Origin of the sequence: Lonsdalea britannica, from assembly GCF_002111595.1 — a bacterium.
Lineage (GTDB): Bacteria > Pseudomonadota > Gammaproteobacteria > Enterobacterales > Enterobacteriaceae > Lonsdalea > Lonsdalea britannica.
Genome location: NZ_LUTN01000005.1, coordinates 57,672 through 114,469, shown reverse-complemented (window position 1 = coordinate 114,469; position 56,798 = coordinate 57,672). Strand labels below are relative to the sequence as shown.

The 56,798-nt window shown below is 56.8% G+C and carries 51 protein-coding genes and 7 pseudogenes (2 of these 58 cut by a window edge); 20 read left to right on the top strand and 38 right to left on the bottom strand.

Features of this window, described 5'->3' with window-relative positions:
- A pseudogene (locus AU509_RS06050) lies at window positions 1-312 on the bottom strand (DNA-3-methyladenine glycosylase I) (it extends 248 nt beyond the left edge of the window).
- A gap of 500 nt (window positions 313-812) precedes the next feature.
- On the opposite strand from AU509_RS06050, the gene AU509_RS06045 reads away from it, so the two are divergent.
- From AU509_RS06045 to AU509_RS06030, 4 genes are all read left to right on the top strand, one after another.
- The gene (locus AU509_RS06045) at window positions 813-1,619 is read left to right on the top strand and encodes a sulfite exporter TauE/SafE family protein (RefSeq protein WP_085650702.1); all 807 of its coding nucleotides are present in this window, start codon (window positions 813-815) and stop codon (window positions 1,617-1,619) included.
- Window positions 1,620-1,884: 265 nt separating this feature from the next.
- Complete coding sequence (gene glyQ / locus AU509_RS06040) at window positions 1,885-2,799, top strand: glycine--tRNA ligase subunit alpha (RefSeq protein ID WP_094117908.1); 915 nt, start codon at window positions 1,885-1,887, stop codon at window positions 2,797-2,799.
- A gap of 6 nt (window positions 2,800-2,805) precedes the next feature.
- Window positions 2,806-4,875: a glycine--tRNA ligase subunit beta gene (gene glyS / locus AU509_RS06035; protein ID WP_094117907.1), complete on the top strand. Its 2,070-nt coding sequence runs from the start codon at window positions 2,806-2,808 to the stop codon at window positions 4,873-4,875.
- A gap of 229 nt (window positions 4,876-5,104) precedes the next feature.
- Window positions 5,105-5,815 (top strand): DUF3053 domain-containing protein, encoded by a 711-nt coding sequence (locus tag AU509_RS06030; protein WP_094117906.1) that lies wholly within the window; start codon window positions 5,105-5,107, stop codon window positions 5,813-5,815.
- A 78-nt stretch (window positions 5,816-5,893) separates the two neighbouring features.
- Here AU509_RS06030 and AU509_RS18870 read toward each other — a convergent pair.
- The 3 genes and pseudogenes from AU509_RS18870 to fdhD all read right to left on the bottom strand — a co-directional run bounded on the left by AU509_RS18870 (window position 5,894) and on the right by fdhD (window position 9,730).
- Window positions 5,894-7,785 (bottom strand): annotated as a pseudogene (locus AU509_RS18870) (methyl-accepting chemotaxis protein).
- Window positions 7,786-8,065: 280 nt separating this feature from the next.
- Window positions 8,066-8,692 (bottom strand): superoxide dismutase [Mn], encoded by a 627-nt coding sequence (gene sodA, locus AU509_RS06020; RefSeq protein WP_085650707.1) that lies wholly within the window; start codon window positions 8,690-8,692, stop codon window positions 8,066-8,068.
- 211 nt (window positions 8,693-8,903) lie between these two features.
- Window positions 8,904-9,730, bottom strand: a pseudogene (fdhD, locus tag AU509_RS06015) (formate dehydrogenase accessory sulfurtransferase FdhD).
- Window positions 9,731-10,068: 338 nt separating this feature from the next.
- On the opposite strand from fdhD, the pseudogene exaC reads away from it, so the two are divergent.
- Both exaC and AU509_RS06005 read left to right on the top strand, forming a co-directional pair.
- Window positions 10,069-11,612, top strand: a pseudogene (gene exaC / locus AU509_RS06010) (acetaldehyde dehydrogenase ExaC).
- 147 nt (window positions 11,613-11,759) lie between these two features.
- A complete protein-coding gene (locus AU509_RS06005) occupies window positions 11,760-12,752 on the top strand; it encodes an acyltransferase (protein ID WP_094117905.1) in 993 nt (330 codons plus the stop codon).
- Here AU509_RS06005 and AU509_RS06000 read toward each other — a convergent pair.
- On the bottom strand, window positions 12,749-13,663 hold the full coding sequence (locus AU509_RS06000; RefSeq protein ID WP_094117904.1) for a GlxA family transcriptional regulator: 915 nt from the start codon (window positions 13,661-13,663) through the stop codon (window positions 12,749-12,751). The genes AU509_RS06005 and AU509_RS06000 overlap by 4 nt on opposite strands.
- 7 nt (window positions 13,664-13,670) lie before the next feature.
- Window positions 13,671-14,222, bottom strand: a complete 552-nt coding sequence (locus AU509_RS05995; RefSeq protein WP_094117903.1) for an isochorismatase family protein — start codon at window positions 14,220-14,222, stop codon at window positions 13,671-13,673.
- 373 nt (window positions 14,223-14,595) lie between these two features.
- Between AU509_RS05995 and argG the strand changes: the two genes are divergently transcribed.
- Window positions 14,596-15,948, top strand: a complete 1,353-nt coding sequence (gene argG / locus AU509_RS05990) for an argininosuccinate synthase (RefSeq protein ID WP_085650713.1) — start codon at window positions 14,596-14,598, stop codon at window positions 15,946-15,948.
- Between the two features lie 383 nt (window positions 15,949-16,331).
- On the opposite strand, the gene AU509_RS05985 is transcribed toward argG, so the two are convergent.
- On the bottom strand, window positions 16,332-16,889 hold the full coding sequence (locus AU509_RS05985; RefSeq protein WP_085650714.1) for a helix-turn-helix transcriptional regulator: 558 nt from the start codon (window positions 16,887-16,889) through the stop codon (window positions 16,332-16,334).
- A gap of 486 nt (window positions 16,890-17,375) precedes the next feature.
- Here AU509_RS05985 and AU509_RS05980 point away from each other — a divergent pair, with 486 nt between their 5' ends.
- Entirely contained in the window at window positions 17,376-18,131 is a 756-nt protein-coding gene (locus tag AU509_RS05980; protein WP_244200999.1) for a 4'-phosphopantetheinyl transferase family protein, read from the top strand.
- A 560-nt stretch (window positions 18,132-18,691) separates the two neighbouring features.
- Here the strand turns inward: AU509_RS05980 and AU509_RS05975 are convergent.
- The 7 genes from AU509_RS05975 to AU509_RS05945 form a co-directional block, all read right to left on the bottom strand.
- The gene (locus tag AU509_RS05975; protein WP_244201000.1) at window positions 18,692-19,627 is read right to left on the bottom strand and encodes a beta-ketoacyl-[acyl-carrier-protein] synthase family protein; all 936 of its coding nucleotides are present in this window, start codon (window positions 19,625-19,627) and stop codon (window positions 18,692-18,694) included.
- A gap of 35 nt (window positions 19,628-19,662) precedes the next feature.
- On the bottom strand, window positions 19,663-19,974 hold the full coding sequence (locus AU509_RS05970; protein WP_085650716.1) for a hypothetical protein: 312 nt from the start codon (window positions 19,972-19,974) through the stop codon (window positions 19,663-19,665).
- A 305-nt stretch (window positions 19,975-20,279) separates the two neighbouring features.
- A complete protein-coding gene (locus AU509_RS05965; protein ID WP_085650717.1) occupies window positions 20,280-21,047 on the bottom strand; it encodes an EAL domain-containing protein in 768 nt (255 codons plus the stop codon).
- 337 nt (window positions 21,048-21,384) lie between these two features.
- Window positions 21,385-22,029: a 3-keto-L-gulonate-6-phosphate decarboxylase UlaD gene (locus AU509_RS05960; protein WP_085650718.1), complete on the bottom strand. Its 645-nt coding sequence runs from the start codon at window positions 22,027-22,029 to the stop codon at window positions 21,385-21,387.
- A 78-nt stretch (window positions 22,030-22,107) separates the two neighbouring features.
- A complete protein-coding gene (locus tag AU509_RS05955; RefSeq protein WP_094117901.1) occupies window positions 22,108-22,815 on the bottom strand; it encodes an L-ribulose-5-phosphate 4-epimerase in 708 nt (235 codons plus the stop codon).
- A gap of 3 nt (window positions 22,816-22,818) precedes the next feature.
- Window positions 22,819-23,307, bottom strand: a complete 489-nt coding sequence (locus tag AU509_RS05950) for a PTS sugar transporter subunit IIA (RefSeq protein ID WP_085650720.1) — start codon at window positions 23,305-23,307, stop codon at window positions 22,819-22,821.
- A gap of 37 nt (window positions 23,308-23,344) precedes the next feature.
- Window positions 23,345-25,093, bottom strand: coding sequence for a PTS ascorbate-specific subunit IIBC (locus tag AU509_RS05945; protein WP_094117900.1), 1,749 nt, complete (start codon window positions 25,091-25,093; stop codon window positions 23,345-23,347).
- A 526-nt stretch (window positions 25,094-25,619) separates the two neighbouring features.
- On the opposite strand from AU509_RS05945, the gene ulaG reads away from it, so the two are divergent.
- The 3 genes from ulaG to ulaR all read left to right on the top strand — a co-directional run bounded on the left by ulaG (window position 25,620) and on the right by ulaR (window position 28,445).
- Window positions 25,620-26,687: an L-ascorbate 6-phosphate lactonase gene (gene ulaG / locus AU509_RS05940; protein WP_094117899.1), complete on the top strand. Its 1,068-nt coding sequence runs from the start codon at window positions 25,620-25,622 to the stop codon at window positions 26,685-26,687.
- 24 nt (window positions 26,688-26,711) lie between these two features.
- Window positions 26,712-27,584: an L-ribulose-5-phosphate 3-epimerase gene (locus tag AU509_RS05935; protein WP_094117898.1), complete on the top strand. Its 873-nt coding sequence runs from the start codon at window positions 26,712-26,714 to the stop codon at window positions 27,582-27,584.
- Between the two features lie 105 nt (window positions 27,585-27,689).
- Window positions 27,690-28,445: an HTH-type transcriptional regulator UlaR gene (gene ulaR / locus AU509_RS05930; protein WP_094117897.1), complete on the top strand. Its 756-nt coding sequence runs from the start codon at window positions 27,690-27,692 to the stop codon at window positions 28,443-28,445.
- Between the two features lie 116 nt (window positions 28,446-28,561).
- Here the strand turns inward: ulaR and AU509_RS05925 are convergent, their stop codons facing one another.
- On the bottom strand, window positions 28,562-28,900 hold the full coding sequence (locus AU509_RS05925; RefSeq protein WP_085650725.1) for a Dabb family protein: 339 nt from the start codon (window positions 28,898-28,900) through the stop codon (window positions 28,562-28,564).
- A 153-nt stretch (window positions 28,901-29,053) separates the two neighbouring features.
- Complete coding sequence (locus AU509_RS05920; RefSeq protein WP_094117896.1) at window positions 29,054-29,812, bottom strand: GntR family transcriptional regulator; 759 nt, start codon at window positions 29,810-29,812, stop codon at window positions 29,054-29,056.
- 236 nt (window positions 29,813-30,048) lie between these two features.
- Between AU509_RS05920 and AU509_RS05915 the strand changes: the two genes are divergently transcribed.
- The 3 genes from AU509_RS05915 to AU509_RS05905 are packed head-to-tail and all read left to right on the top strand — an operon-like array spanning window position 30,049 to window position 32,632.
- Complete coding sequence (locus AU509_RS05915; protein WP_094117895.1) at window positions 30,049-30,828, top strand: ABC transporter substrate-binding protein; 780 nt, start codon at window positions 30,049-30,051, stop codon at window positions 30,826-30,828.
- A gap of 3 nt (window positions 30,829-30,831) precedes the next feature.
- Window positions 30,832-31,809, top strand: a complete 978-nt coding sequence (locus AU509_RS05910; RefSeq protein WP_094117894.1) for an SIS domain-containing protein — start codon at window positions 30,832-30,834, stop codon at window positions 31,807-31,809.
- A gap of 10 nt (window positions 31,810-31,819) precedes the next feature.
- Window positions 31,820-32,632 carry a PfkB family carbohydrate kinase gene (locus AU509_RS05905; protein ID WP_094117893.1) on the top strand — a complete coding sequence of 271 codons (813 nt, stop codon included), beginning with the start codon at window positions 31,820-31,822 and terminating at the stop codon, window positions 32,630-32,632.
- Between the two features lie 271 nt (window positions 32,633-32,903).
- On the opposite strand, the gene AU509_RS05900 is transcribed toward AU509_RS05905, so the two are convergent.
- The 19 genes and pseudogenes from AU509_RS05900 to AU509_RS05810 all read right to left on the bottom strand — a co-directional run bounded on the left by AU509_RS05900 (window position 32,904) and on the right by AU509_RS05810 (window position 50,478).
- On the bottom strand, window positions 32,904-33,806 hold the full coding sequence (locus AU509_RS05900; RefSeq protein ID WP_085650730.1) for a hypothetical protein: 903 nt from the start codon (window positions 33,804-33,806) through the stop codon (window positions 32,904-32,906).
- Between the two features lie 63 nt (window positions 33,807-33,869).
- On the bottom strand, window positions 33,870-34,343 hold the full coding sequence (locus tag AU509_RS05895; protein ID WP_094117892.1) for a CesT family type III secretion system chaperone: 474 nt from the start codon (window positions 34,341-34,343) through the stop codon (window positions 33,870-33,872).
- Between the two features lie 72 nt (window positions 34,344-34,415).
- Window positions 34,416-34,967, bottom strand: coding sequence for a TetR/AcrR family transcriptional regulator (locus AU509_RS05890; protein WP_094117891.1), 552 nt, complete (start codon window positions 34,965-34,967; stop codon window positions 34,416-34,418).
- Between the two features lie 41 nt (window positions 34,968-35,008).
- Window positions 35,009-35,329 carry a DMT family transporter gene (locus tag AU509_RS05885; RefSeq protein WP_094117890.1) on the bottom strand — a complete coding sequence of 107 codons (321 nt, stop codon included), beginning with the start codon at window positions 35,327-35,329 and terminating at the stop codon, window positions 35,009-35,011.
- Window positions 35,330-35,778: 449 nt separating this feature from the next.
- Entirely contained in the window at window positions 35,779-36,186 is a 408-nt protein-coding gene (locus AU509_RS05880) for a type II toxin-antitoxin system death-on-curing family toxin (protein ID WP_094117889.1), read from the bottom strand.
- A complete protein-coding gene (locus AU509_RS05875; protein ID WP_094117888.1) occupies window positions 36,183-36,404 on the bottom strand; it encodes a type II toxin-antitoxin system Phd/YefM family antitoxin in 222 nt (73 codons plus the stop codon). The genes AU509_RS05880 and AU509_RS05875 overlap by 4 nt, the downstream gene beginning before the upstream one ends.
- A gap of 336 nt (window positions 36,405-36,740) precedes the next feature.
- Window positions 36,741-37,603, bottom strand: a pseudogene (locus AU509_RS05870) (YicC/YloC family endoribonuclease).
- Between the two features lie 219 nt (window positions 37,604-37,822).
- Window positions 37,823-38,731 carry a LysR family transcriptional regulator gene (locus AU509_RS05865; protein ID WP_094117887.1) on the bottom strand — a complete coding sequence of 303 codons (909 nt, stop codon included), beginning with the start codon at window positions 38,729-38,731 and terminating at the stop codon, window positions 37,823-37,825.
- 415 nt (window positions 38,732-39,146) lie between these two features.
- On the bottom strand, window positions 39,147-40,109 hold the full coding sequence (locus tag AU509_RS05860; RefSeq protein ID WP_094117886.1) for an isoaspartyl peptidase/L-asparaginase family protein: 963 nt from the start codon (window positions 40,107-40,109) through the stop codon (window positions 39,147-39,149).
- A 90-nt stretch (window positions 40,110-40,199) separates the two neighbouring features.
- Window positions 40,200-41,021 carry a M55 family metallopeptidase gene (locus AU509_RS05855; RefSeq protein WP_094117885.1) on the bottom strand — a complete coding sequence of 274 codons (822 nt, stop codon included), beginning with the start codon at window positions 41,019-41,021 and terminating at the stop codon, window positions 40,200-40,202.
- A gap of 10 nt (window positions 41,022-41,031) precedes the next feature.
- Window positions 41,032-42,090, bottom strand: coding sequence for a DmpA family aminopeptidase (locus AU509_RS05850; RefSeq protein WP_094117884.1), 1,059 nt, complete (start codon window positions 42,088-42,090; stop codon window positions 41,032-41,034).
- Window positions 42,091-42,100: 10 nt separating this feature from the next.
- The gene (locus tag AU509_RS05845; RefSeq protein ID WP_094117883.1) at window positions 42,101-43,000 is read right to left on the bottom strand and encodes an ABC transporter permease subunit; all 900 of its coding nucleotides are present in this window, start codon (window positions 42,998-43,000) and stop codon (window positions 42,101-42,103) included.
- Window positions 43,001-43,011: 11 nt separating this feature from the next.
- Window positions 43,012-43,932 (bottom strand): ABC transporter permease, encoded by a 921-nt coding sequence (locus tag AU509_RS05840; RefSeq protein ID WP_085650741.1) that lies wholly within the window; start codon window positions 43,930-43,932, stop codon window positions 43,012-43,014.
- A 17-nt stretch (window positions 43,933-43,949) separates the two neighbouring features.
- A complete protein-coding gene (locus tag AU509_RS05835; RefSeq protein WP_094117882.1) occupies window positions 43,950-45,494 on the bottom strand; it encodes a glutathione ABC transporter substrate-binding protein in 1,545 nt (514 codons plus the stop codon).
- Between the two features lie 41 nt (window positions 45,495-45,535).
- Window positions 45,536-47,412 (bottom strand): annotated as a pseudogene (locus tag AU509_RS05830) (ABC transporter ATP-binding protein).
- A 20-nt stretch (window positions 47,413-47,432) separates the two neighbouring features.
- Complete coding sequence (gene dgcA / locus AU509_RS05825) at window positions 47,433-48,398, bottom strand: N-acetyl-D-Glu racemase DgcA (RefSeq protein WP_085650744.1); 966 nt, start codon at window positions 48,396-48,398, stop codon at window positions 47,433-47,435.
- Window positions 48,399-48,402: 4 nt separating this feature from the next.
- Window positions 48,403-49,410, bottom strand: a complete 1,008-nt coding sequence (gene dgcN, locus AU509_RS05820) for an N-acetyltransferase DgcN (protein WP_094117881.1) — start codon at window positions 49,408-49,410, stop codon at window positions 48,403-48,405.
- Between the two features lie 330 nt (window positions 49,411-49,740).
- Window positions 49,741-50,082: a DUF202 domain-containing protein gene (locus AU509_RS05815; RefSeq protein ID WP_085650746.1), complete on the bottom strand. Its 342-nt coding sequence runs from the start codon at window positions 50,080-50,082 to the stop codon at window positions 49,741-49,743.
- 9 nt (window positions 50,083-50,091) lie between these two features.
- Window positions 50,092-50,478, bottom strand: coding sequence for a YidH family protein (locus tag AU509_RS05810; protein ID WP_085650747.1), 387 nt, complete (start codon window positions 50,476-50,478; stop codon window positions 50,092-50,094).
- A gap of 188 nt (window positions 50,479-50,666) precedes the next feature.
- Here AU509_RS05810 and rph point away from each other — a divergent pair, with 188 nt between their 5' ends.
- Together rph and pyrE are read left to right on the top strand one after the other, a co-directional pair.
- On the top strand, window positions 50,667-51,383 hold the full coding sequence (gene rph, locus AU509_RS05805; RefSeq protein ID WP_085650748.1) for a ribonuclease PH: 717 nt from the start codon (window positions 50,667-50,669) through the stop codon (window positions 51,381-51,383).
- Between the two features lie 358 nt (window positions 51,384-51,741).
- A pseudogene (gene pyrE, locus AU509_RS05800) lies at window positions 51,742-52,382 on the top strand (orotate phosphoribosyltransferase).
- Between the two features lie 42 nt (window positions 52,383-52,424).
- On the opposite strand, the gene slmA reads toward pyrE, so the two are convergent.
- From slmA to coaBC, 3 genes are all read right to left on the bottom strand, one after another.
- A complete protein-coding gene (slmA, locus tag AU509_RS05795) occupies window positions 52,425-53,021 on the bottom strand; it encodes a nucleoid occlusion factor SlmA (RefSeq protein WP_085650750.1) in 597 nt (198 codons plus the stop codon).
- 105 nt (window positions 53,022-53,126) lie between these two features.
- Entirely contained in the window at window positions 53,127-53,585 is a 459-nt protein-coding gene (gene dut, locus AU509_RS05790; protein WP_085650751.1) for a dUTP diphosphatase, read from the bottom strand.
- Window positions 53,569-54,795 (bottom strand): bifunctional phosphopantothenoylcysteine decarboxylase/phosphopantothenate--cysteine ligase CoaBC, encoded by a 1,227-nt coding sequence (gene coaBC, locus AU509_RS05785; RefSeq protein ID WP_094117957.1) that lies wholly within the window; start codon window positions 54,793-54,795, stop codon window positions 53,569-53,571. Before coaBC ends, dut begins: the two co-directional genes overlap by 17 nt.
- Window positions 54,796-54,990: 195 nt before the next feature.
- Between coaBC and radC the strand changes: the two genes are divergently transcribed.
- From radC to mutM, 4 genes are all read left to right on the top strand, one after another.
- Window positions 54,991-55,656, top strand: a complete 666-nt coding sequence (gene radC, locus AU509_RS05780) for a RadC family protein (protein WP_085650753.1) — start codon at window positions 54,991-54,993, stop codon at window positions 55,654-55,656.
- Between the two features lie 238 nt (window positions 55,657-55,894).
- Window positions 55,895-56,131 carry a 50S ribosomal protein L28 gene (rpmB, locus tag AU509_RS05775; protein WP_026738455.1) on the top strand — a complete coding sequence of 79 codons (237 nt, stop codon included), beginning with the start codon at window positions 55,895-55,897 and terminating at the stop codon, window positions 56,129-56,131.
- Window positions 56,132-56,142: 11 nt separating this feature from the next.
- Window positions 56,143-56,310 carry a 50S ribosomal protein L33 gene (gene rpmG, locus AU509_RS05770; RefSeq protein ID WP_026738454.1) on the top strand — a complete coding sequence of 56 codons (168 nt, stop codon included), beginning with the start codon at window positions 56,143-56,145 and terminating at the stop codon, window positions 56,308-56,310.
- A gap of 107 nt (window positions 56,311-56,417) precedes the next feature.
- Window positions 56,418-56,798, top strand: partial view of a bifunctional DNA-formamidopyrimidine glycosylase/DNA-(apurinic or apyrimidinic site) lyase gene (mutM, locus tag AU509_RS05765; RefSeq protein WP_094117880.1) — the beginning only. 429 nt of this gene lie beyond the right edge of the window; 381 of the gene's 810 nt are visible here — the first part of the coding sequence; the start codon lies at window positions 56,418-56,420; its stop codon lies beyond the right edge, outside the window.

The following is a 56,798-nucleotide window of genomic DNA, read 5'->3' as shown; positions in this document are numbered from 1 at the left end:
ATTTAAACGCGCCCGGGCATTGGCGATGATCGCCTCGATTTTGAGACGGTTGCGAATAATGCCGCGATCTTGCATCAGTTGGGCAATATCGTCTTCGGTCATGACCGAAATCTTGATTGGGTCGAACTGGTGAAAACAGTGCCGATAGTGTTCGCGCTTCTTCAACACGGTGATCCAGGATAGACCAGCCTGTTGGCCTTCCAGACAGAGCATCTCAAATAGCTTGTCGCTGTCAGTGCAGGGGTTACCCCATTCGTCATCGTGATAGGCCAAATATATTGGATCTGCCGTCACCCAACCGCAACGATTCATGGAAAGCTCCTCTGTTAATTTCCGCTCATTTTCGCCACAAGTTCATTTACCCCTGACTCTCATGATGGACTTCTGGCGTATTGCGCGGTGTGCGTAGTGAACTGCCGTATCATCACACGCTAAATACTGGATGGGCAACCATGCTTTTGTGGGGTTAGATCGCAAAATGTACAGAGAAACCGCGTTAAAGTTTATCCACGACGGACATCTGAACGAATTTTTGATGGCGGAATTTGATATTTAAGCGTAAATGAATAATGCGCATGCAAGGTATGCCGACAGGGCAGGCTGATTGTGTTAAAGGCCTCTGTGGGCTTTGGCGGCTGTTTACGTCAGGTTAAAACGTAATCGTGAACGCCTCCGTTCGCCGTTCGAAAGCGGCGGCGTAGCCAGCGGTAGCAAGAGGTCCTTTATTAGAACGGCAATCCGTCCAGGGCTACCGCATATCATTGAAAAACTAGAGTTATTAATTGGAAAACATTACATATCAGGGGTAGGGGATGGGGGTAGAGTGGGTTATTGCTTATCTTGCGCTTGGTGCCGTTGTTGGGTTTATGGCAGGGCTATTAGGTATTGGCGGCGGCGGCATTATGGTGCCGATACTGACCGCCATATTTGCCGCTCAAGGTGTTCAAACTGAGCATCTGGTCCATATGGCGTTGGGGACGTCGATGGCATCCATCGTGATTACTGCGGTTTCCAGTCTGCGTACGCATCATCAGCATCAGGCGGTGTTGTGGCCGGTCGTTTGGCGTATCACGCCGGGGATTCTGGTTGGAACATTCTGTGCCACCTGGCTGGCCGCGTTGTTGCCGACTCAGGCGCTGGCGATCTTCTTCGCGTGCTTTATGGCTTATATTGCGTTTCAGATGGTGATGAGCATCAAGCCGAAACCCAATCGTCAACTGCCGGGGACGGCAGGAACTTCGCTGGCCGGACTCGGCATTGGCGGTATTTCAGCGTTGGTGGCGATTGGCGGCGGTTCGCTGACGGTGCCGTTTCTGACCTGGTGCAACGTGCGTATTCAGCAGGCGATTGGCACGTCGGCGGCGGTCGGATTGCCGATCGCGTTGGCGGGAGCGTTGGGTTATATGGTCAATGGTTGGGGCGTCCCCGGATTGCCGCAGTACAGCCTGGGCTATGTGTCGCTGCCCGCAGTGCTGCTGATTTCGCTGGTGAGTTTTTTCACCGCGCCGGTCGGCGCGCGATTGGCGCATCGTCTGCCCGTCTCCACGCTAAGGAAGATCTTCGCAGCGCTGCTGCTGCTGCTGAGCCTGAAAATGCTGCAAACGGTGTTTTGGGGTTAACCCTCCGTTTCCCAGCCCATTTCGCTCTGATTGATGAGGGCAAAGGACGGCGGCGGATGCCGTAAGTCCTTCCCGCAGCCGCGATCGAATGTCATGGGTTTCAGCCCGGATAGCTGTCGCATTCGGGCTGGGAAACCGCGTCCCGCACAGCGTGGTAAATTCGTCCGGATACGAACTTGTTGCCGCATTCCGGCTGTATATCTTGCACTCAGAGGGTATACTGGCGCATTCATTGTAAATCCACTTGTATCGCGTGCGAATCCAAATGCAAAAGTTTGATACCAAGACCTTCCAGGGCCTCATCCTGACGTTACAGGATTATTGGGCGCGCCAAGGCTGTACCATTGTTCAACCGTTGGACATGGAAGTTGGCGCGGGAACCTCTCACCCCATGACCTGCCTGCGGGCGCTTGGCCCAGAGCCGATCGCTGCCGCCTATGTCCAGCCGTCACGTCGTCCTACCGATGGGCGCTACGGCGAAAACCCCAACCGTCTCCAGCACTATTATCAGTTCCAGGTGATCATCAAACCTTCGCCGGAAAACATTCAGGAGCTGTATCTCGGCTCGCTCAAGGCGCTGGGTCTGGATCCGACGATCCACGACATTCGCTTTGTCGAAGATAACTGGGAAAACCCGACGCTGGGCGCCTGGGGTCTGGGCTGGGAAGTGTGGCTGAACGGCATGGAAGTGACGCAGTTCACTTACTTCCAGCAGGTGGGCGGTATGGAATGCAAACCGGTCACGGGTGAGATTACCTACGGTCTGGAGCGTCTGGCGATGTATATCCAGGGCGTGGACAGCGTCTACGATCTGGTATGGAGCGACGGGCAGCTAGGCAAAACGACCTACGGCGACGTGTTCCATCAGAATGAAGTGGAGCAATCAACTTACAACTTCGAACACGCCGACGTCGACTTCCTCTTTACCTGCTTCGCGCAGTATGAAAAAGAGGCTCAGGAACTGCTGGCGCTGGAAAACCCGCTGCCGTTGCCTGCCTACGAACGTATTCTGAAAGCCGCCCACAGCTTCAACCTGTTGGACGCGCGCAAGGCGATTTCCGTTACCGAGCGTCAGCGTTACATCCTGCGCATTCGCACGCTGACCAAAGCGGTAGCCGAAGCCTACTACGCCTCCCGCGAGGCGCTGGGCTTCCCGATGTGTAATAGAAAAGAGAGCTAACAGGCCATGACTGATAAAACTTTTTTGGTGGAAATCGGCACGGAAGAGCTGCCGCCGAAGGCTCTCCGTCAGCTAGCGCAATCTTTTGCCGCCAATTTCAGCGCTGAACTGGATGCGGCAGGCCTGACCTATCAGGCCGTGAACTGGTTCGCGGCGCCGCGTCGTCTGGCGCTCAAAGTGACGGCGCTGAGCGCGTCTCAGCCGGATCGTGAAGTAGAAAAACGGGGCCCGGCCATTTCTCAGGCGTTTGACGCCAGCGGTCAGCCGACCAAGGCGGCTCAGGGTTGGGCGCGCGGTTGCGGTATTACCGTCGATCAGGCTGAGCGTCTGACCACCGACAAGGGCGAATGGTTGCTGTTCCGTGCGCAGGTCAAAGGCCAGTCGGCGCAAACGCTGCTGCCGGGCATGGTGAGCGTAGCACTCAGCAAACTGCCGATCCCGAAGCTGATGCGTTGGGGCGACTCAGATGTGCAGTTCGTTCGCCCGGTTCACACGGTGACCATGCTGCTGGGCGACACGTTGATCCCAGGCACGGTGCTGGGCATCGACTCCGCTCGCACGCTGCGCGGCCATCGCTTCATGGGCGAAGCCGAATTCACCATCGACAATGCCGATCAATATCCTGAAATTCTGCTCGAACGCGGCAAAGTGGTCGCAGACTACGAAGCGCGTAAAGCGATGATCAAACGCGATGCTGAACAGGCTGCGCAGAAGATTGGCGGAAAAGCCGACCTGAGCGAAAGCCTGCTGGAAGAAGTGGCGTCCCTAGTTGAATGGCCGGTGGTGCTGACTGCGACGTTTGAAGAAAAATTCCTGGCCGTGCCTGCGGAAGCGCTGGTGTATACCATGAAGGGCGATCAGAAATATTTCCCGGTTTACGACGACGTAGGCAAGCTGTTGCCGCACTTTATTTTCGTCGCCAATATCGAATCGAAAGATCCGCAGCAGATTATTGCGGGTAACGAAAAAGTGGTGCGTCCGCGTCTGGCGGATGCCGAATTCTTCTTCAATACCGACCGTAAAAAACGTCTTGAAGATCATCTGCCGCGTCTGGAAACCGTTTTGTTCCAGCAGCAGCTGGGTTCTCTGCGCGATAAAACCGACCGCATTCAGGCACTGGCCGGTTGGGTTGCCGCGCAGATTGGCGCAGACGTCAATCATGCTACGCGTGCGGGCCTGCTGTCCAAATGCGACCTGATGACCAACATGGTATTCGAATTCACCGATACGCAGGGCGTCATGGGTATGCACTATGCGCGTCATGACGGTGAAGATGAAGATGTCGCGGTCGCGTTGAACGAACAGTATCAGCCACGTTTTGCGGGCGACGATCTGCCTTCATCGCCGGTCGCCTGTGCGCTGGCCATCGCCGACAAAATGGATACGCTGGCCGGGATTTTCGGTATCGGCCAACATCCCAAGGGCGATAAAGACCCCTTTGCGCTGCGCCGCGCCGCGCTGGGTGCTCTGCGCATCATCGTGGAAAAACAGCTGCCGTTGGATCTGCAAACGCTGACGGAAGAAGCCGTACGTCTGTATGGCGACAAGCTGACGAACGCCAATGTGGTCGACGATGTGATCGAATTCATGTTGGGCCGCTTCCGCGCCTGGTATCAGGAAGAAGGCCATACCGTGGATACCATTCAAGCGGTGCTGGCGCGTCGTCCGACCCGTCCGGCCGACTTTGATGCCCGCGTGAAGGCCGTCAGTCACTTCCGTACGCTGGAACAGGCGGTTGCGTTGGCGGCTGCCAACAAACGCGTATCCAACATTCTGGCGAAGTCGACCGAAAGTCTGAACGGCAGCGTGCAGGCCTCGCTGCTGAAGGAGAAAGAAGAAATTCAGCTGGCGACTTATGTCACCGCGTTGAACAGCAAGCTGGACCCGTGGTTCGCCGAAGGGCGTTATCAGGAAGCGCTGGTTGAGCTGGCGCAGCTGCGTGAGCCGGTGGATAACTTCTTCGACAAAGTGATGGTGAACGCGGAAGAGCAGGAAGTGCGGATCAACCGTCTGACGCTGCTCAATGAACTGCGTAATCTGTTCCTGAAAGTGGCTGATATTTCGGTGTTGCAGTAAAGATTCACGCTCGCTGAATTACGACAGGGCCTTAACGGCCCTGTTTTTTTAGGTGGGTGCTGTGTGGGTGGTGACATGGCTGCGTTGCGGTTTCTCACCGCAGCCTCTACGGGGAGAACAGCGAGATTATGCGCGCTGTTTTTCATCTTGCGGGAAAGCCGTTCGGCTATGCTTATCGGGGTAACCTTCTATACGCACGACGGCGAAACAAAAAACAGGAGTAGTAGACATGTTGGCGGATATCCGTTCGCGCTGGCTGATGCCGGTGATTATGGTTTTGATGACGCTGCAACTGGCGGCCTGTGGTGATAAAGACAAAGAGCAGCGCCAGGCGTTTAACGCATTTTTGCAGGGAGTGGAACAGGAGCCGGGGCGTCAGCTACCGGGTTTGACGGATCAGCAAAAGCAGAGTTTCGGTCGTTATGCGCAGGATTACGCGATTCTGACGGGCTTTAGTCAGCAGCTGGATCAGGCGCTGGCGGGCAGTTTGACGCCGATGCTGGAGCAGGTCGCGCGTATTCGCGTACCGCAGGATTATCTGACCGAGCGGGAAAATCTGCGTCAAAGCACCGGCGCTCTGAATTTACTTAGTCAGCAGACTCAAACTGCGAAAGTGCAGGCGGACAACGCCCGACACGCGCTGAAACAGCCGGAAGATGTTCAGGCGGTTTATAACCGGGTCTATGAGCGAGTGGTGACGAAACCCGCGACGGCCGTCGCGGCGGTGGTGCCGGTCAGTCTCTCCTTTGCGCAGACGCTGGTGCAAGTCGGTGACTATCTGCAGACGCAAGGCGCTCAGGTGACGTTCAACGGCAATGGCGTGCAGTTCCAGACGCAGGCGCAGGTCGATCAGTACAACGGTATGATGACGCAGCTTTCTTCGCAGCAGCAGAATCTGGCGACGATCCTGAAGGCGCAGCCGCTGATTGCCGTGCGTTAAAGGGGAATGACGGGCTGAGAGGCGTCTCTCAGCCCGTCAAAGAGACATGCGCTTCCGGCGTAGCCGGAGAGCGTGATGTTACGGGTTGTAAGTCAGCTGTTGTGCGTGAGCGCCGGTAAGCGCCTGCTGCCCGTTGTTCTCCCGCTCCGGTGAACTGGACAGGCGGAAGACGGCAATCGCGTTGGACAGCACAATGGCCTGTTCTTCCAGCGAGCTGGCGGCGGCGGTGGACTCCTGGACTAACGCGGCGTTCTGTTGCGTGGTGCTGTCCATGTCCACGATGGCTTCATTAACCTGTGCAATCCCACGGCTTTGCTCATCCGAAGCCACTGTGATTTCTCCCATGATGTCATGGACGTGCGTTACCGATGTCACGATATCGTGCATCGTTGTCCCTGCATCGTTCACCAGTCTCGCCCCGTGGCCGACCTGATTCACGGAGGTGGAGATCAGCCCTTCAATCTCTTTCGCCGCCTGAGAGCTGCGCTGCGCCAAATTACGAACTTCACCCGCCACCACGGCGAATCCTCGACCCTGTTCACCGGCGCGAGCGGCTTCGACCGCGGCGTTGAGCGCCAGAATGTTGGTCTGGAAAGCAATGCCGTTGATGACGGAGGTGATTTCCGCAATGCGTTTTGAGCTGCCTTCGATTTCAGACATGGTTTTGACCACCTCTTCCACCAGTTTTCCGCCAGACTGTGCGGTCTGGGTGGCATCCAGCACCAGTTTATTGGCGTGATGGGCGTTGCTGGCGTTCTGTTTCACGGTCGAAGTCAGCTGTTCCATGCTGGCGGCGGTTTCTTCCACAGCGGCGGCTTGAGACTCTGTGCGGGAAGACAGATCGTCATTGCCTGCCACGATTTCGCGGGCGGCGGTGTTGATCTGGCTGACGCCCAAACGGATATCGTCAATGATGTTGTGCAGATTGGCTTTCATTTTCGCCATGGAGTTCAACAGCATCCCCAGCTCGTCGCGTCGGGTAGTAACAATCGGCATGGTCAGGTCGCCGGCCGCGATGTTTTCCGCGATATCGACAGTCTGGTTCAGAGGCTGAGTGATTTGACGAGAGATATACAGGCGATGCCGATGCCGAGCAGCAATGTGACCAGCGCCGTCAGAGACAGCCACAGCGTGGCTTCGTTGATATCTTTCTGGGTCGCGTGAGTCTCGTTTTCGACCATGCCGGTAACCTGTGAAATCAGGTTATTGGCCTGTACGCCGAGCAAATCGACCTGTTTCAGCTCTTCCTGATAAGCCGGAAGGTAGGCCAGGACCTGAGCTTTATAGCTCGACAGCGATGTGACGATTGGCGTGAGCTGTGATTGACGTTCCGCGGGCAGCGACTTGAGCAGCTGGTTTAGCGTTTGTTCGGTGTCTTCCACTGCGGCGATGAGGGGTTTTTCTGCTTCCTGATTCAGGGCTAGCAGCAGGCCGCGAGCTTGGTAGCGAATATTGGTGAGTTTTAGATCGAGATTGGCTAATTGAAGTTGTAGCGGAAAATTACCTTCACTTCTAGTCTGTTGCTCAAATGCATTTAATGCGGTTTGCGTGTCAGAAATATTCCAGCTTTGTCTTACCTGGTCCTTTTTATTTACAGCATCAACATAATCTTTTTGTTTTTTCTGATATTCAACGATGGCCTCAGATATTTTTTCCAGACGGTCTTCGTAATCTAAATACCAGGACTTATTTTTTGCTTCGCTGACTAAATTGACAATATTGTTAATATGTTTGCTATTGTTTTTAATGGCATCGGGGTTGTACCCCGCGCTGTACAGAACACGATAATAGCGGGCTTGGTTGACTTCATCATTGATTTGGGCGCTAAAAGTCGCTTTATCGAAGCGATCTTTCAGCGTTCCGATGTACATCATTCCCACAGCCGCTATAAGCAGGGTCAGCGCTAAAATCAGAGAGAAGCCTAATCCTAACTTCCTACCTACCTTGATATTTTCAAATTTAATCGCCATTTTACTCTTCCATTATTAATGAACTCTGTCATTAAGGGAGATCCCTAATGTGTTGATTTGCTATTTGTTTTAGCCAGAAGAATATCTCCCCCGACCTGTGCAGGATGGCGGAAAATAATCAAAGAGGGCTCAAGAAAATTATCGGCATGGTAAAGAAAAGCTTTACTATTTACTTCGGTATTATGAGATGAAATGCGGAAATAAAAACCCGGAATATTTAAGGTTATTCCGGGTTGGGGATGAGCCTGCGTTTAGTGGCGCAGATTCAAGATCTTACAGCTTATTTTTTGGCTTCGGCGAAGCGTTTTGCGGCTTCGTCCCAGTTGACGACACTCCAGAACGCTTTGATGTAGTCCGGGCGACGGTTCTGGAATTTCAAGTAGTAGGCATGTTCCCACACGTCCAGAGCGACGATCGGGTAGCCGGATGCGCCGGAGATCGCTTCGCCCATCAGCGGGCTATCCTGGTTAGCCGTAGAAACGACCGCCAGTTTGCCATCGTCTTTCAGCACCAGCCAAGCCCAGCCGGAACCGAAACGGGTTGCCGCTGCTTTCTCAAACGTTTCTTTGAAGGCGTCAACGCTGCCGAAATCGCGTTCGATGGCGGCTTTCAGATCGCCAGTCAGCGTTGTGTCCAGCTTCAGACCTTTCCAGAACAGGCTGTGGTTGGCGTGGCCGCCCACGTTGTTGCGCAGCGCGGTTTTCTTATCAGCTGGCACCTGATCCAGTTTGGTGATCAGCTCTTCCGGAGAAAGCTTCGCGAATTCAGGCAGAGACTCTAATGCAGCGTTGCTGTTGTTGACGTAAGTCTGGTGATGTTTGCTGTGATGGATTTCCATCGTTTGCTTGTCGAAATGCGGTTCCAGTGCGTCATAGGCATAGGGCAGGGATGGCAGTGTGTAACTCATATTTTGCATCTCCATAGTTGGCGTGCATTGGTATAGATGTCGCGGCACTTGGTTTGTTAGTCCCGCGTAAGCATGAGGTTCATTATAGTTAATTAAATGATATTGAAAATGGTTATTCTTGCCTTTCTGCCGCTGCGCGGCAATTTTAATCCTTTTTCTACAGTCACTTATAAGTGAGTGGTTGGGGCTAACAACCAATTGATCTAAGCGACTAGTCGCGCAACCGCTGGGGATGGGTGTAGATCGTCGCACGTCCCGGACGGCAAAAACCCACTAATGTCAGCTGGCTGCGTTGTGCGACGTCAACGGCCAGTGCGGTGGCGGCGGAGACGGCAAAGAGAATTTCTACTCCGCAAAGGGCGGATTTTTGCACCATCTCATAGCTGGCGCGGCTGGACACCAATGCGGCGCCCTGCTGCCAGGGCTGACGAGCGCGTAGGCCCAGCAGCTTATCCAGCGCGACGTGTCGGCCTACATCCTCGCACCCTCCTAACAGCAATCCTTCCGGCGAAATCCAGGCGGCGGCATGGGTACAGCCGGTGCGTTGGCCGACGACCTGAACATCGCTCAATTGTCCCAACGCGGACTCAAGCCGCGACAGTGAAAACGTCTGGGTAAACGGAAGCGGCGCTATCGGCTTGCCGATCTCCTCCAGCTGTTCGACGCCGCACACGCCGCAGCCGGTGCGGCCTTCCATTGCCCGGCGTCTGGCTTTTAGCCCGGCGAAGCGACGACTGGAAAGCTCAATCTGCACTTCAAGACCGTGACAGGTAGGGACGACGTCGATGCCGTAGATGTCATTAGGCGACTGGATAATGCCTTCCGACAGTGAAAAACCCAGCGCGAAGGCATCCAAATCTTTGGGGGAGGCCATCATACTACGTGGGATATGCCGTTGTAGACCAAGGCGACCGGCACTTCTTCCGCCAGCCAGTCGCGACGAGGTTCGGCCAATGCAGACTGATGCCAGATCGTGTGTTGACTGGCTCCGATCAAAGGCGCTTGCGTCTCTTCGCGCTGAGAATGGTTGTTTTTCACCCGTACTTCCTGCGGTCGTGATGTGAAGTCGTGGCATCAGTATTTCACCGCGCCCGGCGGGACGCGAATGTTATCTCTTCCGGGGGAGGGTGAATACGCGGGGCGGCTTCAGACGCACCGTTTCGCATTAGGTTCCATTCGTTGCCTAAAAATGAGCGCTGAATCGAATTCCCGTCTTTTTCAGACCGCCTGCGTCTATCACAACTGATTAACATCCTCTAGGATGAGTCCAACGATTTTCTGTTTAGGTAAGCACACCGTTCTGTATCAGGTGGCCGGGCGGCGGCACTGCGAATACCACGCCCAGTCCGCAGCATCAGCGTACAAAGGAGACAGAAATGACCTACGACACTTCCTCTAGCTCAAGCCGTATTTCTCCCGGAGCCTATGGCTTCGATGTCAGCCTGAAAAAACGTTACGAAAACTTTATCGGCGGCGCTGGGTGCCTCCCTCCAGCGGCGAATATTATGTCAACCTGACGCCCGTTACCGGGAAACCGCTGTGTGAAGTCGCCAGTTCGAACACCCACGACGTGGATTTGGCGCTGGATGCCGCGCACGAAGCCAAAGCGGGCTGGGCCGCGCTGTCGGCGGCCGAACGCGCGCAGATCCTCAACCGCATTGCCGATCGTATGGAACAGAATATCGATCTGCTGGCGAACGCCGAAACCTGGGACAACGGCAAACCGATCCGTGAAACCCGCAATGCCGACGTCCCGCTCGGGATCGATCACTTCCGCTACTTTGCTGCCTGTATCCGGGCGCAGGAAGGCGCGATCAGCGAGATCGATCACGACACCGTGGCCTACCATTTCCATGAACCGCTCGGCGTCGTCGGGCAGATTATCCCCTGGAACTTTCCGCTGCTGATGGCGTGCTGGAAAATGGCGCCCGCGCTGGCGGCGGGCAACTGTATCGTACTGAAGCCCGCGAAGCTGACTCCGCTCTCCGTCCTGCTGCTGATGGAAATGATTCAGGATCTGCTGCCGCCGGGCGTGATCAACGTGGTGAACGGCGCGGGCGGACAGATCGGCGAATATCTGGCGACGTCGCCGCGGATCGCCAAGGTCGCGTTTACCGGCTCGACCGAAGTGGGCCAGCAGATCATGGGCTACGCCGCGAAGAACGTCATTCCGGTGACGCTGGAACTGGGCGGGAAATCCCCCAACATCTTCTTCGCCGACGTCATGGACAAAGAAGACAGCTTCTTCGATAAAGTGCTGGAAGGGTTCTCCCTGTTTGCCTTCAATCAGGGCGAAGTCTGTACCTGCCCGAGCCGGGCGCTGGTGCAGGAGTCGATCTACGAGCGCTTTATGGAGCGCGCCATCAAGCGGGTGGAATCTATTCGCGTCGGCAATCCGCTGGACGCTAATACCATGATGGGGGCGCAGGTATCGTCTGGACAACTGGATACCATCCTCAACTACATCGATATCGGTAAGAAAGAGGGGGCGCAGGTGCTGACCGGCGGACATCGCAAGGCGCTGAACGGCGATCTGACGGAGGGCTACTATCTGGAGCCGACGGTTTTGCAGGGCAAAAACAACATGCGGGTCTTCCAGGAGGAGATCTTCGGGCCTGTACTGGCGGTGACGACGTTCAAAACGCTGGATGATGCGTTGGAAATCGCCAACGACTCGCCTTATGGTCTGGGGGCGGGCGTATGGAGTCGTAATGCGAACATTACCTACCGCATGGGGCGCGGCATTCAGGCCGGGCGCGTGTGGACTAACTGCTACCACGCCTATCCGGCGCATGCCGCGTTTGGCGGTTACAAACAGTCCGGCATCGGGCGGGAAAACCACAAGATGATGCTGGAACATTACCAGCAGACCAAATGCCTGCTGGTCAGCTACTCCGACAAACCGATGGGGCTGTTCTAGACATCGCAGAGTCAGGCGTTTAACGAACAGGGCTGCCTCGGCGGCCCTGATGCTGATATGCCAACATTTTGGTCAGCAATCGCATTGAGTTGCCGCGGGGCTCCCTATAATCTGTTTATTATTGAATAAAAATAGGGCGAGGCGCGGATGACCGACAGGATCGGCTGGGTGGATAACCTGCGGGCGATAGCGTGTTTGATGGTGGTGATGGTCCACAGCGCCGCAGGGTATGTCACCGACGACGGTGCGCCGGGTCATGTCTATTGGGACGTCGCTAATCTGCTGGATTCCGCCTCTCGCGTCTGTGTGCCGCTGTTTTTCATGATTTCGGGCTACCTGTTCTTCGGCGAGCGGCAGGCTCAGGGTAAACACTATCTACGCATCGGTTGCTGCCTCCTGTTCTACAGCCTGATGGCGCTGTGTTATATGGCGTGGCTCACCCCCATCAATCCGTGGCTGGCGCTGCGAGACAGCCTGCAAAAACCTGTGTTCTATCACCTGTGGTTTTTCTACGCCATCACCGTCATTTATCTGTTTTCTCCGTTGATTAAAGTGCGTCAGGCGTCAGCTTATACGCTGGCGGCGGCGATTGTATTATTGGCGGTGATCGCCAACCCTAATATGCCCGCCGTGATGGACGGTCAGCATCAGATGTTGCCGGTGAACCTGTATATGTTTGGCGACACCATCTATTACCTGCTGTACGCCATCACCGGCAGGATGATCGGAATGATGACGATCCCTCGCTGGGCGGCGCGCTCGGCGCTGGGTGTTTTCGCTCTAGGGGTGATGCTGGTGACGCTCGGGACTCGCCATGTGACGCTCGTCAACGGCGACTTTGATCAGACTTACTATCTTTACTGCGGGCCGCTGGTGTTCCTGGCTGCCTCCGCTCTGTTGGTCGGTGGAAAATACTACCTCAACGCGGCGCCTTTGCCGGGGCTGGCGCTAATAGCACGTCATTCTCTGGCGATTTACGGCGTTCACGCGCTGGTGATCCACTATTTGCGCACGCATCAACTGACGCTCGAAGGCTCTCCGGTGGCGGATATTTTTTACGTCTTTGCGATGGCGCTGGCCGTCGGCCTGCTGTTTTCACTGATGCTACAGCGTTTGGACCATCGTCGTCTGGTGAGCTAGGGCTGACGCGACTGAGCCCGGCGCAGCTGACGCGCCGAGGAGAAGCCGGCCAGCAACGCCGCTTTCTCCACGCCGATGCCCTGCCTGATCCGCTGTTCCGCCACGGTAAGCCGCAGCTGTTCGTGATACTCGCGCACGGTAATCCCGACATGCTCCCGAAACAGGCGCGTCAGGTGGCGACCGCTCACATGTACGCGGTCCGCCAGCTGGTCCAGCGGCCACGAGGATTCTGGCGCCGCGGCCAGCAAATCCTGCGCACGGTGGATCACCGGATGGAGGTGATTACGGTGCTGTAGCCAGGGCGATAGCTGGTCGTCGTTGCCTGCGCGGCGGAAGTACACCACCATCTCCCGGGCCACCTGCAAAGCGTGCAAGTTGCTCCGGAACCGGGCGACCAGATGCAGCGCCAGATCAATACCGGCGGTGATCCCCGCGCTGGTGTAGACGTTGCGGTCCTCCACGAAAATGCGATTTTCTCTGATTAACGCCGCCGGAGCCTGTTCGGAGAGACGGTCGAGGATATCGTGATGCGTGGTGCACTGGTAACCGTCCAGCAGCGTCGCCTGCGCGGCGAGCAGCGAGCCAGAGCAGATGCAGACCAGCGTCAGAGTTTGGTGCTCGAGTTCAGACCGCCGCTCGCGCAGCCAGTCACGGGCAATCTGGGCCAGCGGCGTGGCGAAATAATGTTCGGACGGGGTGACGCCGGGGACAATTAAAATGCTGTCCGGCAGCATCGGGGTCGGCAGCGGTTCCAACTGGTTAAGCGTCAGTCCAATAGAACAGCGCAGACTCTCCACCGGACTGATGTAATGCAGGTCAAAGTCGCCGGCCAGGCGTAACGCTTCTGCCGGTCCGGCGATGTCGAGCGACAGTACGCCGGGCAACATTAAAAAATAGACCTGACGTGCCATGCCGTGTTTACTCCGTCGGGGTCAACGTCGCCAGACATGCCTCGACGCTGCTTAGGGTCGCGAACCGGTTAACCAAGACGGTTTCGGTATGATGTTTCAGCTCGCTGGCGCTCAGCGTTTTGCCGTCATGCGTCATCGGGAAGGTCAGCGTTGCTTCAGTCACGAACGTTACCTGATAGCCCAGATCGGACGCAACCCGCGCGGTGGTTTCGCAGCACTGTTCGGTGCGCATGCCGCAGATGATCAGATGGTGAATATTTTCCTGCTGCAACCATTCATGCAGTCCTGAGTCAGTCAAGGCGTTGTGAACGTGTTTGTAGACTTGTTTATCCGGCTGATGATGGAGAAAACGTTGCCGTGTGACGAAGCCTGACTCCCGCGAGAAAGGCCCCTCTTTCGCGACGTGAAACACATCCACCAACGCGACGTTTTGCCGTTTACAGCCATCGATCAGGCGCAGCAGGGCTGCCTGAAATGCTGGGAGATCGTCGTCCTGCCAGAAAGGGCGATGTAAGAAAGAATCTTGAACATCAATAACTAACAGTGCAGTTCGCGACATGGTTTATCTCCTTGCTCATGATGTTGTCTATCATGCGCCCAGCGTTAAAACGGGAGAAGGCCAAATCCGGACACGATAGGGCTAAATCCGGACCAGATAAACATCGGCGGTGTTTCGCCGGTCAGGCCAGAATGAATTTTTTGCCGAAATCCTAACGAGTCTCTTCCTGTCCGGCGGAAAAGATGTTTAAATTATAAATCATATATTCTGCATAAATATTCATTGCGGAGTACGCGAGGAAAATGCCGTCGACAGAGTGAAGTGCCGCGATCTTCTTCTGCATTGTGTCCAATTTAGTGCGGCGTAACCTACGTAATTCGGCGTTGGAGTGGTTACACTCAATGCCATCTAACTCGAGCAGGGATTAATTGTTATGACGACGATTTTGAAGCATCTTCCGGTTGGTCAACGTATCGGCATCGCTTTCTCCGGAGGGCTGGACACCAGCGCCGCCTTGCTGTGGATGCGTAAAAAAGGCGCAGTGCCTTACGCTTACACCGCGAACCTGGGTCAGCCGGATGAAGAAGATTACGACGCGATTCCTCGTCACGCCAAGGAATATGGCGCGGAAAATGCGCGCCTGATCGATTGCCGCAAGCAGCTGGTTGCCGAAGGCATCGCCGCGATCCAGTGCGGTGCTTTTCATAACACCACCGCGGGTATGACCTACTTCAACACCACGCCGCTGGGCCGTGCAGTCACCGGCACCATGCTGGTGGCCGCGATGAAAGAAGACGGCGTGAATATCTGGGGCGATGGCAGCACCTACAAAGGCAACGACATCGAGCGTTTCTACCGTTATGGACTGCTGACCAACGCGGAGCTGCAAATCTACAAACCTTGGCTGGATACCGACTTCATCAATGAACTGGGCGGCCGTCAGGAGATGTCCGAGTTTATGGCCGAAGCCGGCTTCAGCTATAAAATGTCGGCGGAAAAGGCTTACTCCACCGACTCCAACATGCTGGGTGCGACGCATGAAGCGAAGGATCTGGAGTTCCTGAACTCCAGCCTGAAAATCGTCAATCCCATCATGGGCGTCAAATTCTGGGACGAAAATGTCAAAGTCCCTGCGGAAGAGGTCACCATCCGCTTTGAACAAGGCCATCCGGTCGCGCTGAACGGAAAAACCTTTGCAGATGACGTCGAGCTGATGCTGGAAGCCAACCGTATCGGCGGCCGTCACGGTCTGGGGATGAGCGACCAGATTGAAAACCGTATCATCGAAGCGAAGAGCCGGGGCATCTATGAAGCGCCGGGGATGGCGTTGTTGCATCTTGCCTACGAGCGTCTGGTCACCGGCATTCACAACGAAGACACTATCGAGCAGTACCATGCGCACGGTCGTCAGTTGGGCCGCCTGCTGTATCAGGGGCGTTGGTTCGATCCACAGGCGTTGATGCTGCGTGACGCGCTACAGCGTTGGGTCGCCCGTGAAATCACCGGCGAGGTCACCGTTGAACTGCGTCGTGGCAATGATTTCTCCTACCTGAACACCGTGTCCGACAATCTGACCTACAAGGCTGAGCGTTTGACGATGGAGAAAGGAGACTCTGTCTTCTCGCCGGATGACCGTATCGGCCAGCTGACCATGCGCAATTTGGATATCACCGACACGCGTGAAAAACTGTTCAGCTACATGGAAAGCGGCCTGCTGATCACGGGCAGCGCCGGTGTTCCGCAGGTAGAAAGCGGTGAACTGCTGCAGGATAAAACCAAAAAATAAGCGTCGGGCCTTCGTCTGATGCATTAAAAAGGCATACCTCGGTATGCCTTTTTTGCCGCTATCGTGGGTGGCAGGCATTATCCGTGTTGCCTTCTGTCCGCTAAGCTTCCTTCCTCCCTGAGCCTTTGCCCCATCTCATTTTCGCGGTGAACAACAAGGGCGAGGGAGCTGTTTCAGCAATCAGGGATAAAAACGACCTCTGTTTCTTGGCAAAGTATTTGTAAACGTTAGGGTATGTGTCAAAAGCAGGCGGATCGCGGCACCCTGGTCAAACGGGACCGCACGTATGATTCCGGACCTGACTTACCGCGATATTTCCCCCGTCACTAAAATAAAAAAATCCCGTGAGGGACTTTTTTTCGTGTGCTCGTCGAACAAGAACGTTAATTAGACAGATTGTGGATATTATCCAGCAATACATGACGAGAAAACAGGTGACGTTGTTTTCCGAAAATAATATCGAAGCTCATATTGCTAATAAAACGGGGCGGCTCGCGATCGGACGAGACGGTTTTCCGATATTTCAGCGGCGGAATATTATACGTTTTTGTAAAGCAGCGGGAAAAATGCGGTAACGAGGAGAAACCACAGGCATAACAAATATCGGTCAGAGACCAGTTGGGCGAGATATGAATAATCTCTCTCGCCAGGGTGACGCGAACGCGCCAGATCCATCGCATGGGCGTAATATTATAGACTTGATTAAATAATCGGCAGATATCGAATTTCGATTTGCCACTTACGGTTTCGAGTTGTTCCAGCGTGATGTTATCGCCGATATTCTCAATAATGTAGTCGATGATCCCAACCAGACTTGTTGCTTTATTATTGTTTTCCAATGTCTTTTTTAAGTTCGGGTGACGACGATACATGTCCTGAATAAGATTATGGTTGAAGCTTTCATTATCCAAGGTGTGGGGGTAGGCATTATGTAGATTCATGGTGTCATCCAAAAATGTATTTACCGTGCCTGGAGCGGTTAATAAAAATGCTAAAAACGGCGTTGGTATTGGGTTGTTAATTATTGTCATTGCTGTCATTGACAGGGGTACTCACGCAAATTGTGTGCCATATTTGGAATGGCCTTTTTCAGCGGGATACGTAACGTTTTTTCCACTCGGCATTCCATTTTTGGGATGGCGACATTTCGTTATTGGGATTGTTCGTCTCGAAAATGGTCAACGCTCTCAGCGTGATTGCGAGTGAAATGACAAGATTTCGTTAAAACTCATCTCTAAAGGTAATACCGCTAAGATATTCACGCCGACCGGTCAAAAATGCATCGTAATGAGACGTTGCTATGTATACGTTTACATCAGACGTTCGTGATTTCGAGCCGAGGTCTTCCAGACGTCGTGGCAAACAAGGATGACAACGTGAATGAGGTGAACAGGGAAAGCGGGATACATTGGACAGAGGGAGCAGACATGAGCCAGGACAGCCGAATGAATTTCTGTGGTAGCGCTAAGCATCGCGAGCGAGACCTGGCGAACCCTCAGTGTATTGTGATCCATAGGCAGACGTTGGAGCGCCCGGAAATGCTTGCCTATGTGCGTTCGGCCTGCCGAATGTCGTCGTACGATACGCTCAACGACAGCACATTGGCGGAGGGGATTCTTCGATGCCTGCTGGCGCCGCTGTGTCGTGCGTTGCCGCACGAGCTAACGTTTGCCCGCAACCCGTTCGGCAAACCGTTCTTACCCCGATACCCGCAGCTTCACTTCAACCAGTCGCACACTCAGGCCGCTTTTGCTTTCGCCATCGCACAGGGTGACGAGGTCGGGGTCGATGTTGAGGGAAATCGAGGGCGAGTCGAGCATAAGCGCGGCGTGGCGAAACGCTTTTTCCATCCTGATGAAGCTGACTGGCTGGAGCAGTTTTGCGATGAAGAAGCGTATGTACAGGCTTTCATTCGGATATGGACGCGCAAAGAGGCCTATCTGAAAGCGTTAGGACTTGGCCTGAGCAAGCCGTTGGACTCGTTCAGCTGCCTGATGCAAGAAAACGGGCGGATTCAGGTGCAGGACGACGTTCATCCCGCCAGCGCGCAGATGGAAGAGGTCTGGTTTGACGAAGAGAGGATGGCGCTCAACTGTTGCCTATTGTCGTCCGATGAAACGCCCTTGCGCTGGCGGCACACCACGCTGACGGAACCGGACGCGTTAACGGATTGGCTGGGGTAATACAGGCACGAACAGGCAGAACGGCGCTCGCCGCTCTTGTCGTAGACCGGTCCAGACGTTTTAGCAGAGAGAGCCGATAATGACGTGAAGTTTCCCGTCATTGACGAGAAAGAAAAGAAGGCGCCCTTTGCGGATATCCCGATCCGCAAAGGGCGTAGCATCCATGGTTTTCTCCGGCGTCGACGCGCAGACCACCTGAGGGGTATGTACGCAGAGCTTTAACAGAGAAAGAAAGCGTTCCCATTCCGATCTTCATCTCCCGTCATCCTGCTGGAGCATGAGAGTAACCGGCATAGGCAGACCATCAACATCCTTGCTGACACCGCGACGATCCGTCTTCATCCCTGTTCGAACGGCGCAATCCTGCGCTCTGACCGTGACGTTAATACATCCTTGTATATTTCCGCCTGCTTATGCCAGCGAAAACGCTTCCTTAAAAAGATTATGCCCGGTGACTGGGGGCATTGTTGTCTGAAATTGTGAGATAGAAAAATAATTGCAGTGCGCACGATCAATGCTGTGCATTGTGGGGCGGAATGTTGACTGACGGCGAATCAGGATCATTGCGAACGATAAGAAACGGAGCAGCTGCCATAGGCGGCTCCCAGCCCTACTGACAGCATCACGTGCGGTCGTCCGGCACGGATGGCGGGAAGCGCGGCTGGCAGCAGGAGCAGAGGATCTACGGTGCAGCAGTGGCCGATATCCGGCAGCAGGCTGAGCGAGATGGCTTCATGCGGTAGCTGGTGGCGGCGCGCATAGCGACGCCAAAAGATGCGGTTGATATTGTGGGGCAGCAGCGACAGGCGGTTGGGATCGCCTGCCTGAGCGCCCGCCAAAGCCTCCGCCACCATGTCGTCGTGGGCCTGATAAAACGCCGTCTTTGCCTCCCGTCCGCTATTTAGCCCATCACAAAACGCCAGTCGCCGGCCGAGAAACGGTTTCCCTAACCGTAGACCTGCGCCTTCACGCTCCAGCAGCAGTGCGGCGAAGGCATCGCCGATCAATGTGTAGCCCGGCACGTAGCGCCGTGAGACGCCTAGCGGCGACAACGTATCACCGGCGATGATGGCGACGCGTTTTGCCTCCTGTCTCTCCAGCAGCCGATGAGCGTAAGCCAGCGCCCAGAACAAAGTCGCACAGTGCTGCGGGTCCAGTTCGTGGCAGTGCGCCTCAGCGCTGACAAACGGATGGTGTTGTTTCAGCTGTGTCAGCCACGCTGCCTGTTCGCCCGATGGCTCCGGTATGCCGTGTACATAAATCAGCGCGTCAATCGGGAGATCAGGTCCCGATGACTGCTGCATTAATCGGCTAATGAGTTGATAGAAAACGCTATAAAGAGAAACGGTCGCTTCCAGCGCGGCAATGCGGCGAAAGCCGAACAGCTGGCAGAACGTATTGGCTTCGCGGGGGCTATATCCCGTTTGAGTGATGATTTCCTCGGCATTCAGGCGAGCTGACGGAACCCAGGTGGCTAACGTGTTGATGTGCATCATGCATCCTCCGTCCTGATCGCAGCGGGGTTCGGGCCTTAACCATGGCAGGTTTTTTGGTGCAGAAAACGCGTCAGGGTATCGAGGGTGTGAAAGGCGTCGAAAACGTTTTCATCCATCAGATCGAACAGCTCCCCTGTTAGCCTGCCGTGTGCTTCATAGCGATCGCTGAGGACGGCAATCAGGCTGATGAGGTTGACGGAATCCAGCAAACCGTCATGGGCGTACATTGGCGCGCCTTGAAATATGGCGTTGATGCGCCCCTGATCCACCCCGATGGCTTTCAACAGCTCGCGTACGAGCACATGTGTTGCATCGTCACGCTGATGCCCAGATTCTGAGTGCGCCATACAAACTCTCCGACTCGCTGTATTGAGCGCAGTATAACGGTCGCTTAGGGGGTAACTTGTTCTAAATTGCATTCGGCGAATTATGGGTTTTTGTGTACATATTCAGGCGATTTGTGTGTGTTTTATCGCTTTATACCCGCAGATGGAGATCACGGGTCGTGTCGATGATGCGAACATTAAACGCGGAAATAAGAGGATGGCGGTGAGATGGCGGTGAAAGGTAAACGGTACCATTAAAAAACCGCTGGACGGTCGAAGCCGGTTCAGCGGGTTTGTATGTAGCGTTAAGTGCTTCGTTTCCGGTGCTAAATAAGGCTGGTATCGACCTCAGGCAGAGATTCGAAACCGGGTCTGGCAAAATAATATCCCTGAGCGAAATCAATCCCGATTCCTTTTAGAAAATGATATTCCTTTTCTGTTTCAATGCCTTCTCCCAGCACCCTGATATTCAACGCTTTCAGCATACTGACGCAGTGGGTGACGATGGTCTGGCGTGTTTCGTCCTGATCGATGTCGCGGATCAGCGCCATGTCCAGCTTGACGATATCCGTTTGGAAATCCGCCAGCAGATTCAGCCCGGAATAACCCGACCCGAAGTCATCAATCGCCGTTTTAAAACCGAGCTTTTTGTAGCATTCAATAATCGACTGTATGCGTTTGCTGTCTTTGGCCTGCTCGTTTTCGGTGAACTCGAACATGATGTTCTTGATCGGGAACTGGTACTTTCGGGCTGCTTCCAGCGTCGAGCGAATGCAACGTTCCGGGCGATAAATCGCGTTGGGCAAAAAGTTGATGCTCAGCATGCCGGACAGCTTCAGTCGGGCAGCGAGCGCGATAGCCTTGATTCGACAGAGCTGGTCGAAGCCGTAGCGCTTGTCATTGCTAACTTGCGAAATAATGCTGAAGGCCGACTCGTTATTGCAGCCTCGAACCAAGGCTTCGTAGCCGAACACGCGTTTCGTCACGCAGTCCACGATAGGCTGGAACGCCATGGTGAAGTCGAGGCCCAAATTATGACTGTCCGCGCAGTGAGCGCAGCGGGACGACATAAAAGGGGGCGATGGGGAAGTCATGGTTAGGGATTTCCTGGATTATGGAAAAAATGGACGCGTTCACCCGCTTGAAGCGGGGCGATAAGATCGTGACGCCCTCTAATAAATGTATAGCTTGTAAGCTGATGAACTGCGTTCACATGGCAATTTATCGGCAATATTCGCGTAAGAATTAAGGGAAGTTGCCCGGATAACGCGTAAAGAAACGCAAATGGCGGGTTATCCGGGTGATAAGCATCACGATATTCAGTAAGGGTCGGGAAAGACCGTTGCGATGGCGGCGGGTGGGGGCGGGGCGCTATTTCGGAGAAGCAGGCCCGCCCGAGGATAATCCCCCAAGGGCGGACATCAGGACGGTTTACCAATAGCGCACGATTTCCTGGCGCAGCGCGTCAGCGATGGCGCTGCCGTCATCCCCGGCTAACGCTCGCCCGGCGATAAACGTTTTGGCGTTAATCCCCCGGAAGTGCTGCAACGCCTCCGGCACAATACCGCCCGTGATCGACACCTCAAACCCCATCTCCGACAGGGTATGCATACGTTGGATGTCTTCCGGCGTCCAGCCGACGCCAGCCAGCTCCGCGTCTCGCGAGCGGTGATAGATCGCCTGCGTGATGCCGAGTTTGCGCCAGGCCTGCGCGTCTTCCCACGTCCAGTGGCCGTAAAGCTCCATCTGAATTTCTCCGTGGTGCTCATCCGCAATGTTTTTACAGGCGGTGATTGTGGCGATGTGGGCCGCGGCGGACACGGTGATCCAGTCCGCGCCTGCGGTAAAGGCCATCTCCGCCAGAATGGCGCCGCCGTCCGTGGTCTTCATATCGCAGACCAAAATATGATCCGGATATTGCTGGCGCAGCGTACGAACGGCATTCATCCCTTCAGCGAAGGCCAGTATGGTGCCGACTTCGATGACATCGACATATTCCGCCACGTGGGCGGCGAGATCGACCGCGGTGGGAAGATCTGTGGAGTCCAGGGCAATCTGTAATAGGGGTTGGGTCATGGTGTGAGCATCCTTTTTTAATGTTGAGGCGGCGGCATGCGCCGCCCGGATCGCGATGAACGGCAAGCGCAGCCAGCGTCATTCCATCGTTGCGTCAGTCTGGCCGTAGTAAGCGTCAGCGCCGTGTTTGCGAAAATAATGTTTGTCGGACAGGGTCTGCGGCAGGCGGATATGGTGATTCAGCCGCCGCGTCGCCAACGCCATCGCCGCCACCTCTTCCAACACCACGGCGTTATGCACGGCTTCCTCGGCGTTTTCACCCCAACAGAATGGGGCATGGCCATAGGCGACCACGCCAGGGACGGCCATGGGGTCGATGTCCCGTCGGCGGAAGGTTTCCACGATGCTGACGCCGGTGTTCTTTTCGTAATCGTCAGCGATTTCTTCTGATGTCAGCGGGCGGGAACAGGGGATATCGCCATAGAAATAGTCGGCGTGGGTGGTGCCCAATACTGGGATATCCATGCCGGCTTGCGCCCATATCGTCGCATGCCGGGAATGGGTATGGACGATGCCGCCGAGCCTCGGAAAGGCCCGATACAACACCCGGTGCGTGGCGGTATCGCTGGAAGGGCGAAGTTGTCCTTCCACCACGTTGCCGTCCAGATCGACGATGACGATGTCGTCAGCCGTCATGGCTTCGTAGCTCACGCCCGACGGTTTGATGGCGATCAGCCCGCGTTGGCGGTCAATCTGCGACACGTTGCCCCAGGTCAGTGTGACTAGCCGGTAATGCGGTAGTTGCCGGTTGGCGGCCAAAACCGTGTGTTTCAAGTCGCTTAGCATCCGTTATCCCTCCTGCTTGGCCGCCTGCGCGAGCGCGTTATCGATCGCGCGATACACCTCGTCTTTGCTGCGGCATGTCCGCAGTCTGTCGAGGTTGATGCCGGTCGGGCTGCTCTCGTCCTCCAGCGTCTGGGTGACTTCCATCAGACCTTCGATATGTTCGTCGGATGTACTGCCCGCCAGCGTAATCAGCACATCGACCGGTTCGTCTTCGCCTTCAAAGCGTACGGGAGTGGCCAGCGTCACCAGTGCGAAAGCTGTCCGTTTGACGCCGTCTTCCGGTCGCGCATGCGGCAACGCCAGGCCGGGGGCGATGACGAAGTAGGCGCCCATTTTTTCGATGCTGCGGATGATGGCGGCATGGTAACGAGGCTCCACCGCACCGGAGGCCTCCAGCATGCTGGTGCCGATTCCAATCGCTTCCCGCCAGTCAGCCGCATGGGCCTGAAGTCGGACAGTGTCGTTGTCTATCAGTGATTGCTTGAAGTTCATGGTGTGCTCCTTTGTCGGCCGTTCCTTCAGCCGGACGTTAGCGGGAAAAATGCGTTCTGATCAGGTTGAGCAATTCGTCGCCAAACGAATGGGGATTGAGCATGTTCTGCACGGCCAGTACGAATTTTCCCGTCCCCGGCTCCATCTCTCCGGCCAGGTGGCGCGAGGCGACGATGATGTCGGTCATCGGCAGCTTCGATTTGTAGTCCGCCACGGCGCATGACTCCATCACATGCGGTATGCCCCGCTGCTCCAGAAATTTGGCGATTTTCATTTTCATCATCATGGACGATCCTTGCCCATTGCCGCAGACGGTCAGAATGCGCACGGCCCGGCCCGAATTGACCGGCGCGGGTTCGGTGGCAGGCAATGTCGCCGCCGCAGGCTGAGCCGCCATCGATAACGCGGTATCTTCTTCCGCGCGCAAACGTCGGGAGGCGAAAACCATATACACGGCGGCGGCGACCATGAGGGCGTACAGAAACAGCGGCGACCAGGCGAGTCCTTGCATAATGGGCGGGAACAGCAACGCCCAGTCGGCCATGCCCATCCAACCGTTCAGCGGGGTGTCGTGGTGAGCAAACAGCGCTATCGCCCAGGCGGAGCCCAGCACCTCGATGATGCCCATCACGAAGCACATCTTCATTACGGCCTTCCAGCCGCCGAAATGGTTAGCGAATACGCCGATGGTGGCGTTGGAGAAGAACATGGGCACAAAGCCGGGAATGATGATGATGGGTGACTGGAAGGCGAGCAGTAGCAGAAGCGCAACGAACTGACCGGCGGCGCCCCACATGAAGCCGAAGACCATCGCGTTCGGGGAATAGGCATAGATAGCCGCGCAGTCGATGGCGAGCACGGCGTTGGGAATGACCCGTTCCGAGATGCCCTTGAACGCCTCCGACAGCTCCGCGACGAACATGCGGACGCCGACCACGATAATCTGAATAGCCACGGCGAACTTCAGACCGGTTTCCAGAATATAAATGCTCCAGTGGGTCGAACCGGCCATCATTTGCAGGTTCTTCAGGCCGAAGGAGAGCAGGATAATGCCGAAGAACACGGTCATGACGATGGCGGTGGCGGCGATGCTGTCGTGAAAGATGTTCAGCCAGCGAGGGAGCTTGAGGTTATCGACGCTATCTGCCGGATCGCCCAGCCGGTGGGCGATCTTGGTCGCAATCCACGAGGCTGCCTGCTGTTGATGGCCGATGGAGAAACCCGCGCCGCCCGTCACGGCTTCCGTTGGTTTGAACATCAGGTTGGAGAAAATCCCCCAGTACAGCGCGATGATGACGGCGGAAGCAAAAATCGTTTCCCACATCGTGGCGCCCAGCATCAGATAGAACATCGCGATCAGTCCGGCCTGCTGAAACATGATGTGTCCCGTCAGCATGATCGTCCGAATCCCCGTGTAGCGGCGTAGCAGCACCAACAGAATATTCAGCGCGAGCGCCAGCAACACGGTGTAGCCCACCCAGGAGTAGCGATCCCCCATCACAGACATCGTCGCCATCATGGCGGTGTAAGGGTCAATGACGGAACCGGACAGACCATGAAATTCGGCGATTTTTTCGATGACCGGTTTGAAACCCGCCACTAACGTATCCGCGCCGACCTGAACCAGCATAAAACCGATGATGGTTTTCAGCGTGCCTTTGAGCACGGTGGAGAGATCCCGCCGCAGCAGGAGGTAACCGATACAGGTGACCAATCCCAGCAGCAGCGGCGCTTTTGTCATTACCTGGCTGTAGAAGATGTAAAAAATGTCATATAGCGTTTCCATGATGCAGCTCCGTGTCTATGAAGGCGTAATGCCCGACGGTGATAACTCAATCCCTGTTACCTGCGTTCTTTCTTGCCAACGTGCGTTTTGACCTTTCCCTGGGTCTTATTGAATCAATAAAATCACGAAAAATCACTTGGTGATTTCTTTTGACCTTTTTTATCATCATAGACAAGCGGTAGTGAAGATCAAGCTTTCAATTATGATTATCACGTTGGTTGATTTGTTTTCCGGGGTGGTAATAAAAACATAATATAAATAATAAGTTATGTGTTATTTGGGTGAGCCAAAGGTTCTTTTGTACTTATCTTTCTGGTACTTAAATCCCAATAAAAGCGAATCACGAAGCGCAATAACTAATCATTGATAATCATATTTGTGATTGATATAGTCATTTTCAATCACCAGAAATCACTCATTTGTGATGAGCGCCTCGGGAAAGGAAAACGCGAAGCGGGAGGTGACACGATCTGCGACCCGTGGAAACCGGTCGGCGGCGGTTGTAATCATGAAGAAGGATAAAACGATGAGCAAAGTAACAGACATTACCCGGGAGTCATGGATATTGAATACGTTCCCCGAATGGGGGACCTGGCTCAACGAGGAAATCGAGCAGGAGGAGGTCGCCGCAGGGACGTTCGCCATGTGGTGGCTGGGCTGTACCGGCATCTGGTTAAAGTCGGCGGGTAATACGCAGATCGCTATCGACTTCTGGTGCGGCACCGGCAAGAAAACTCACGCCAATCCCTACATGAAAAAGCAGCATCAGATGATGCGCATGGGCGGCGTACGCAAGCTGCAACCCAACCTGCGCACGTCGCCGTTTGTACTGGATCCGTTCGGCATCAAGAAGATAGACGCCGTGCTGGCGACGCACGATCACGCTGACCACATCGATATCAACGTGGCGGCGGCGGTGCTGCAAAATGCGGGCGATCACGTGAAGTTCATTGGTCCCGAGGCGTGTGTCGAGCTTTGGACGGGATGGGGCGTACCGGCCGAACGCTGCATTGTGGCGCAGGTCGGGCAGGAGATCGCGATCGGCGATATCACCATCAAAGTGCTGGACGCGTTTGACAGGACCGCGCTGGTGACGCTGCCGGAGGGCGTATCTTCCCGCGATAAAAGCATTTTGGACGGTATGGATCGACGTGCGGTGAACTATCTGGTGAAGACCAGCGGCGGCAATATGTACCACTCCGGCGATTCGCACTACTCCAACTACTTTGCCCGACACGGCAACGACAACACGATTGACGTGGCGCTTCTCTCCTACGGCGAAAACCCTCGCGGCGTGACCGACAAAATGACCTCTTCAGACATTCTGCGTGCCGCGGAGTCGCTGAACACGCAGGTAGTGATCCCCTTTCATCACGACATTTGGGCGAATTTCCAGAGCGATCCCGGCGAAATCGAGCTGCTGTGGCACAGGAAAAAAGATCGCCTCAACTACGGCTTCCAGCCGTTCTTCTGGCAGGTAGGCGGCAAGTACACCTTCCCGACGGACAAGGCGAAGATGCATTACCAGCACCCGCGCGGGTTTGACGACATTTTCGTCGATGAACCCGAGCTGCCGTTCCGCTCGTTCCTGTAACGTTCTCTGTTCACGAGGTGCGCGATGGATAACCTGAATAGCGCGTTGCGGCTGGGCGTATATGAAAAGGCCATGCCGGCGCGGTTGGATTGGGAGCATAAGATTCAGGCCGCCAAAACGCTGGGGTTCGACTTCATTGAGATGTCCGTCGATGAGTCGGATGAACGCCTGCAACGCCTGGACTGGCGGGATGACGAGATCTTTCGGCTGCGCCGTTTGTGCGAGCAATATGGCATGCCCGTGCACTCCTTGTGCCTGAGCGCGCACCGTCGTTTCCCGTTTGGATCGGCTGATGCGTCGGTGCGCGCTCAGGCGGGCGTCATCATGCGTAAAGCCATCGAACTGGCTTACAAACTGGGCGTACGTTGCATTCAGCTAGCGGGCTATGACGTGTATTACGAGCCGCACAGCGACGCGACGCATCAGCGGTTCGTCGACGGTATGCGCGAAAGCGCGCGTTTGGCTGAGCGGGCGGGGATCATGCTGGGCGTGGAGATCATGGATACGCCCTACCTGAATTCGCTGTGCAAGTTTGAAGTGCTCAAGAAGGCGGTGCCTTCGCCTTATTTTATGGCCTATCCCGACGTCGGCAATATCACCGGCTGGAATTACGATGTCTGTACCGAGTTGCAGATGAGCGGCGAACACATCGTCCAAATCCATCTGAAAGATACGCTCCGTGTCAGCGCCGATCATTCGGGACAGTTCCGCGACTTGTGTATCGGCGAAGGGCAGGTGGACTTCCCCGCCATTTTTCGCACGCTGGCCGGGATGAACTATTCGGCGCCGCTGGTCGTTGAAATGTGGGCGCAGGATGCGCATTGGGCTGACCACCTGCGGCAAGCCAGATCGCGTTTGGTGACGATGGCGCAGGAAGCTGGACTGGCGTTAGGTTGACGATGCACAAACGGGCGGGGAGGCTTTCCCGCCCGGTGCTTTGATTTTTGGAAACAGCGTTATACAATCATAAGACATCATAAATAATCATAAATCAGGCAAGACATGACAGAAACACAACGACACAGCGCTATTCTGACCTTGCTGAATGAGAAACGCCATCTGACCGTGGCCAGCCTGACGCAGGCGTTCTCGATTTCTCCGGCGACCGCGCGTCGCGATATCAATAAGCTAAACGAAGCCGGACAGGTGCGAAAAGTCCGCAACGGCGCAGAGGCGCTGATGCCGACCAAACGACTCTGGTCACCGCTGGACAGCCAAAGCACCTCGACTCACGATGAAAAAGTGCGCATCGCTCAGGCGGCGGCTCGGCTAGTGCAGCCGGGTGAGAGCGCGGTGATCAACTGCGGCTCGACGGCCTTTTTATTGGGGAAGGAAATCTGCGGGCGAGATGTTCAGGTCATCACTAACTACTTTCCGTTGGCCAACTATCTGATTGAGCAAGAGCATGACGGCGTGGTGATTATTGGCGGGCAGTACAACAAGAGCCAGTCCATCACTCTGGCGCCGCAGGATGAGATTTCGTCCCTGTATGCCGGGCACTGGATGTTTACCAGCGGCAAAGGCCTCACGGCTGAGGGGCTGTACAAAATGGATATGCTGACGGCGATGGCGGAACAGAAAATGCTGGATCATGTCGGCAAGCTGGCGGTGTTGACGGACAGCAGCAAACTCGGCCAGCGCGCCGGAATGCTGTTCTGCAACGCCGAACATATTGACGTGCTGATCACCGGCCGTGACGCCAACCCGCAGGTGATCCAACAGCTGAAAGACAAAGGCGTCGAGGTGATGCTGGTCTAGCGTCACCGGGCCTTGGACGCGTTGTCCTGAGCGGTCGTTTGAGGATAACCGGCCGTCGGGGGTGGTCGGCGATGGCATTGCGGCCGTGGTTCAGTGGCCGCAAACGCGCGTGGGATTTATCGCGGAGCCGTTACCGGCTGTGGGGCTTTATGTGGCGTTAATATCGGGTAGTCGAGCACGATGAGATTGCCCAGAATTGGCCGGAAAATCGCTTTCAATTCATCGTGTTTGGGATGAGGTAAATAGCGCTGGCGCGCCGCTTCATCTTTAAACGTCATCATCACGCAGTGCGTGAATCCCTCATTTTTACCTTCCGGACTATCGTTACATCCCCACTCGACGCTGACGACGCCTTCGATGGCGGTTGGCATCTGCAAAAAAGCCGATTTCACCCGCTCGATGTCGGCTTCCGCGGCATCCGCTTTGAAAGTGATAAGTAAGATATGGCGTATCATTGCTGACTCCGTTTGTAATGTCCTGCCAAGAGCATAGCCCTTTACGCGGCGACTTTCATGGCGTGTGACGCGGCTGAGAGGCGGTGTTTTTCTCTGTGACGCCTGACCAAAAACCGCGCGCGCTCGGGCCGATATCCCGAAGACACCGCCGTCTTATCGCTCGGCGTTAGGGTGGTGGCTGATGCGAAACGACACCCGCTGCGGATGGTTGACCGATACCAGATATTCGACGGGCTGTTGAAAACGGTCGGCAATCACGCCGCGATAGATGAGCGCGGGGCTGTCCGGCGGCGCATTCAGCAACGCCTGCTCTTCCTCATTCATTATCCCGACCCGAATGGTGCCCTCGTCGGAAACGCCGAAGAGGCGGTAGCGTTCTGCCAGTAGCCGATACAGCGAACCGCTCTCCTCCAGCATTTCAGCCGTTAGATCCGGCATCAGCGCGCGCGGTAGGTAGCTGGTTTCTAAGCAAAACGGATCGCCGTCCGCCAGCCGCAGTCGTTTGATCATCACCACCGGATCGCCTATTTCAATGTTCAGCAGGGGCGCGATACGGGCGCTGGCGGCCGTGTCCTGAAAATAGAGTAACTGGCTGCCGGGCACCGCGCCATTCAGCTCGGTGATCTTGCTGATGCCCTGTTCAATGGCCTGCGTCAGCGGCCGCTCAATCGTGGTCTGGGTCAGCCAGGTGCCCTGATTGCCGCGTCTTTCCAGTAACCCGGCGTCGACCAGTTCATCGATAATTTTACGCAGCGTCATTCGGCTGATGCCGAGCACGACGGCGAGATCCCGTTCCGCCGGGATCTGATCGCCATCGTTGTACTCGGGGGTATTCAACAAGCTCAGCAGAGCCTGCTTGGCTTCCAGATACGCTTTGCGTGGACGGCGTTTGCCAGTGTTCGTTTTATCCATGGTATGTTTTCTGGTCTGTTCCATGCTGAAGAAAGAGCGATTACCGCAAGCGCTATCGCTTGTTTTATCACCCGTTATTGCGCTTTACAGCCCTATTATCCCCCTGAGCTAATCAGACCACAACACCCTAATACCCTATTATAATTGAATAATATGGATAAATTCGTTGCCCGGCGTGAATGATAAGCGTATATCTCTGGTGGTATAGTTTACGGTATATTTATAGGGAGTGAATGATGAAAAAAACGCTTGCCCTGTTATCCCTGAGTCTGGTGATGACGGCCTTCTCCGGGCTGGCTTCCGCACAGCAGTCCCTCCGTTTTGGCACCGACGCCACCTTTCCTCCGTTTGAGTTTAAGGCTGCGAATGGGCAGTTGCAGGGGTTCGATATTGATTTAGGCAATGAGATCTGCGCGCGTCTGAAGGCGCAATGCGTCTGGGTGGAAAGCAGTTTCGACGGTTTGATTCCCGCGCTGCATGCCCGTAAATTCGACGCGATCCTCTCTTCGCTCTCTATCACCCGAGAACGGCAGAAAGCCATCAACTTTTCCCACAAATTGTTTAACACGCCGGCTTATCTGGTCGCTGCGAAGGACAGCGGTTTGAAGCCGACCGCCGAGTCGCTGCGCGGCAAGCGCGTTGGCGTGCAGCAGGGATCGGTATTTGAAATTTACGCGCAGAAATACTGGCGATCTCAGGGCGTTGAGCTGGTGTCTTACCCCAGCGCTGAAGCGGTCTATGCCGATCTGGTCGTCGGTCGTCTGGACGCGACGCTGGATGATGCCACGGTGGTGACCGAGGCGTTGCTGAATAAGCCGGAGGGCAAGGGGTTCAACCTGATAGAGCCGCAGGTGAAAGACGATGCCGTGTTTGGCCCCGGCACCGGTATTGGCGTCAGGAAGCAGGATGCCCAACTGCTGGAACAGCTTAACGGCGCTATCACTCAGATCCGGCAGGATGGCACTTACGACCGATTGGCAAAAAAATACTTCACCTTCAACGTGTATGGCGACTAATTCATGAATACAGCAGCGATGATAGCTTCCCTTATCGAACAGCGTTTCCGCCCGCAGGGAGGGTTACGGCAGGTGTTTTTGGTCGCCTGCGGCGGGTCGTTGGTCGACATGTACCCGGCCCACTATTTCCTGAATAGCGAGTCCACGGTGCTGCACAGCTACATGATGACCGCCAACGAGTTTGTTTACGCGGCCCCTAAAACATTAGGCAACCAGTCACTGACCATCGTCTGTTCTCACGGCGGCAATACGCCGGAGTCGGTGGCGGCGGCGGAGCTGGCCCAACAGCGCGGCAGCGTGACGGTCACGCTGACGCATAATGAGACTGCGCGTCTGATCGATTTCTCCGACGGCAATCTGCTGTACGCCTGGGGGAATGACAGTCAGGTGGTGAATAATCCAATGGCGTTGATCCTCAGCCTGTGCGTCGAGGCATTGCAGCAAACTGAGGGCTTTGACGGCTACGCTGACTTTCAGTCGGGAATGGGGCAGATCGACGCGGTGATTGCGAGCGCACGCCAGCAGGTGCAGACCCGCACGGCGGCGTTTGCCGACCGCTATGTGAAGGAGTCGCTGTTTTACATCTTGTCCAGCGGCGCGTCTTACGGTCACGCCTACGGTTTCGCCATCTGCTCGCTGATGGAAATGCAGTGGCTGAACGCCGCGTCCATCCACAGCGGCGAATATTTCCACGGGCCTTTCGAAGTCACGGATCACAGCACGCCCTGGATCCTGATGATGAACGAGGGCCGCACTCGGCCGCTGGATGAGCGTGTGCGGGACTTCCTGAGCCGCTATGCCGACAAGGTGGAAGTCATTGACGCCAAAGCGCTCGGGCTGGGCGTAATCCCGGCTGGCGTAGTGGAGTATTTCAATCCGATACTGTTCTACAGCGTCATGTGCGAATACCGCGCGGCGTTGGCGAAGGTGCGTCAGCATCCTCTTGAGACGCGGCGATACATGGGTCAGGTGGATTACTGAGGTACGCGTCATGAAAGTCCTGGGACTTGGCGATAACGTTATCGATCGATATACCCACACCGGCATCGGTTATCCGGGCGGCAATGCGCTAAATTTCAGCGTCTATGCCCGCATGTTATCGGCGCAATCCGCCTATTTAGGAGTGTTCGGGGATGATGGGGCGGCGGAGCACATTCGGCGTGTGCTCGAACAGCGTGGCGTTGGCCTCGAACACTGCCTGACGGTCGCCGGCGAAAGCGGCCACGCCCGTCTTACCCTTGAGCAGGGGGAACGCGTGTTCCTCGGTTCTAATGCGGGCGGTATCCGTCAAAGCACTTCAATGGATTTCGTACTGGCTCATCTCTCGTGGCTGGGCGGCTTCGACCTGATCCATACCAGCGCCTACAGCTATATCGACCCGCTGCTGGCGGATCTCGGTTCGCTACCCGGCCGTTTGTCCTATGACTTTTCGGATGACTTCGACGTTGATCAGGCGCTGTCCCAGAGCCGCTGGCTGGATTACGCTTTTTTCTCCTGCGCGGACCGCCCCCTTAATGAAACCCGTCAGCTTCTGCTGTCGGCTCACGACGCGGGTTGCCGGTGGGTTATCGCCACGCGCGGGGCGGAGGAAGCAATACTGTTCGACGGCGATCAATGGTTCAGTCAGCCGCCGGAGCCGATCGCACCCGTCGATACGCTCGGTGCCGGAGACGCTTTCATCACCGCCTTTCTATTGGCTCACCTTGGTGGAAAAACGTTGCCCGAAAGTCTGCATCAGGGCGCCGTCTTCGCGGCGCGCATTTGCATGATGGAAGGGGCGTTCGGCGAAGGAATGCGGTATTGAGGCCGCATGGATCCTTTTTCGGTCGCTGCTTAAGCGAGCCATCTGATCCGATAAGAGCCAGACTTGGGAGGCCAAGGTTGTCCGTCAGCGATGATCCCGAACACTCTCCGGCCACATTGCGAGCGCAGAAAAAATCAGCGCGGATATCGACTCGCCATCACGGGGCTGTTCTACTTATCGGGTGTATTGCGTCGTAGGACTGCATTCATCGAGCAACTTCGTTGTGCGGCCCTGTCACGGTGAACGGAGGGAACCGCATAACGAAGCGCTGCTATCGGTCGGACAATAAAAAGTCGAAATTTTGACCTCGGTAGCTCGCATCAACGCTGTAGGTCGTAGAGGGATCGGTCGCGACACGCACATCAAAACGGTTAAAAGAGTCGTCATTCAATGCATGTCTGACTAAATCGTCGGAATGCAGCGACGGCAAACCGGCTTTCGCCAGTTTTTTCTGTAGCGTCTCTGAGCTGAGCGGTACCACCTCCCGAAGACGCCGGGTATCACTTCGGTTGGCGGAGTCAGAAGCATCCCAGAGTAAATGACTGTGTGTTGCCATCAGCGCCGTCATCGGCGTGTGAGTGTCGCGTTGCATATCGTGTAGTACCGATTGAGTCAGCGTGCATGCGCTGGGGTGCGTTGGCCAGGCATCCACGACGACCGTATTGCGTTCGCCCCAGGTGGGATCGCGAGGGTCGCCCAGCATCACAAACTCGTGGCTATTGTTTTCGGGAAGCTGGAGTCGTACACGGCATATCGGCCGCTCCACGTTGCGTTCTTTCAACGCGGCGACGGCGACGGCGGCATGTACCGCACAGTTGCCACCCTGAAATTTTTGCGCCCGTTTGATCTGATTTTCGATTCCGCCATGAGGATACTTTTGGTATGCCAGATGCATTCTCGCCCAGCTCTCTCCCGATGAGGCCCGGACATCCTGCCGCTGATTTCCCGCCCCGTGCGGGAGCATATTTTTGACTACGCGATTCGCCCAGCAGGCATCCGCCAGTGCAGACAGGGTGCCGGATTTCACCACCACGTTTTTATGCTGATAGTTTGATAACCCCAGCTGGCTGGCGCTGTGGGTATCATGAACTTGACTACCGGTATCCTCATTCTCGACAATCGCGCTATACGTTGAAGAGGAAGAAGACCCGCGGAAAATATTAAACCTTGGCATGGGTTGCCTCCGAAGCTCTAAAAAATGCCGTCCCCAGCAGGAATGGAACGTAGAACTATCTCCTCATGCTTTTTTGGAAACACGTTGTAAGCCAGCGTGGCGATGAGAAGGGGATTCATCAGACTGATCGACCGTGGGAAGAGACGTTCCGCAGCAGTAGGCGTCAGCCCGTGTCAGAAATTCATGGAAGGTTTTCACCGCCAGCTCCGCTGATAATTCTTCCAATGGCTGACGGGCGTAGAGCACCATTTTTTTGCTCGGGCTGTCGTAGCCCAGTGTGATGGCCGGATGGCGCAGACTGAATACATTTTCTGCCAACAACGCCTGAAATCCCTCCGGTGTTCGCCACGCGTGGGGAGCGACAAACGTCGCGACGATATTCAGATATCCCGGTTGGCTGCCGATCAGATGGATATGCAGATCGTGATCGAAGACCAACCTATAGAGGTCTTCCTCCGGACGCGGCGGCGGCAGCTCGCCGGGCTGATATCTCTGGATAATGGCACGAGAGATAGCATGAAATTTTTCATTCAACATAACCGATGCTCACATGACAGGGTTCTTATGAGTGGCCTCGGTAGGGGAAGGGTTCCCGTAGGGTGTGATGATTTATTTTTCATCGACGTCGAGAAGCCGCCGGATCGCCGCCGCGTTTTGCTCCCATTCGCCTTCGCTCAACGCCATCAATCCAAAATATTTCAGGAAAAACAGACCTTCCGTCGCGAGAAAAGCGATGCGCCGGGTATCGTCATGGTCGCTTTCCCCGAGCGCGAATTCACGCTGTCGTTCCATGTACCAATCGCGTACCGAGCCAAGATAATCCGGAGACTGCAAAAGCGCGGATAACAGCACCGCAGAGCGCGAAACGTTGCTTTCGTCATCTTGAGACGTCGTGACCACATGCGCTTTGAGCTTATCGTCAGGCGAGGCGGTGTGACCCGACAGTTCCGCTAATTGCTTTTGGTAATACATGTCCCAGCGCTTGATCATGGCTTCAATCATGGATTCCTTGTTGCCAAAGCAGGATTGGACGCCGCCCTTGGTGATACCTGCCGCCTTCGCCACGGCATCTATCGTCAGCCCTGCTGCGCCCAGTTTTGACACTACGCCTTCTGCGGCATCCAGCACGGCTTCTCGGTCAATAGTTGGTTTTCTTCCCACTTGAAACCTCTTTTTATACAGGGTGTTAAGGTCGTTAGTCATTAATGACCGGAAGTCAGTTTGAGGCCCGCGACAGAACTCACCAGGAGACAAATCAGTAACCCACGGACCAGTGTTGCCGGTTCGTGATACCAGATCATGCCAACCAGCACCGTTCCCAACGCGCCGATCCCCGTCCAGACCGCATAGGCGGTACCGATGGGGATGCTCCGCGTTCCCAGCTCCAGAAAGCACATGCTCCCGATGATGCAGACCAGAAAAGCCAGCGTCCAGGGGATGTTTTTAAAGCCGTCGGTATAGCGCAGGCAGGTGGTAAACCCCACCTCCAATACGCCCCCTATCAATACGTAAATCCAAGCCATCGTGTTAGCTCCCGTGTGTGATTTAAATACAATTGTATTTGAATTCTTGGTGTTTGCAATACGATCGTATTCAAAGATATGAAGGGAAATGCGCGATTCAGCAAACATCAGAACATCGTCGTTCTAAAGTCTGTCGAAGGCAGGTGTACTGCAAAAGATGTCTCGTAGGAGGCAGGTACGTCTGAAGTCTTAAAACACAAAAAATGTGGATATCGAATCAGGCGATATCAATAAGGCGAAACAATGGTTGGATAAACATAGATATATAAATCAGATATACCCGCGCCGGGTTGAGATACCGGGGAATTAAAGGATGTTATTGAGCAAAATGCCATAGCCTGCTAGTCCGTCCTCTGGCTGTTAAGTATTCCATGGCCTAAGGTCGATTCGAAGTTCGAGCCATTTAGCGATATTGATAAGGCTCGTTTGCTGGAGTGGGTCAGTCCATATCAATCAACGGGGGGAAAATCAGTGGAAATGGAATTATCCCTCAAATCCCGTAGATGCTGCGCTAAATGAATAACGGTCTTTTCTCCCGTGGCGGCTTCTACGGTTAAATTTTCCAACGCATTATCGTTATCACGGATTTTGATGCCATTACGGTGGAGAAAAGCCATGGTCACGAAAAACGCGGTGCGTTTGTTGCCATCATTAAAGATATGCCCCCGAGCGATAGCTACCCAGTAAGTGGCTGCGAGCTCGAAAATATCGGTTATATCTTCATAGTGTGCGCGGTTCTGTACCCGATAGATCAGTGCTTCGGCTCTGCCGGGATCGGGAATGCCAGCAACGCCGGGAAGCCGTTGCAATATACGGTCATGAAAAGCGATAACTTCCTGAGCGCTAATCCATATCATCGGTTTGTCAGCGCCTCTACCGTGTGACCATGACGTTGCATAATCTCATCGAACTCCGCATCCAGTTTCGCGTTTTGGTATGCCTCGAATTCAGATTTGCTGATCACTACCGCAGAACTTCCATCGCGACGGGTGATTTCAACGGCTTCACCCTGAGTGGCGGCATCCAATACTTCTGAAATATGGGCACGAGCCTGAGTTGAAGTGTAAGTACGCATAATGTTTCTCCTAAAATGTACATCCTGATTGTACACTTTACGCTGTTTTAAACAAAAATATAAAAATATTGATTATAAATCAAAGTATTATACCTTTTTATTGCCTGTGATTTGGCCCACATTTGATGCGCTTATAGAACATAAATATTTTTTTCGCAGCGCTCTTGAAAAACAGAAGGGATGTGGAGATTGGCCTTAAAACGAATACTGTTGTTTGTAAAGCGCGGGGAGTACCTATTTGGCAGTGGATTTGGGTTGTAGGTAGAGTTGAGGTCGTTGGCAACAAAAACGCCCTGAAAACAGAGCGTTGTGGCAGTCGGTGGAAAAGGGCGGAAATTATTCGATATTCTGAATCTGTTCCCGCATCTGCTCGATCAGGACCTTCAGCTCAATGGCGGAGGCGGTGATGTCGGCGTTGATGGATTTAGAGCCAGCGTGTTCGACTCGCGGTTGAACTCTTGCATCATGAAGTCCAGACGGCGGCCGACGGCTTCCTGCTTGTTGAGGATTTTGTAGGTTTCCTTTACGTGCGCTTCTAAACGGTCCAGCTCTTCGGCGACGTCGACGCGTTGCGCCATCAGCACCAGTTCCTGTTCCAGCCGGTTGTTCTCCAGCTGCACCTGCGCGTCTTCCAGTTTGCTGACCAGCTTTTCACGCTGCCATTGCAGGATGTTCGGCATATGGGCGCGAACTTTGGCGACTTCGGCGCTAACGCCCGCCAGACGCTGTTCGATCAGCGCTTTCAGCGCGTTGCCCTCGCTTTCACGCGCGGCGATGAAGTCATCCAGCGCGGCGTTCAGCGCCTGCATCAGTTCGGCGCTGATGGCGTCCAGGTCCTGCTCTTCCGCCGCCATTACGCCCGGCCAGCGCAGGACATCGACCGGGTTGATTTCCCCTTCGTCGCTCTGCATCTTGACCCACTTTGCGGCTTCAACCAGCTGTTTCGCCAGTCGTTCGTTCATAATCAACGAACCTTGCGCGCGGGGATCCAGTTCAAAACGCAGGTTGCATTCGATTTTGCCGCGCGTCAGCCGGTTGCGAATACGTTCGCGAACCACGGGCTCCAGACTGCGGAACTGCTCCGGTAAACGGATGTAAGTTTCCAGATAACGTTGGTTAACGGAACGCAGCTCCCAGGCTGCGCTTCCCCACTCGCCTTTGATTTCTCGTCGTGCGTAAGCGGTCATGCTACGGATCATCGGTGCGTACCTGTCAGAAAATGATGGAAGGATTATAACGTTGCGGGATACGTCATGATAGCAAAAGCGGTCCGGCGCGCCGGGGCACGATCGGTTTAGCAGGAACGTGTAGTCAGCCTTTTGCCGGTATGCGCGAGCACTGCCCGATAAATGAAAGAAGGGACGTGGGGGCTGAACGGTTGGCAACGCCGCCTTGGGGCGACGCTGACGTTGAGAGCATTAGGCGGCGAGCAGGAAAGAGGCGCACTGATTGGCCAGCTCGGCACATTGGTGTTTCAGCACCTGTTTCAGCTGGATCGCTTCGCGCGACTGCGGCGTGTCGCGACGGCTGATCATCATCACCTCGAACGGCAATGGCTGAATGATCGGGACGATTTTCAGCTGGTCGGTATAACGGCGCGCGGTGAACAAATCCACAATCCCGGTGCCGCCGCCGGCCAGCACCATATCGGCGATGACGGAATAGGTTTTGATAAACAGGGAGGCGGCGGGTTGCAGGCCACGGTCGTTGAGGGCGCGATGAACCACCCGGCCCAACGGGTCTTGCTGCTGCATCATCAATAAGTTGTTCTGACACAGCCACTCCAGCGAGACGGGGCCTTGATGCGGGTTATCTTTCGGCAGTAACGCGACCATCGTGGACTGGCACAGCGGTTCGGCGACCAGGTCGGACGGCACCTGCTGGCCGAAGACCAACGCCAGATCCAGCTGATTTTGCTGGATCTCCTGACACAACGTGCTGAAGTGTTCGGTCACCAACTCCACGTTCACCCGCGACGACTGCTGGTGAAACGCCACCATCGCTGGCGCGACAATCATCTGGCCGAACGCATGCGCCGCGCCCAGACGCACCGTCTGGCTTTGTCCTTTGCGAATTTGTTCCGTCAGGGCATTGATGGACTGGAGCTGCTCATGCAGCGCCTGCACTTGCGGGATCAGTCGGTGGCCTTCGTCCGTGACGACCATGCCTTGCGTGCGGCGTTCGAACAGGGCAAAGCCAAGCTGTTGCTCGGCGTGGTTCAGCACCCGGCTGACGTTCGGTTGGGAGACGTTCAGTAAGCGCGCCGCGCCGCTAATGGTGCCAGCCTGAAGAATGGCCTGAAAAACTTCGATATGGCGTAGTCGCATAGCCTGAACCTTAAGTCATTTTGCCAACAGTGTGGCGGATGGAAATCGAACCGCCGGAGGCGAAACGCATCAAACTGATTGTTGCAAATGCAACATTTACGCCATGTTGTTATGACTTAGGAGAGAAGAAGGCACAGGCCCGCGATGCAGGGAAGGGGGAAAAGACCGGGACGAGCAGGAGACGCGGCTGGTTTTCTCCATGATGGTGCGGTGTCCCTCGCCGCCAGACCGGTTTGCACCAAAATGGTGAAACTGAGTCGCGGTGCTACGTCACAGTGGGGAAGTCATCGTGGGAAAGAGGAACCGCACGGACGCGCTAAATGGCCCGCCGATTTTCGGCTGTTGGGCGGAAGACGGACGCCATCGGCTGCCTGACGGATGAACGCGCTCGCCCCCTCGGGGCGAGCATTCACATTCACCGATAGATCTCGACGGCCGGTTCCGCGCCAACGTAGCCATAGCCGCGGTACATCCCTTCGCTGTTGAAGGTCAAGGCGATATTGCCCGCGTGGTCGACGGCGATCAGGCCGCCGCTGCCGCCGAGCCTAGCCACTTTGTCCATCACGACCCGTTCGGTTGCCTGCGCCAGCGGCAGTCCGGCGTACTCCATCAGCGCAGAAACGTCATAGGCGGCCACCGTCCGCATAAACACTTCGCCGGTGCCGGTGCAGGACACGGCGACGGTTTGGTTGTTGGCGTAGCAGCCCGCGCCGATGATGGGGGAGTCACCCACGCGACCGACCTGTTTGTTGGTCATACCGCCGGTGGATGTCGCGGCCGCCAGATTGCCCGCGGCATCCAGCGCCACGGCCCCGACGGTGCCGTATTTATGATGCGGATCGATCGGATCGCCGCCGGAGACGTCGCCATCGCCGCTATGATCCAACACGATCCTGTCGCCGTCAGCTTGCGCCTGTAGCAACTGCTCGTAGCGGTCGTCGGTGAAGAAGAAGTCTGACTCGACCATCTCCAAACCGTGCTTGAGGGCGAAGCTTTCCGCACCTTCGGCGGTAAACATGACGTGCGGACTGTGTTCCAGCACCTTGCGGGCGGCCAGTACCGGGTTGCGGATGTGGCTGACGCCCGCCACGGCGCCCGCGTCCAGCGTCCGCCCGTCCATGATGCTGGCGTCGAGCTCGTGCGTGCCTTCGTGGGTAAAGACCGAGCCTTTGCCAGCGTTAAACAGCGGGCACTCTTCCAGCCGCCGTACGGCTTCGGTCACCGCATCCAGCGCGCTGCCATGGTGGGTCAGCACCTCCTGTCCGCTGCGGACGATCTCCTGCAGCGCGGCGCGGTAACGCTGTTCTTTCTCACTGTTCATCGCGGCACGGGCGATAGCGCCTGCGCCGCCGTGAATAACAATCACCGGTTTCATGATGTTCCTCGTCGGGAGCGAGAGCGCGTCGCGTGCGTCCGCGCCCTCGGTCTGCGTGTCGGCCTGACGATGCCGTCAGACCGAGAGTTGAATTTAGTTCTGGGTCGAGGCCAGATAGGAGAAGGCGCACAGCAGATTAATGATCTCCGCCATTTTAGGCGCGCTGTAGCTGACGGTGATGGCATCCACCCGCTCGACGTTGGGGATCAGACAGAACAGGTCGGCCATCACCGGTTTCGCCACCATAATCTCCAGATGATAGGGTGGTTGCAGGCGCGTTGTTTGCTCCTGGTGCGCCTGCTGGACGGCGTGGGTCGCCGCCTGACGAATGGCGTTGCGGGCTTCTTCCGGACTCAGGGATTCGGCCGCCGTCTGGGAAATAGCGCGTTTCACGCAGGCGTAGCCGGTCGCCGGATAGTAGCGTTTAATCCACTGCTGTAAGACGTCGTCGCCGCTGACCAGCCACAACGGCGTATCCAGCTCGGCGCCCGCGGCGGCGTAAATATCGCTTTCTCCCATCACTTCGCCGTTGATTTTGACGCGGTAGAACGCGCGGCTGTTGATGGTGTGCGCCAATACGCCGAACTCACCGGCGGCGGTGTGATAGCCGATGAACATCAGCCCGTCGAACGGCCCTTCCTGCAAACCTTCCACCATCGACAGTCCGCGCGGTTTGCCCTGCACCAGACGGGCGCGCGGGTCGATATTGTCCGCCCGCAGGTTGGTCATGGACGCATGGCTGTCGGCGACCACCACTTCGCTGGCACCGCCAGCGAAAGCGCCTTCGATGGCGGCATTCACTTCCTGCTCCATCAGCGCGCGCGCCAGCGCGTATTCCGGGTGGCCGGGGCTGCACTGTTCCGGGCGCATCACGCCGGCAACGCCCTCGATATCCGCTGAAATAAAGACTCTCATGATAATTTCCTCAATCAAAAACGTGTTGCGCCAGCTTGTCCAGCACCTGCGGCAGCGCCGGGCGGAAGTGGTCGCGGAAGCCGGTGACGGGTTCCGCCTGTAACAGCGCGTCCAGCACCGCATGTTCCGTGGCGTCCGCCGCCGCGCTGAGCAGCGGCTCCAGCCGTTCGTCGTCGGGCGGCTCCGGCGTCGCGCAGGTGGAAAACGCGACGGCGATATCGCCGGAGCCGTGGCCCCAATAGCTCCCCAGCCGTCCCAGACCCGCGCCCGCGCGTTTGGCGATGCGGCTCAGTTGGCGAGCGTCCAGCGGCGCGTTCGTCGCCATAATAATGATGATAGATCCCGCGTCGCGCTGTGGCGCCAGTTCCGGCAGGAGCGGGGCGATAGCCTGTCCCATCGGCACGCCGTCCAGCGTCAGCGAGGCGAGGGTGCCGAAATTCGCGAGCACCAGTACGCCAAGCGTCGCCTCCAGATCGTTGATGTGCCGCGACGCCGTGCCGATGCCGCCTTTGAGGCCAAAACAGCTCATCCCGCGTCCGGCCCCGACGCTGCCGCGCGCGAAGGCCGTCTCCGCATCGTCCAGCGCCGACTGCGCCATCGCCTCGGTCACGGCCAGCGCCTGAATATCGTTCAGCCAGCCGTCGTTGCACTCCAGCGCCAGCGGATTGACGGTCGGCAGCGAACGGCCGAGCTCGGGGTTGTGGCGGATGGCGTCGCGCACCAGCGTGGTAAACAGCGTCCCGACGGCCAGCGTGTTGCTCAGCAGGATCGGGGTTTGCAGCTGTCCCAATTCTTCTATCTGCACCAGTCCGACGGGTTTGGCGAAGCCGTTGAGCACCGCCGCGCCGCAGGGCAGGGGATGGGTGAACAGGTTGCCGCCCGGCGGCACGATGGCGGTGACGCCGGTTTGGATCTCGCCCTGCGCCAGCGTGCTATGGCCGACGCGAACGCCGGGAACATCGCTGAGCGCATTGTGCGGACCGCTCACGAACCGCGGGGTGCCCAACTGGCGTTCATCCCGCCAGCGCTGTAGCAGCGCGTTCAGCCGCGCCTGTTGATAAGCGCTCATGTTCGCCTCCTCACCCGTTGAGTTTGGGGTCAAGCGTGTCGCGTAGCGCATCGCCCAGCAGGTTGAACGCCAGCACCGAGAAGAAGATCGCCAGACCGGGGAACACGCTGACGTGCCACTGTCCCGCCATCATCATGCTGCGGCTCATGGCTAGCACGTTGCCCCACTCGGGGACATCCGGCTCCGGCCCCAGACCGATGAAGCTCAGGCTGGCGGCGGTCAGAATGCTGGTGCCGATTCGCATGGTGAAATAGACGATCACGTTAGACAGCGTGCCGGGCAAAATGTGACGTATCAAGATGATACGGTCCGGCGCACCGGCGCAGCGCACCGCTTCGACGTAGGCCGCCTGTTTCAACGACAGCGTCGAGGCGCGCACGATACGGGCAAAGACCGGCACGCTGAACACGGCCACGGCGATAATGACGTTGTTCAGCCCCGGCCCGAGGATGGCGACGACCGCAATCGCCAGCAGCATCCCCGGAAAGGCGAACAAGACGTCCGAACCGCGCATGATCAGCATGTCGACCCAGCGGCCGTAATAGCCCGCCAGCAGACCCAGCGCGATCCCCGCCAGCATGCCCAGCGTGACGGAGAAAATACCGATATAGAGCGAGATGCGCGCGCCGTAGATAATGCGGCTCATCACATCGCGGCCCAGATCGTCAGTGCCCATCCAATGGCTGGCGGACGGCGGAGAGGACAGCGCCATCCAGTCCGACTCCAGCGGGTTGTACGGCGCCAGCCAGGGCGCGAACACCGCCACCAGAATCAGAGACAGGATGAATCCGCCCGATATCGTCGCCATCGGATTGCGCCGCAGGGCTTGCCAGAAATCGCGCCACGGCGAACGAATGGTCGTCGCGTCGAGCGGGGAGGCGGCTACGGCAGGTTCAGTAGGCAGTGTCATGGTCGTCGCTCCTAACGCAGGCGGATCGCTGGGTTGACCACCGCATACAGCAGGTCGACCAGCAGGTTAATCAAAATGAATTCAAACACGAACAGCATGACCAGCGCCTGAATCACCGGCTGGTCCTGCGTTTTGATGGATTCGATCAGCAGCCAGCCAAGGCCGGGCCAGCTGAATACGCTTTCCACCACGATGGAGCCGCCGAGCAGGAAACCAAACTGTAGCCCGAGCATGGTGATGACCGGGATCAGCGCATTGCGCATGACGTGTTTCCAGACGATCAGTCGGCTGCGCAGCCCTTTGGCTTTGGCGGTGCGCACGAAATCTTCCTGCATGACCTCCATAAAGGCCGAGCGGGTAAAGCGGGCCATCACCGCCGCCACCGACGCGCCGAGCGTCAGCGCCGGAAGAATCAGGTCGGACGGCTGGTTAAAGCCGCCGACGGAAAAGACGCCGAACGGCATGGCGACAAACTGGATGAGCAACAGACCTAGCCAGAAGGGCGGCATCGAAATGCCCCCCACGGCTAAACTCATCAATGACCAGTCCTGCCAGCGGCCGCGCTTTAGCGCAGACAGCACGCCAATCAGCAGACCGAGCACCACCGACCAGGCGAATCCGGCCAGCGCCAGATACAGCGTCGGCATGAAGCTCTTCTGAATGACGCTCAGCACCGGCTGCTGGGTGCGATAGGTCACGCCCAGATCGCCGTGTATCAGACCGCCGAGCCAGTTGAGATACTGCTGCGGCAGCGGATCGTTAAGCCCCAAGTGCTGGCGGGCGGCTTCCACCGTTTCCAGCGTGGCGTCGGGACCGGCATAGAGCCGTGCCGGATCGCCCGGCAGCAGCTTGATAAAACCGAATACCAACAGGGAGACCACCAGCAGTACCGGGATCATTTCCAGCAAACGTCGAATTAAATAGGCAAACATGGCGCTCCCCTGAGTGATTACTTGAACTGAGCCTGATCGAAGATCAGCGAACCATCGGCCAGCATGTAAACGCCAGACAGATTTTTGGCTTTACCGACCAGATTGTCCGGCGCCCCCAGGAAGACGACAGGCGCATCTTTCCAGATCAGCTTCTGCGCTTCGGCGTAAGCGGCGGCGCGTTTGCCTGCATCGGCGGTCGCCAGACCGTCGGCGATGGCTTTATCCGTGGCCGGGCTGCTGTAGTAAGAGACGTTGTAGGACGTCGGCACCCAGGATTCAGTGGCGTACAGCGGACGCAGCGCCCAGTCGGCATCGCCGGTTGACGGAGACCAGCCGTTGTAGAACAGATCAAATTCGGCTTTCTTCGGATCGGTCACGCCCCACAGCTTCTGGTCGCGCATCCCGGAATCCATCGGCGTTACCGTGACTTTGATGCCGACCTGCTCCAGCTGCTGCTTGAAGAACTGCGCGCTGCGGATGTAGTCGGTGCGGTTGGTGGTCCACAATTTCAGCGTCAACCCATTGCCGTAGCCCGCTTCTTTCAGCAGCGCCTTGGCCTTAGCCGGGTTGTAGCCGTAGTTGGGTTCGGTTTGCGGTTGGAAGAACTGCACATTCGGCGCCATCGGCGACTGGGCGGTCGTGCCCAAACCGGCGAAGCCGACTTTCAGCCAGATATCGCGGTTGATGGCGTAGTTGAGTGCCTGACGTACGCGGACGTCTTTCAGCGCGGCGCTCTGGTTATTCATCGCGATCCAGTACAGGTAGATCCCGGCGTCGCTCTGAATAGCCAGTTTGCTGTCGCTTTTCACGGTGTTCACCAGATCGGACGGCAGCGGATAGGCCACGTCGGTCTGGCCCGCTTTCAGCGAGGCCACGCGGGTAGAGTCTTCCGGCGCGGGATAGAAGGTCACGCTGTCGACTTTCGGCCAGCCCTGCTGCCAGTAGCGATCGTTTTTCACCAGTTTGACGTCTTTCCCCTGCTGCCATTCGGTGAACTTGAACGGACCGGTGCCGACCGGATGTACGCGCAGCTGAGCTTCGTCAGGATACTGTTTCAGCGCCGCCGGGCTGTGCATCACCGCTGACGGGTGCGCCAGCGTGTTGATAAACGCGCCGAAGGATTGGTTCAGCTCGATTTTGACTTGTGAAGGAGAGAGCACCGTCACGCTTTTGATCATCTTGAACAGGCTGTTGCGCTTCAGACCTTTGCTTTGGTCGCTCAGGCGATCCAGGTTGGCTTTGACGGCGTCGGCGTTGAACGGCGTGCCGTCCTGGAAGGTCACGCCGTCGCGCAGCGTAATGGTGAATTCGGTGGCGTTATCGTTGCTGGTGTAGCCGGTGGCGAGTCTGGGCACCAGTTTCATCGCGCTGTCGAACTGGAACAGACGCTCGAAGATGCCGCTCTGGACGGAGTAGCTCAGCGTATCCGACGTATCGTGCGGATCCAGCCCGGTGATGTCAGCGTACATGGAGATGCGTAAATCCTGCGCCTGGGCGGCGGCGGCGGCCAGACACAGGGATAGCCCAAGTGCGACGGTGGAACGGCGAAAGCGTGGTTGCATGGTGTCTCTCCTGCGTGATGTTGTGATGTGAATAAGCGTTTTTATGTGTTGTTTTCGTGTGTACTGACCCAGTGGTGCGGCGCGACCTGGCGATACTTCGCTTGGTGACCTTCTCGCTGGCTTTTTTCAGCGGGGAAGGAATTTCGCTGTCGTCCAACTGACGTTCGCTGCGTCGCAGGGGATCGGCCACCGGCACCGCGGACAGCAGGCGGCGGGTATACGGGTGCTGCGGGTTGTTGAACACGGACTGACGGGGACCGATTTCCACAATCTGCCCGAGATACATAACTGCCACGCGGTTGGCGATACGTTCCACAACCGCCATGTCGTGGGAAATAAAAATCCACGACACGCCGGTCTTCTGTTGCAAATCCATCATCAGGTTGACGACCTGAGCCTGAATGGACACGTCGAGCGCGGACACCGCCTCATCGGCGATAATCACTTCCGGTTTCAGCGCCATGGCGCGGGCGATGGCGATGCGCTGGCGCTGTCCGCCCGAAAATTCATGCGGATAGCGTTGGGCGTGCTCCGGCTCCAGACCGACGCTTTTCAGCAGCGCCTGCACCTGCGGCGTCGCCTCTTCCAGCGACTTCACCAGCCCGTGCAGCATCAGCGGTTCGGCGATCGTAAATCCGACGGTCAGACGCGGATTAAGCGAGGCGTAGGGATCCTGAAACACCATCTGCATCTTGCGGCGCAGCGGTTGGAACGCTTTGTCCCGAATCAGCGATACTTCTTTGCCCTGAAACTGAATGCTTTCGGATTCGCTGTCGACCAGCCGCAGCAGCGCGCGGCCGGTGGTGGATTTTCCGCAGCCGCTTTCGCCGACAATCGCCAGCGTTTCGCCCGGCCAGACGCTGAAGTCGATTTGCTCCACCGCATGGACGTGGTGCGTGACGTGGGACAAGATGCCGGTGCGTACCGGGTAATAAACCTTGAGGCCGCGGATATCCAATAGCGGCGGCGCATCGTAGCGCGCGGTGATATGGTCGCTTTCCGGCGTTTTCTGGCTCTGGCCCAGCAGCGGGAAACGGCGCGGCCAGCGGCTGTTCTCCATGTCGCCCAGTTTCGGTACGGCAGCCAGCAACGCCTGGGTGTACGGGTGCTGCGGCGCGGTGAAAATCGCCTCGACCGTTCCCTCTTCGACCACTTCGCCTCGGTACATCACCACCACCCGGTCGGCGATTTCCGCAACGACGCCCATGTCGTGGGTGATAAACAGGACGGCCATATCGCTCTGCTGTTGCAGGTCGCGCAGGATTTGCAGAATGCGCGCCTGCACGGTGACGTCCAGCGCCGTCGTCGGTTCATCGGCGATAAGCAACTGCGGATCGCAGGCCAGCGCCTGCGCAATCATCACCCGCTGGCGCATACCGCCGGACAGCGAGTGCGGGTAGCTGTTCATCACCCGGTCGACGTCGGCGATGCGCACTTTGCGCAGCAGCGCTCGCGCCTTGCTGTCGGCCGCCGCCGCATCGCAGATCTGATGGTCTAACAATGCTTCGGTCAGCTGATCGCCGACCTTCAGCACGGGGTTCAGGGAGGTCATCGGCTCCTGAAAGATCATCGCCATTTCACGGCCGCGCAGTTGGCGGCGGGCGTCGTCTTTCATTTGCAGCAGCGAGTGCTGCTCGCCGCCGCGCGTGGTAAAGCGAATCGTCCCGCGCTCGATGCGAGCGGCGTTGGCCAGCAGGCCCATGACCGTCAGCGAGGTCACGGATTTACCCGAACCGCTTTCGCCCACTACGGCCACCACTTCACCTTTATTTAGCGTGAAAGAGACGCCTTTCAGCGCCAAATGGTTGCCGGAGCGGCCGTTGAAGCTGACGCTCAGGTCGTTGATTTCCAGCACCGGACGCGGCGCGCTGCCGGATGCTGTGGCGGCTGTCGGTTCTGTGGACTGGGTATCCGTCATCGTCACTCCGGGGTTTGCGGTTATAGCCAAATGCGGCCGAGGTTGTAGGTCAGGTAAGGGGCGCTGTCCGCCGCCAGCCAGATCGGGCCGTCCAGATCGACATGGATGGCGCTGAGCGTGACCGGCAGCGCGGCTTCCATCGCCAGCGAGGAGCCGAGCATGCAGCCGATCATGATGCGCAGACCGCACCGCTTGGCTTCATTGACCATCGCCAGCGCTTCGGTCAGGCCGCCGCACTTGTCGAGCTTGATGTTGATCATTTCGTAGCGATCGCGCAGCGCGGCGATGTCTCCGCCGTGATGGCAGCTTTCATCGGCGCAGATCGGTATCGCGTGAATGAAGTCCGCCAGCGCGCCGTCTTCTCCGGCGGGCAGCGGTTGTTCCACCATCGCGACACGGCAAGCGGCGAGCTGCTGGAGCAGCGGCCCCAGATCGCGCCCTCCCCAGGCTTCATTGGCGTCGACGATCAGCGTCACGTTAGGCGCCACCTGACGAATGGCCGCCACTTTCTCCACAATCTGCTCGCCGTTCAGCTTGATTTTCAGCAGCAGCGCGCCGCGGGATACGGCGTCAGCGGCGGCCTTGACCATGTTTTCCAGCGTGTCGAGGCTGAGCGTTTCGGCGGTGATGACGGACTGCGGCGCCTGAATCGCCAGATGCTGCCACAGCGTCTGTTTGTTCAGCGCCGCGTTGAGCCGCCATAGCGCGCAGTCAATCGCATTACGCGCGGCGCCCGGCGGCAGTAAAGATTGCAGGTCGTTCAGTGAAACGCCGCGCTCTACGGCATCCCGCACCGTTTCCAGCTGTCGGACGACGCCTTCAGGCGTTTCCTGATAGTGGGCCGTCGGCGTGCATTCGCCGCGGCCGATAAAGCCGCGCTCTTCCAGCGTGACTCGTACCACGGTGACTGCGGTACGCGTGCCGCGGGAGATGGCGAACGGGCGAGCCAGCGGTAATTCCACGGTTTCGATCTGCATCTGTCGCATTGGTTTACTCCTGCTCTTTCAACAGCGCGGCGATGTCCTGCATGCCGAAACGAACGGAGTCGGTCGCTGGCACGCCAAAGCGTCGGCTGATCTCCTGACAGTAATCACGCGCTTCCTGTTCAGTGTAGTTGGAGGTGTTGATGGCGAAACCGGCCAGCTTCACTTCCGGGCTGGTGACGCGTGCTGCGCGCAGGTTGGCTTCCACGCAGTCTTCCAGACTCACCATCGGCTGGTGCGGCAGATGACGCATATGTGGACGACCCATTTCGTGACACATCACCAGCCAGTGCGGCTGTGCGCCGTGGATTAAGCCGGTGCTGACGCCTGCATAAGAGGGGTGGAACAGGGAACCCTGTCCTTCCACGATATCCCAGTGGTCGTCGTCGTTCGCGGGGGACAGCGCTTCGGCGGCCCCGGCGATGAAGTCGGCGATGACGGCGTCAATCGCGATCCCTTCGCCCGCGACCAGCACGCCGGTCTGGCCGGTGGCGCGGAAGTCCGCCTTCATTCCCAGATCGCGCATCGCCGCTTCCAGCGCCAATGAGGTGTACATCTTGCCCACGGAGCAGTCGGTGCCGACGGTCAGTATGCGTTTGCCGCTGCGTTTTTCGCCGGAGCCGACGGACAGTTCCGGGCGCATGTGGCGGATGTCGAACAGCTGTACCTGATGCTTCTCTGCCAGCGCTTGCAGGCCCGGTACGTCAACCAGACGCTGGTGCAAGCCGTTGGCGACGTTCATGCCCGCCTCAATCGCGGCGCGTACGGTGTCCAGCCAGTGCTGCGGCAGGAAGCCCCCGGCATTGGCCGTACCGAGCACCAGCGTTTTGGCTCCGCGCTCAGCGGCGGCGGCGATATCCAGATCGTCCAAACCGAGCGACAGGGTGCTGCCCGGCAGGCGCAGTTGGCCGACGCACTGTTCCGGACGCCACGCGTGGATGCCGCGTGCGGTTTTGATAGCCAGGGGATCGGTCACGTCGCCAAGGAAAAGCAGGTAAGGTTGAGGGATCAGCATAATGTCGTTTCTCATCGTTAATGGAATAAGGCAGAACCTTGGGCGCTCGGGGGATGTCGGCGTGAACCTGTTTTCATCCGGCGAACCGCCTGTGCACCGTGTCGGCCCGACGTTGCGCTATTGCCATCTTCCGCGTCGTTCGTGCCTGCCGGGGGTCAGTTCTCTGTCTATGACTATTTCACGATGCCTGAGCGGTGACGAATGCTTGTTTGTCGGTGGGGTATAGCCTGAGGGTATAGGTGATTTTTTATATATCCATTTGTTTTTAAATGAATAAATTAAAGCAATGGTCGGTTGGGGAGTGCTGGCGCGGCGCGCTATAAGCCCCCGTTATAGGGGCAGAAGTAGAGAAAACAACGCATGCCCGGCGATCAGCAGGGCGATCAGGATAAAGGTCAGTGTGAATCCACGCATGACGATGGCAGGAGGAATACGGTGCGTTTTCGGCGCGTTCTGGAGGCCGCGCAGGCGCAGTGGAACCCAGATGAAGATCGTCAGCGACGCCAGCAATAGCAGAATACCGGCGGCCAGCAGCAGCGGTTGGGTGCTGAGCGTCCCGGCCTTCAGCAACAGGGCCGTGTTGACCAGCAGTAGGATGGCGGTGCGCGACCACGCCAGCACGGTGCGTTCCGGCTGAACGCCCGGGTCACGCGGTAACGGCGAAGAGGACATCGTCTGCGCCTACAGCTGCGCGATTAGCAGCGCCAGTGCGAGGGCGACCGCGCCAAGGCCGCAGGCGAAGACGACCAACAGGGAGGTATACGGCAAAGGAAGGCCGTTGCGCATCGCCCGTTCGTTGCCCGCCCAGCGCCGGTAGGCCATTCCCGCCATCAGTGCGGAGGCGAGGGCCAGCAGGACGGCAATCCCCTGTCGTACGGCAGGCGACGCCAACGTGGTCGTAAACTGGTCGATGGCGACCGCACCAGCCAGCAAGGCCAGCGCGGTGCGGATCCAGGCGAGAAACGTGCGCTCGTTGGCCAGTGAGAAACGGTAGTCCGGCGTCGTGCCCTGCTGCTGCCAGGGGAGGTCAGTGCTGGGAGCCTGGTCGTTCTGTTGTGTGTCACGCATGGCGTAGATTCACCGGCTGATGAAAAGTCGAGCTAACAGTCTACATGCGGAAAGAGGGACGCTCCAGCCGTTCGGGACGCCATCGCTGGCGGTCTTCGCGCCCGTTTTAATCCGCCGGGCCGGTAGGCAGGGCCGGGTGAAGTCCGTATAATGCGCGCCAGTCAACATTCACCCGCCGGAGAGAAGCCATGCGCCCTACAGGCCGAAGTGCACAACAGATACGCCCGCTCACGTTAACCCGTCATTACACCAAACACGCGGAAGGTTCCGTCCTCGTCGAATTCGGCGATACTAAGGTGTTGTGTAATGCCACGGTGGAAGAAGGCGTACCGCGCTTCCTGAAAGGGCAGGGCAAAGGATGGGTGACCGCGGAATACGGCATGCTGCCGCGCTCAACGCACACCCGTAACGCGCGCGAAGCCGCACGCGGTAAGCAGGGCGGACGTACGCTGGAAATTCAGCGTCTGATCGCCCGTTCTCTGCGTGCCGCGCTCGATCTGAAAACGCTGGGCGAATTCACCATCACGCTGGACTGCGATGTCCTGCAGGCCGACGGCGGCACCCGCACCGCCTCCATCACCGGTGCCTGCGTGGCGCTGGCGGATGCGCTGAATGCGATGATTGCTAACGGCAAACTGAAGAAAAACCCGCTGAAAGGCATGGTGGCCGCGGTTTCCGTCGGTATCGTCAACGGCGAAGCGCTCTGCGATCTGGAGTATGTGGAAGACTCTTCCGCGGAAACCGATATGAACGTGGTGATGACCGAAGACGGCCGTATGATTGAGGTGCAGGGCACCGCAGAGGGCGAACCGTTCAGCCACGACGAGCTGTTGGCGCTGTTGGCGCTGGCTCGAGGGGGCATCGAGACGATTATTCAGGCGCAGAAAGCGGCGCTGGCGGAATAAAGAATCAATGAAGAAGCGGCCCAAAGGGTCGCTTTTTTTTCGTCGGAATAAAACCGCCGGCGATGGGTGTCACTGGAATTAAGGTGTTAGCGCGGTCATTCATTGTGTGATGTCGAGTGTTCATCTTTAGAATGTTCAATGTCGGACGGCCGTGATTCAGGTAGGAAACGCTTCCCAGCGGCAGCGCGTCGGGCCTTCTGAGCGTGCCGGTTAGACGCCGTCCGCCGAGGGGAGCAAAAAGCTAAACGTTTTGGCGTCAGGAGGTCTTTCTCCATCGCCGGCCAAGGTCGATTGGCTCAAAGGACGCGGTTTTCGGTTTGTCGCCGGGTATTCATCCATCATCACAGGAGAAGTTGTCATGAAAGCCTATCAACGCCAGTTTATTGAATTCGCACTCAGCAAGCAGGTATTAAAGTTCGGCGAGTTCACGCTGAAATCCGGGCGCACCAGCCCTATTTCTTCAATGCCGGGCTGTTTAATACGGGGCGTGACTTGGCCTTGCTGGGGCGCTTTTATGCCGCGGCGCTGATGGACGCGGCTATCGAATTCGATGTGCTGTTTGGGCCAGCCTATAAAGGCATTCCTATTGCGACAACGACGGCGGTGGCGCTGGCGGAACATCACGATCGCGATCTGCCCTACTGTTTCAATCGGAAGGAAGCCAAAGATCACGGCGAAGGCGGCAGTCTGGTCGGCAGTCCGCTGGTCGGGCGCATCATGCTGGTGGACGATGTCATTACGGCGGGGACCGCAATTCGTGAGTCGATGGATATCATTTCCGCGCAGGGCGCGTCGCTGGCAGGCGTGCTGATTGCGTTAGACCGTCAGGAACGTGGACGCGGCGAGCTTTCCGCGATTCAGGAAGTGGAACGAGATTACGCGTGCAAGGTGATTTCCATCATCACCCTGAAGGATCTTATCGCCTATCTGCAGGAAAAGCCGGAAATGGCGGAGCATTTGGCCGCGGTACAGACCTATCGCGATAGTTACGGCGTCTAAACTGTCTGGCAGCGCCGCCGGTGAGCGGCGCTGCCATCATCCCTATGCTATCTGGGCGGCCAACAGCGGCCAGCGAGTGTCGAATTCCTGGGTGGGAAGAAAGCGAAATTCCGAACGGGTATAGCGGGACAGCATGCCTTCACAGAAGGCCAATAGCTGACTGGCCAGCAGCGTTTCGTCATTCTTGAACGGCTCTCCGCCGCGCATTTTGTGTTCCCGTAGAACCTGCTTGATCTGCGATTCAATACGGTCAAACAGCTGGTTGATCCTTCCCTGCAGGCGATCCTGCTCAAACATCAAGGCATGACCGGTCAGAATGCGGGTCAATCCCGGGTTTTTTTCGGCAAACCCCAAAATCAGCAGCAAAATCAGACGAAGACGATTAAACGTCTCCTTTTCATCCTGCAAAATCAAGTTGATACGGGTTGTCAGGCTGTCTTCGATAAATTCGATCAGGCTGTCGAACATCCGGGTTTTACTGGGAAAATGCCGGTAAAGCGCCGCTTCAGATACGCCGACGTTAGCTGCCAGTTTTGCCGTGGTGATCCGTTGACTGCCGTCGCTGGATTGCAACATCTGCGCCAGTGCTTGCAAGATTTCCTCGCGACGGTTCCTTTTCGTATTTTCTTTCTCTGCCATGTCTGAAAAGACCCTTGATAAAGATTCAACTGCCCACACCAGATAGCGCCACAGTCGCGTCACACGCTGTGGCTTATAGGTTTTTTTCGTAAGATTAGATGTGGATCAGTGACGGCCCGAGTGACCGAAACCACCTTCTCCGCGTTCGCTGCTGGTGAATTCGTTAACCAGATTGAATTCAGCCTGAACGACCGGCACAAAGACCATTTGCGCGATGCGTTCGCCGGGTTCGATCGTGAACGGCGTCGAGCCCCGGTTCCAGACAGAGACCATTAACTGACCCTGATAGTCGGAGTCGATCAGTCCGACCAGATTGCCCAGCACGACGCCGTGCTTATGGCCCAGACCGGAGCGAGGCAGGATCACCGCCGCCAGTGACGGGTCGCCGATGTGAATGGCCAGACCGGTCGGCAGCAGCGTTGTTTCGCCTGCGCCGAGCACCACGGCGTCATCCAGACAGGCGCGCAGGTCCAGACCGGCGGAACCCGGCGTGGCATACGTCGGCAACGGGAATTCCTGTCCGATGCGCGGATCGATAATTTTTACGTCAATTTTTTTCGTCATATCGGCTGACAATCTCGTCAATTAGCTGTTGGCCCAGGAGACGTTTGCTGCCGAGCGGCAATTGTTTGTCTCCTCCGTGCCAGAAAAGGTGCAACGCGTTGGTTTTCGCATTGAAGCCGCGGTCGGCTTGGGACACGTCGTTTGCGCAGATCAAATCCAGCTTTTTGCTGGCCAGTTTCTGCCGCGCGTATTCTTCCACATTAGTGGTTTCGGCAGCAAACCCGACAACATAAGGCCGATGTTCCTTCATCGCCGCCACGTCGGCGATGATATCCGGATTTTTTACCAGGGTGACAGTCATTTCATCCCCCTGCTTTTTGATTTTTTCGCTCTCCACGCTTTTCGCGCGGTAGTCCGCTACGGCCGCGCAGCCGATCACGATGTGCTGTTCGGGGGCGGCGGACATAACCGCTTCATGCATTTCCAGCGCGCTGGCGGTGTTGATCCGTCGTACGCCGTTGGGGGTTGGCAGATCGACCGGACCGGCGACTAGCGTAACATTCGCGCCGCGCGCCGCTGCGGCTTCGGCAATGGCGAATCCCATCTGACCGGAGCTGTGATTGCTGATGAAGCGAACCGGGTCCAGCGCTTCTCGCGTCGGGCCTGCGGTAATCAGGACGTTCAGGTGTGGCAGATCGGCGGTTCGCGCGAAAAATTGCTTAGCGCACTCCACGATATCCAACGGGTCGAGCATTCTGCCGGGTCCGACGTCGCCGCAGGCCTGGCTGCCGCTGTCCGGTCCCCAAATGTGCACGCCGCGTTCGCTCAAACGTGTGAGGTTGTCCTGCGTGGGCCGCGCGCGATACATCTGTTGATTCATGGCCGGCGCGACGGCCAGAGGCGCTGCGCTGGCGAGACAGGCGGTAGTCAGCAGGTCGTTGGCCATGCCGACCGCCAGTCGGGCGATCACATCGGCCGATGCGGGAGCGACAATCACCAGATCTGCCCATTTTCCAAGTTCAATATGCCCCATCGCAGCTTCTGCGGCGGGATCCAGCAAGTCGTCCGCTACCGGATAGCCGGAGACGGCCTGAAGCGTGAGCGGCGTGATGAACGCTTTGGCCGCAGGCGTCATGACCACACGCACCTCCGCGCCTTCGTCCCGCAGGCGGCGAACCAGCTCGGGGCATTTGTAGGCGGCGATACCTCCGCTGATACCCAGTACGATATGTTTGCCGGCGAGTGCGAGCAGACTGGAGAGTTCCGTCATCGTTTTGTCCGAGTGTGAGCTAAAGAAAGTGTTGGGCATTTTACCATAAGCGTCCGAAGGAAATGGAATCTTGTCATGGAGACGCGTGTTGCAACGACAGATTGCGTACCTCCTCGCATCTTCTCCCCCGTCTCCTCGTTCATCCCTTGTCCATATGCCAGAATGCCTTCAAGACTCAGGGAGGGGGACACGACCATGATGTGGCTAAACGGGCAGGCACCGAGGGAAAAACTGATACGGAAAGGGGCCTGCGCATTGACGGATACGGAACTGCTCGCCATTTTTCTTCGTACCGGGTTGCCGGGAACGCACGTTATGCAGCTGGCGGAAAATCTGCTGAATCAGTTTGGGTCATTGCATCAGTTGATGACGGCGGAGCAGACCCAATTCCGTACGGCGCGCGGTATCGGGCTTTCCAAATATACGCAGCTGCAGGCGGTGGGGGAGCTGTCGCGGCGGCTGTTTTCCTCCCGATTGGCGCGCGAAGACGCCATGATCAGCTCGGAAGTGACGTTGCAATATCTGCAGTTACTGCTGGCGCATCGCGAACGCGAAGTTTTTTTAGTCCTTTTTCTAGACAATCAGCATCGTGTCATTCGCCATCAGGAGATGTTTGCTGGTACGATTAACTGCGTAGAGGTGCACCCGCGAGAAATTGCTCGTGAGGCGCTGAAGGCGAATGCGGCAGCGTTGATTCTGGCGCACAACCATCCGTCGGGAAAGGCAGAGCCCAGTCAGGCTGACCGCGCCATTACGGAACATATCGTCAAAGTATGCCAATTGTTGGACATCCGCGTGCTTGATCACTTGGTTATCGGGCACGGTGAGTACACCTCTTTTGCCGAGCGCGGGTGGATTTAAGGCATATTTCGACGATCCTGAGGGATCTTTAACTGTTCGGGACTTGAGCGCATACGCTTCAGAGCGTATACTACGCCACCTTTGAGAATCTTGGGTGTGGCGTTAAGAGCCTATCTCAGCAGGTTTCCCCTGATGACAGAGTCTTTTCAGTGAAGTTGCTGAGATGGGCTCTAGAGCCTGACGAGGCGGCCAACACCCTATACGAAGCTCGAGCTGATTTGATTTTTGGAGAATAGACATGTCCCGAGTCTGCCAAGTTACTGGCAAGCGTCCGGTGACGGGTAACAACCGTTCCCACGCACTGAATGCGACCAAACGCCGTTTTCTGCCGAACCTGCACTCACACCGTTTCTGGGTGGAAGGTGAGAAGCGTTTTGTTACGCTGCGCGTATCTGCTAAAGGTATGCGTATTATTGATAAAAAGGGTATTGAGACGGTTCTGGCCGACTTACGTGCCCGTGGTGAGAAGTATTAAGGAACTGAATCATGGCTAAAGGTGTTCGCGAGAAGATCAAGCTGGTTTCTTCTGCTGGTACTGGTCACTACTATACCACTACGAAGAACAAGCGCACTAAGCCGGAAAAACTGGAACTGAAGAAATTCGATCCCGTTGTCCGTCAGCATGTGATCTACAAAGAAGCTAAAATCAAATAATTTTAGTGGATTATCAAAAACCCGGCTTCGGCCGGGTTTTTTTGTGTCTGCAATTGGCGAATACGGCTGTGGTAGAGTGTTCGCGACGACTTTTCACGGGAGGAAACATGCCTGAATTACCAGAGGTGGAAACCAGCCGCCGGGGGATTGAACCCTATCTGGTCGGACATACCATTATGCATGCGGAAGTGCGCAATGCGCGCCTGCGCTGGCCGGTATCCCCTGAGATTATGTCGCTGAGCGATGAACCGGTGCTCAGCGTTCAGCGTCGCGCAAAATACCTACTGATTGAATTGGCTCGCGGTTGGATGATTGTTCATCTCGGCATGTCGGGCAGTTTGCGTGTGCTGCCTGAATATGTGGAGCCCGGCAAGCATGACCATGTCGATCTGGTCCTGGATAGCGGCAAAGTACTCCGCTACACCGACCCACGCCGCTTCGGCGCCTGGCTGTGGAGCGCGGATCCGGCAACGAGTTCCGTGCTGGCT

Excerpts from the sequence above, each read along its gene's own strand:
- AU509_RS05950 (WP_085650720.1), bottom strand. The coding sequence starts at position 23,307 with ATGAACTTCAAGCAATCACTGATAGACAACGACACTGTCCGACTTCAG.
- AU509_RS05880 (WP_094117889.1), bottom strand. The coding sequence starts at position 36,186 with ATGATATGGATTAGCGCTCAGGAAGTTATCGCTTTTCATGACCGTATA.
- AU509_RS05900 (WP_085650730.1), bottom strand. The coding sequence starts at position 33,806 with ATGCCAAGGTTTAATATTTTCCGCGGGTCTTCTTCCTCTTCAACGTAT.
- AU509_RS05965 (WP_085650717.1), bottom strand. The coding sequence starts at position 21,047 with ATGACTTCCCCATCGCCCCCTTTTATGTCGTCCCGCTGCGCTCACTGC.
- slmA (WP_085650750.1), bottom strand. The coding sequence starts at position 53,021 with ATGGCAGAGAAAGAAAATACGAAAAGGAACCGTCGCGAGGAAATCTTG.
- rpmG (WP_026738454.1), top strand. The coding sequence starts at position 56,143 with ATGGCTAAAGGTGTTCGCGAGAAGATCAAGCTGGTTTCTTCTGCTGGT.
- AU509_RS05935 (WP_094117898.1), top strand. The coding sequence starts at position 26,712 with ATGGATAACCTGAATAGCGCGTTGCGGCTGGGCGTATATGAAAAGGCC.
- AU509_RS05980 (WP_244200999.1), top strand. The coding sequence starts at position 17,376 with ATGAGCCAGGACAGCCGAATGAATTTCTGTGGTAGCGCTAAGCATCGC.
- AU509_RS05925 (WP_085650725.1), bottom strand. The coding sequence starts at position 28,900 with ATGATACGCCATATCTTACTTATCACTTTCAAAGCGGATGCCGCGGAA.
- ulaG (WP_094117899.1), top strand. The coding sequence starts at position 25,620 with ATGAGCAAAGTAACAGACATTACCCGGGAGTCATGGATATTGAATACG.
- rph (WP_085650748.1), top strand. The coding sequence starts at position 50,667 with ATGCGCCCTACAGGCCGAAGTGCACAACAGATACGCCCGCTCACGTTA.
- AU509_RS05850 (WP_094117884.1), bottom strand. The coding sequence starts at position 42,090 with ATGAGCGCTTATCAACAGGCGCGGCTGAACGCGCTGCTACAGCGCTGG.
- radC (WP_085650753.1), top strand. The coding sequence starts at position 54,991 with ATGATGTGGCTAAACGGGCAGGCACCGAGGGAAAAACTGATACGGAAA.
- coaBC (WP_094117957.1), bottom strand. The coding sequence starts at position 54,795 with ATGACGGAACTCTCCAGTCTGCTCGCACTCGCCGGCAAACATATCGTA.
- AU509_RS06005 (WP_094117905.1), top strand. The coding sequence starts at position 11,760 with ATGACCGACAGGATCGGCTGGGTGGATAACCTGCGGGCGATAGCGTGT.
- AU509_RS05855 (WP_094117885.1), bottom strand. The coding sequence starts at position 41,021 with ATGAGAGTCTTTATTTCAGCGGATATCGAGGGCGTTGCCGGCGTGATG.
- AU509_RS05905 (WP_094117893.1), top strand. The coding sequence starts at position 31,820 with ATGAAAGTCCTGGGACTTGGCGATAACGTTATCGATCGATATACCCAC.
- AU509_RS06030 (WP_094117906.1), top strand. The coding sequence starts at position 5,105 with ATGTTGGCGGATATCCGTTCGCGCTGGCTGATGCCGGTGATTATGGTT.
- dut (WP_085650751.1), bottom strand. The coding sequence starts at position 53,585 with ATGACGAAAAAAATTGACGTAAAAATTATCGATCCGCGCATCGGACAG.
- AU509_RS05845 (WP_094117883.1), bottom strand. The coding sequence starts at position 43,000 with ATGACACTGCCTACTGAACCTGCCGTAGCCGCCTCCCCGCTCGACGCG.
- AU509_RS05895 (WP_094117892.1), bottom strand. The coding sequence starts at position 34,343 with ATGTTGAATGAAAAATTTCATGCTATCTCTCGTGCCATTATCCAGAGA.
- AU509_RS05960 (WP_085650718.1), bottom strand. The coding sequence starts at position 22,029 with ATGACCCAACCCCTATTACAGATTGCCCTGGACTCCACAGATCTTCCC.
- AU509_RS05985 (WP_085650714.1), bottom strand. The coding sequence starts at position 16,889 with ATGAATCTACATAATGCCTACCCCCACACCTTGGATAATGAAAGCTTC.
- AU509_RS05975 (WP_244201000.1), bottom strand. The coding sequence starts at position 19,627 with ATGATGCACATCAACACGTTAGCCACCTGGGTTCCGTCAGCTCGCCTG.
- AU509_RS05945 (WP_094117900.1), bottom strand. The coding sequence starts at position 25,093 with ATGGAAACGCTATATGACATTTTTTACATCTTCTACAGCCAGGTAATG.
- AU509_RS05970 (WP_085650716.1), bottom strand. The coding sequence starts at position 19,974 with ATGGCGCACTCAGAATCTGGGCATCAGCGTGACGATGCAACACATGTG.
- glyS (WP_094117907.1), top strand. The coding sequence starts at position 2,806 with ATGACTGATAAAACTTTTTTGGTGGAAATCGGCACGGAAGAGCTGCCG.
- AU509_RS05915 (WP_094117895.1), top strand. The coding sequence starts at position 30,049 with ATGAAAAAAACGCTTGCCCTGTTATCCCTGAGTCTGGTGATGACGGCC.
- AU509_RS06000 (WP_094117904.1), bottom strand. The coding sequence starts at position 13,663 with ATGGCACGTCAGGTCTATTTTTTAATGTTGCCCGGCGTACTGTCGCTC.
- AU509_RS05955 (WP_094117901.1), bottom strand. The coding sequence starts at position 22,815 with ATGCTAAGCGACTTGAAACACACGGTTTTGGCCGCCAACCGGCAACTA.
- AU509_RS05885 (WP_094117890.1), bottom strand. The coding sequence starts at position 35,329 with ATGGCTTGGATTTACGTATTGATAGGGGGCGTATTGGAGGTGGGGTTT.
- dgcN (WP_094117881.1), bottom strand. The coding sequence starts at position 49,410 with ATGCTGATCCCTCAACCTTACCTGCTTTTCCTTGGCGACGTGACCGAT.
- dgcA (WP_085650744.1), bottom strand. The coding sequence starts at position 48,398 with ATGCGACAGATGCAGATCGAAACCGTGGAATTACCGCTGGCTCGCCCG.
- AU509_RS05920 (WP_094117896.1), bottom strand. The coding sequence starts at position 29,812 with ATGGATAAAACGAACACTGGCAAACGCCGTCCACGCAAAGCGTATCTG.
- AU509_RS05815 (WP_085650746.1), bottom strand. The coding sequence starts at position 50,082 with ATGTCCTCTTCGCCGTTACCGCGTGACCCGGGCGTTCAGCCGGAACGC.
- rpmB (WP_026738455.1), top strand. The coding sequence starts at position 55,895 with ATGTCCCGAGTCTGCCAAGTTACTGGCAAGCGTCCGGTGACGGGTAAC.
- argG (WP_085650713.1), top strand. The coding sequence starts at position 14,596 with ATGACGACGATTTTGAAGCATCTTCCGGTTGGTCAACGTATCGGCATC.
- AU509_RS05995 (WP_094117903.1), bottom strand. The coding sequence starts at position 14,222 with ATGTCGCGAACTGCACTGTTAGTTATTGATGTTCAAGATTCTTTCTTA.
- AU509_RS05910 (WP_094117894.1), top strand. The coding sequence starts at position 30,832 with ATGAATACAGCAGCGATGATAGCTTCCCTTATCGAACAGCGTTTCCGC.
- AU509_RS05810 (WP_085650747.1), bottom strand. The coding sequence starts at position 50,478 with ATGCGTGACACACAACAGAACGACCAGGCTCCCAGCACTGACCTCCCC.
- AU509_RS05835 (WP_094117882.1), bottom strand. The coding sequence starts at position 45,494 with ATGCAACCACGCTTTCGCCGTTCCACCGTCGCACTTGGGCTATCCCTG.
- sodA (WP_085650707.1), bottom strand. The coding sequence starts at position 8,692 with ATGAGTTACACACTGCCATCCCTGCCCTATGCCTATGACGCACTGGAA.
- AU509_RS05875 (WP_094117888.1), bottom strand. The coding sequence starts at position 36,404 with ATGCGTACTTACACTTCAACTCAGGCTCGTGCCCATATTTCAGAAGTA.
- AU509_RS06045 (WP_085650702.1), top strand. The coding sequence starts at position 813 with ATGGGGGTAGAGTGGGTTATTGCTTATCTTGCGCTTGGTGCCGTTGTT.
- AU509_RS05840 (WP_085650741.1), bottom strand. The coding sequence starts at position 43,932 with ATGTTTGCCTATTTAATTCGACGTTTGCTGGAAATGATCCCGGTACTG.
- glyQ (WP_094117908.1), top strand. The coding sequence starts at position 1,885 with ATGCAAAAGTTTGATACCAAGACCTTCCAGGGCCTCATCCTGACGTTA.
- AU509_RS05865 (WP_094117887.1), bottom strand. The coding sequence starts at position 38,731 with ATGCGACTACGCCATATCGAAGTTTTTCAGGCCATTCTTCAGGCTGGC.
- ulaR (WP_094117897.1), top strand. The coding sequence starts at position 27,690 with ATGACAGAAACACAACGACACAGCGCTATTCTGACCTTGCTGAATGAG.